Consider the following 57671-nt stretch of genomic DNA (forward strand, 5'->3'; position numbering starts at 1 on the left):
CCCTATAGATTGCACCCATGCCAGGCGCACGAACAATAGCGAACAGGAACAGTCACTGCTCGCTTACCTCATTTATAAGAACACTTTTTACCTGTATTAATATCGTGAGTACGTAAAAAACACTTTATAAAAAGATGTTAACCGTACAGCCTTTATAAAGGACATCTTCCGGCATTAAAAACCGGAAGCAAAGGGTGCGTCCCCTTACTTCCGCTTCATCTTCGCCTCAAGTACTTTTCATTGATCACGAGCACCTTCCCGTTCTCTGAAATAGAATACTTACGATTTATGAATCGATAGTTCTTATAATGAATGTGCCCGATGGTGTAGATAGGTAAAATCATAAACAGAAGAATAAAAATCTGTAAAAGCCAGTTAAACGTATTTCCAAAGATATATACCGTTGTTACTGCATGCACAATATAAGCGGTCATCAAGACAATCGTGACATTACAAATATGAAACGCAACAACCTCTTTCTTTTCCCGAAACATTCGTTCCAATTCATACTTAAAATGAATCGTAACAAAAACTGCTATTACGATGGCAATAAGCGAAAACAAATACGTGAAAACTGTACCCATGTTTCCTGTCCTCCACTTGATTGATCAATAAGCACCTGCCAACTAGATACCGTCCTCAACAAAAACTCACCTTAGTCTGAAACTGTGTAATAGAGAGACGTATTTAAAGTGAGATGTAGATTAAACTGTTCCGCCAATCCCCCTCTTCCTCCTGATTTTTCTATTTACCCAATACTATAAGATTCCTCTATGGCTTTTGCAACTTCGATATAGGCAACTAGCCTATACACCCGACTATTTCCCTTCTGTTTGCGCAATTTTACGCACATTATCACATAAAAAAAGAAGCAAAGGGTGCCCCCCTCGCTTCATCAAGACAGTGGAAAAACAATGCTGACCGTTGTCCCTTGAGATTTTTCGGATTCTACAGATACTTCCCCTCGATGTAATTGTGCGATTCGCATCGCAATATTCATGCCTAGACCTGTTCCTTCAATTCTTTCGTCAGTATTGGTTCCACGATAATATCTTGTGAACAAGTGTTTTTTCGTCACTTCATCCATCCCAATTCCATTGTCTTTAATGAGAATCTTAAACTCATTTTTAGGTTCATCTTTTGACAAGACGACTTCAATATCTGTACCTTGGGGATTGTGTTTGATGGCATTATAAATGAGATTATCGATCATTCTTTCAAACCACTTTTCATCAGCAGAAAGATAGTGAGGTTGATTCAATGGCTGAAAGCGCAGCTGATAGTCGTCTCTTAGCGTTAAGTCTCCTTGGAATTTACTTAGAATGTCTTCCATCAAAGGATTGATGTCCACCTGCTTAAAGCTCGCAGGTGTTTCTTGATTTTTCAACTGAAAACTTAACGAAAAATCCTCAATCAAACTTAACATATACTCACTTTTTTCACCCAAGGTCTTGCCGATTTCCTCTAACTCCTCTTTTGTCCATTCATATTGACCACTTTCTAGAAGTTTTCCATATCCTTGCATGGTGGATAATGGCGTTCGAAGATCATGCGAAATCCCTGTCATCCATTCTTCTCGATTTTTTTCTAACTCCTCACGCTCTTTTTTAGACCGTTCCAGCTTTTCTGCCATCCCGTAGAAGGCCTGAAAAACTTCATCATACAAACGATATCTCATTTTTGTTTTCCCATTTTTACGAAAAACTTGCTTCCGCTCACGCTCGGTAAGTACCTCTTCGTACTGCTCATTTCCCATGCGACTTAACCAATTCGCGAAGATAAACAGCGGATTTCCATAGCGAAACCCATTCCAAACGGAGATGAGAATCGTAATGAGAAGAACAATCATTGCGGTGATCCCAAACGCCATTGCTAAATCACGATAGCTATCGAAGTTCATCTCTTTCTTATTCTCGTTAGATGTAGTGAGGACCCACCTCAAATCAGAATCTGGATCTTGATAGGTCGTTAATTTAGTTGAAAAGACGTCTGGCTGTTCTTTTCTCATAAATAAATGTAAAGGCTTATCTTGTTCTTTTTTTGGCCCTACACCGATTCTTTGCTTCACTTTTTCATTTGAATCCACTAACTCTAGTGAACCATTTATATTCTTTAACTTACTTTCTACCTCTGCTAGGTGTTGGTCTGCGATTAATCCTTTTTGACCATAATCTTGTGCAAGTGTTTCCAAGAAGTTCTTTTCCTGATCAAAATGTCCTAAAACAAATAAATAGGGAGTTTCATAGAATGTTTCTAGATAAAAGGTTAGAGAATAGTCTTGTAGCTCCTCGGTTTCCTGCATCTCTAATAACTCAAATGGGCTATATTGATTGGGAAGATCTTTTGGCACGTTTCCCGCTTCCACTACTTTCCCATCTTCATTGATGATTTGAACCCATAAGTCTTCTTCTAAACTTTCATCCCATCCATCATTCATCTCTAACTGTTTAAAGGAAATTCCTGTATCAACCGTAATGCTTTCAAGCTTAGCTTGATAGTAATTATTTTCCGAAACATCCTTCGCATAAAAAGCAATCACAATAAAAAGAGTCATCAAAATCACAATGACCATTAGCACAGCTATTGAAATAAATTGGAAAGAAAAGTGCAGAAACAATCTCCATCTTAACTTTTTCATGATTGATTTCCCTTACTTAATTTATAACCTAGACCTCGTACCGTAACTAAATATTTAGGCTGACTAGGATCTTCTTCAATTCTTTCTCGTATTCTTCGAATATGAACCGGTACGGTATTTTCATCTACATAATTGTCAAATCCCCATACTGCCTCTAATATAGTTGTTTTTGAAAGTACTTGATTCGGATGTTTACAGAAATAAAGTAACAACAAATATACCTGTGTTGGGCAAGGGACGGGATCTCCTTGGACAAGTAATTCTCCGGCATTTTCATCTACCATAAACCTTCCAAAGTCATACTTTTTGACTGAATGTTGACTTTCAATGCTTTTTGGATTCGCTGTCCGTCTTAAATGAGCTTTAATCCTTGCCGCAATCTCCAAAGGATTAAACGGCTTTGTCACGTAATCATCGCCACCCGTTGCAAATCCAGTTAAAACGTCTAAATCAGATACCCTTGCTGTTAAAAATAGAATATAAGCATTGGAAATCTGGCGAATCTTTGGACATAAATCAAAGCCATTCGCATCAGGAAGCATGACATCAAGGATGATAATATCAATCTCGTTTCTTTCTAAAATCTCAATTGCGTCTCTCCCAGTATGAGCGGTGTATATATGTTGAAACCCTTCTTTTTTTAACATCATTTCAAGCATTTTCACAATAGCTATTTCATCATCTACAATTAAAATGTTTGTATTCCCCATCAATTTCCACCTCGTTGTTCATACTATCATAAGAACTTTACGAACAGATAAACAAAATGGAAAAACCTTTATGCAATGGTAATGTTTCGGTCATTTAATCGAAAGCTTGAAAAGGTACAGTAACATTAAGCAAGAATTAGGGAGGAAAAAAGAATGAAACAACGAGTTAGCACGATTGATGGATTACGAGGGTTTAGTTTACTAGGAATCTTAATGGCCAACATGCTCATTTTTCAGTATGGAATGTTTGGAAAAGACCAGTTAACGGACCTCATGTATGCTGATCATCTCGCCTATATTTGGCTGAAGATTTTTGTAGAAAGCAGTTTTATGCCAATCTTTATGTTTTTATTTGGGTATTCCATGATCATGATGAAGGGAAAGCTTGATAGAAACGGAAGCAAAGTGAAACGACACTTTGTCAGACGCTTTTTATTGTTGATTCTTTTTGGATTGCTTCATTCCTTTTTCATCTGGGAAGGAGATATCCTATTTAGTTATGGATTAATGGGATTAATCCTCCTCGTCTTTTTAAACCGAAAGAAAAAGACCCTTCTCATCTGGTCCATTGGATTACTGATTGTGACATCTTTAATGGCATACGGTGATCCAAATGAAATGATCGAAGATGAAACGCAACTAAATGCTTATGTTGAAAAAGCAAACCATATCTATTCCACGGGAAGTTATTCTAAAATCTATACCTTTCGAAATAGCGACGAAGATCCCTTTGGTTGGCCTGATTATATGTATGTAGTTGTCCTGCTGGTAGCTCCATTTATCACTGCCCCAATGTTTTTATTAGGAATGTACGCTGCGAACAAAGAGTGGTTCGCTACACCAAAACAAGAAAAGAAGAGATATGTTTGGTTTGCTAGTGTGTTTATTGCATTAGGGTTACTGTTGAAAAGCATTCGCTATTTGATTCCTGATTCTTCATGGGGTGAGGTCGCTTATACACTCGGATCATCGCTGCTTGCCCTAGGCTATATTTTCGGCTTTGCACTTCTTTATACAACCGAAAAACTTCGTGTTCAATCTTGGTTTGAAAAAGTAGGACGTCTTTCAATGACCAATTATTTAATGCAAAGCATTGTATGCACAGCATTATTTTACGGATATGGGTTGGGATGGTTTGGCAAGTTGGGCGTTTTAGTAGGAATAGGTGTTGCTTTAGTCCTCTATGTCCTTCAGATCATCACAAGTCATTATTATCTCAAACTCTTTAAAATGGGTCCGTTTGAAAGAGTGATGAGAGTAGGAACGTATTTAAGTTTTAAAGGTAAGCCTAAAAGAAAGAAAAAAGATAACGATAAAGTTGTGATTGAAGAAGATCCTCTCGTTTCTAACGGATAAGAATAAGGGTGACGAATAAGGGTGACGAATAAGGGTGACGAATAAGGGTGACAGGCACCATCCAGTTTCTGGATGGTGCCTGTCACCCTTTTCTCTTTTCTATACCTCTATTGGAGTCACTCTTACTGCACAGGCTTTAAATTCTGGCATCCTTGACTGGGGATCGAGTTTTGGTAAGGTCAATTGGTTAATGCTCTGTTTGCCTTCCCAATGGAAGGGAACAAAAACCGTATCCTCCCGAATGCCAGGTGAAAATTTAACTTTTAGGATCATCTCTCCTCTCCGGGAGCATATGCGTGCTTTCTCTTTATCTACTAAACCAATAAGGCTTGCGGTTGTGGGGTGAATCTCTATAAAAGGTTCGGAAGTTTTGTTTAATTCCGCTGTAATTCTAGTTTGTACCCCCGTTTGATAATGATGGAGAATCCGACCTGTGGTAAGCGTAAGCGGAAACTCTTCATCTGCTTTCTCTTTCGGAAATTGGTTCGCAATTGGGGTCACACGGGCCTTCCCGTTTCTATGGTAGAATTTGCCCCTCTCAAACATTCTGGGTGTTCCGGGATGTGACTCTTCCGGACATGGCCAGTATACACCTTTCTCCTCTTCTATCCGTTCATAGGTAATTCCAGCGTAATCCGCAATGCCCCCCTGTGATGCTTTACGGAGTTCTTCAAAAATCTCTTTGCTGCTTTGATAAGGAAAAAACTTTCCCTTGCCAAGCAACTCAGAAATCTCACATAGAATCTTCCAATCTAAACGAGCTTCTCCAGGAAGCTTCCTCGTGGCCTTGCGTAAGATGACTCGTCCTTCTAGATTCGTCATCGTCCCTTCCTCCTCTAAATAGGTAGAACCTGGAAGGATTAAATCTGCGAGCTCCGCTGTTTCAGACATCAGTGTATCAATCACGACGAGAAAATCTAGTTTTCCCAGGGCAGATTTTACGAGATTCGTATTGGGGTTTGAAACCACAGGATTTGAGCCAAGGACGATCATCCCACGGATTTCTTTTTCTAACATCTTCTCAAACATTTCATAAGCGGACACGCCTTTTCCAGGTATCGAAGACTCTTCAATCCCCCAAACCTTCGCAATATGGGTACGATGCTCCACATTGTCAACGGACCGGTATCCTGCCAATTGATCGGTCTTTTGTCCGTGCTCGCGACCCCCTTGCCCATTTCCTTGCCCGGTAATCGTTCCCTACCCACATCCATGTTTCCCAATTTTCCCTGTCATCAAGACTAAATTGATGAAATTACGGACGGTGTTCACACCCCCTGCATGTTGTTCAGCCCCTCTTGCCGTAAACACCATCCCTGTGGTTGCCCTTCCATATAAACGCGCTGCCTCAATGATTTGATTTTTGGCTACTCCAGTGATCCTTTCCACCTCGTCCAAATCAATGGACCGGGCAAAGGAAAGGAGTTCCCGACCTCCTTCAACCGATTTTTGCAAAAACGAATGATTCACATAATCCTCATCCACAATGATTTTGAGCATGCCATTGACGAGCGCCGCATCCATTCCTGGCTTAACCTTTAAATGGAGGTCAGCTACTTTTGAAGTGAGTGTTTCTCGAGGATCTATCACAATGATTTTTGCACCACTTGCTTTAGCCTTCCGGAAATAAGGCATGATGGTTGGTTGACATTCCGCTATATTCGCACCAGCCAAGATGATACATTCCGCATCCTGGATTTCACGTAAAGGATTGGTCAATCCCCGGTCAACACCAAATGCTTGGTTAGAAGCACCTGCTGCCGAAGACATACAGAATCGACCATTGTAATCAATATACTTCGTCTCTAACGCTACCCTTGAAAACTTCCCTAATAAATAGGCCTTTTCATTGGTCAAAGCCCCACTCCCATAGACACTCATCGCATTCTTTCCATATTTCACTTGGAAAGAAATGATTTTTTGTGAAAGCCAGTGATAGGCTTTTTCCCAAGATACTGGTACAAATGAATCGTCAACTTTTAACAAGGGGGTTCGTAAACGACTTGAACTTAACGCATGTTTATAAGAAAAGAGTCCCTTTGGACATAGCCTGCCTTCTGAAACTGGATCACTCTTTAGCGGTGTTATTTTATACCGAGTTTTTTGTTTTGACCGATCTTCATGTAAATTCATTTTACATTGCATGCTACAAAATGGGCATTGCGTCTCATGGAGATATTCTTTATCTTGTTGATATTCTCGTTCGCGAAACCCTTTTAAAAAATCAGACATTCTTTCCTCTCCTTTATATCGTCATCTAATGAAAGCAATTTTTATGAAAGACTCGATACACCACCTTGTTTCTTAGCCGTGAAAATCGTTCGAATTTTATCACTGTTATAAACCAAGCAAACAAGAGCGAACAAGGACAACAAAACAAAGCCGAGCATATAATCACCAAGATAATCCTTGAATATCCCTAATAGAATCGGAGGAAAAAAACCACCTAATCCACCCGCAGCACCAACGACCCCTGTAACGGCTCCCATGTTCCCTCGAGAAACTTCCGCTACTCGTTTAAAAACAGCTCCGTTCCCTGTTCCCAGCATAATCGCCATCAATAAACATTCCGCCATAAACAGGAGAAGGGGACCTTGCCATAAAGCCAACAAGATGGAAGTGAACAATATCGAAGAAAACACAATATTCAAGACTTTGACTGCCCCAAACTTATCGGAAAGGTACCCCCCTACCGGTCGAATGAACGTGGCCCCAATGACAAATATTCCTGTTAAGCCACCTGCTTGAACGGCATCTAAATGAAAAAGGTCTTGGAACAGAATCGGTAGATAAATCCCAAAGGTGACAAACCCTCCAAATGTTAAAAAATAATAGCCCGATAAAACCCAGGTTTCTTTGTTTTTCATGACCTCCAGGGATTGTTTGAGCGTTTTCCCCTCCTTTGGTTTTGCAAGCTCGATCGTTCCGAACCAAAAAATGACCGACATGATGAGAATAGCGAAAGCAAAAATCCGAAACATCCAAGGTAGTCCCCATAGGTTCATAATCTGTGGGGCTAGGAAACTGGCTACGGCCGTCCCTAAATTCCCGATTCCAGCAATCCCAAGGATTAGTCCTTGCTTTTCAGGAGGATAACATCTTGAAACGTAAGCAATCGAGACGGCAAACGTCGTCCCCGCCATTCCAATGAAAAACGCACAAAATAGAAGACCTTCATAAGAAGAAGTGAAACTGGCTCCTATTAAAGGAAGGGTTAAAAAAAGCATGGTAAAAACATAAACCTTTCTTCCTCCTACTCGATCGGCAAGAATGCCAATGGGGATGCGCATGACGGAACCCAAGAGAACCGGGATTGCAATCAAAATGCTTTTTTGTAAACCAGTTAACCCATACATTTCTTGAATCTTTCCAGCTACCGGTGAAAGAATCGACCATACAGAAAAAGCAATGATCATCGATAACGTAGAAAGAACTAATATCGATGTTTGATCTTTCTTATTCAACATGTAAACCTCCTCTATCGATTGTTCGCTATTATTTGATGCTGTTAATAAGCCAACTCTATACCAATGCCACTTGGGTGTCTTTGATGTTGTCATGTTTTATGACATAAGAATTTTTGTCCTCACGCAGAAAAAGGTGACCCGAAAAAGGTGACAGGCACCATCCAGTTTCTGGATGGTGCCTGTCACCTTTTTTTCGTCACCTTTTTTTCGTCCCTTAGCCCATATATTTCATACAATCTCTACACTGTATTTACAAGGAATTAATGTTCAACTGCTATGATAGCCTTACTAACAATGGAGGAGGCAGATGAAATGAATGTTCGTGCAGTATTTATCGATATGGATGGGACTCTTCTAACAGCCTCAAACGACATTTCCCGTCGCAATAAAGAAGCTATTTCTCGACTCACCCATCAGGGAATCATGGTTTTTCTAGCCACTGGTCGACACTATGAAGTAACTGCTCCCTATCACAAAGAGATTGGATTAGAAACTCCCATGATTTGTTTAAACGGTGCGGCCATTCATGATGCAGAGACTGGTAGAGCCTTGCAAATGAAAACCGTGCGAATAGACGAAGGACGATTCCACCACCACACCGCTGAGGCACCCTATAATGTAATTGTCCATACCGCAAATGGAATCTATTGTAAGGAGTCAAATGAAGAAATCGAGTATTGGTCAGAGGTTGGCCAAATTGAGCCACAATATATCGGAGATTTACGAAAGGCAAATTATCGTGATGTTCTAAAGTATAGTGTCCGAACTGGGTCATCAAGCCCTGAATTGTCTTCTTTGTTTAAAAATGAAGCTGAAGTTATTAATTGGAAGGATGGGTTTGAGTTACTTGCTCCTAATGTTTCGAAATGGTCAGCGATCAAAAGCTTGCTTCGTGCCTTTCGAATGAGTCCAAGTGAAGTGGTAGCCATTGGAGACGGTCCAAACGATGTTGAAATGCTTCGACGTGTTGGTACTGGTGTTGCAATGGGGAATGCAAGCGAAGAGGTAAAAGCCGCTGCCGATTTTATTACTGATCACCACGAAAACGATGGATTAGCTGAGTTTTTGGATCGTTATCTTTATCGTACCTATGGAACAAATGTGATTTAGGTTTGATTAAACCCCTTAGGATGTAAGTCCCAGGGGTTTAAGTGTATTAAACAAATCTTGAGATTTCACGGCTATTTTAGCTAACCTTGTTTTCAGCCTCTTGGTTCTTATCCTTTTTACCTGGTGCAAACCATCCAATTAGAGCAATCGCCACTAACACTCCATAGAAGATTGATGTCCATAGAGGACCGTGTGGAAAGTCATGATGTAAAACACCGATATCTTCATGGGCAAGTGTAATGACAACAAGCTTCACCCCGACCCAAGCGACAATCGCGTAGGCGGTTGTTTCTAAGGCTGGACGTGTATCAAGTAGTTGCACAAACCAAGTGGCAGCAAACTTAATTAAAATTAAACCAGCTATTCCTCCAAGCAGAATGACGGCAAACTGACCGCCATCCATCCCTCCAAAATTACCAAGGGGCGATTCCGGAAGGCCTAAGGCTAGAGCAACCGCAGCTAAAATGGAATCAATGGCAAAAGCCAGGTCAGCTAACGCAATCTTTCCAACTGTCGGCCAAAAACCCATTCCAGCAGCTTCTTCTTTATCATCCTTATGGATATCTTCATTTTTCTGACCAAATTTGGCTTGAATCACATGCTTCAATCCTAGGTAAAGAAGATAAGCGGCTCCTATCGCCTGTATATACCAAACGTTTGCAATAAAGGAAATGGCAAACAAGGCTCCAAATCGAAACACAAACGCCAAAATAATCCCGTAATTAATCGCTTTTTTCTTTTGTTCATTGGGTAAATGTTTTGCAATTACAGCCAATACAAGGGCATTGTCAGCAGATAATAACCCTTCTAGTCCAATTAGAACTAGCAATGCCCAGGCATACTCTAACCATATTGACTCCATCTACCTCTCCCCTTTCCAGGTTACTAATAGAATTTCCTGAAAGGGATAAGCTATGCTAATGAAGAGACTTCAATATTTGGCAACTCCTGCACGAACAAAACCATCTTATGTTGATCATTGTTTGTTTTTTGAATCAGAGAATGATTGGGACAGCTGTTACCCAATTTTATTTACATAAAATCGTTCTTTTATACAGAACATAAATTAATCATTTATAATTTGACCAGATGTTGTACTATATGTATTCCGTCTTTTTTATGCAGCAACCGTTCGACTTATTGTGGATGTTTCAAATCCTCCTTCCCTTTTTTAGAAAGTATAAAAAACCTCCATAAAAAAGGAGGTTAGATATCAGAATTGATTTTTACCAGTGCGAGTCCCTTTTTCTCTAGGAGAAACTCTAAAGCAGATTTAAACGTTGAGAATGCATTAACCTCTTTTACAACGGAAAGTCCAGATTTAACCATTACTTGAGATAATTGAGGCGAAAGCCCGACTAAATGGACTTCAATTCCCATAAGGTTTAAAGCCGTTAATAAATCTTTTAAGTATTTTCCTAAGCTCTGTAAATTGTCAACATTCTTAATGGATATCGCTGTAAAGTCAAGAATAACGGCATCTGTGGTCGTACAGCTAGCGTAATTTAATACTTTGGGAATAATCATTTGAAACCGTTCAGACGATAACACACCCGTGAATGGAATTAAAAGAGTATTTGGTACAATGGATGGTATAATAGGCAAAGCAGTTTGCTCGATGAGGTCTTCTAGTTCATTTACCCTGTTCTGTAGTTGGTTTATTGTCTCCCGCATTGACTTTATATCATTATTTTTCTTCTCCATAAACTCCCTCTATGCTTTCATTATTTAATCATTTAACCTATATTATATATCCCATTTTTCTTAAATTGAAACCTAGAATCACCATTTTATTCGGTGCCTACATTCTCGAAAAATAATGGTTCACGGTGCTTACCTGGTAAAAAAGAGGATGGACCACTAAGCCTTGTTTATTCCACAATGACTTAATGGTCCATCCCAATGATTATCACCTATAGGTATGATGCAGGGGGGTGAATAAATCTTCATCTGAATTTCTTACCATTGAAAAGTGATCAACATTGTAATGGCCATGGAGCGTTTCATTATGATGGTTGATTATTTGTTCAGCACTTAGTACTTTACTGTCTGTTGTCGAATGTCCATCTCCGACTAATGTGACATCAAACCCCTTTACGGTGGCTGTTCTGACTGCAGTATCTATACAATGTTGGGTTACACAACCCATTATCACCACATGTTGGATTGCTTGAGATCGTAAGTGATCAAGAAGCCCTGTACCATGAAAGGAATTCGTTGCTGATTTATCAAAGGACTTCGCATCCTTAGGGACATGAATGTTTTCATGTACTTGAAACCCCTTCCCTCTGCCTTCTGCGACATCTAAATCTCGTACAAAGACAACTGATACATTGCATTTACTTGCTTTTTCAATTACTTTATTGATGGTTGAAATGAGATGTTCTTTCTTGAAAACAGCTTCTTCTACTGGGCTTCCTTCAATTAAATCTTGCTGGGCATCAATGATTAACAAAGTTTGCTTCAATTGTTCTTCCCCTCTCTATTTGCGAATGCTTTTGAGGTGACTTCTAATTAATATAAAGTTGATATAATGTGTTAGAAAATTCAAACATTAAAATAATAACACATAAACGTTGGGTAATCACTTAAAATATTGTATTGGATGATCGATAAGTAGGCTGGAAAAGAGGGATTTAATTCATTTTCAGAGTCATATTTATCTGATCGTTTAAACATTAAAATCTAACATAGGAGCTTATCATATGAATCTAAATATAAGGCAAGAACAACCTGAAGATTACCAGACAACCGAGCAAGTAGTGAAAAGTGCGTTCTCAACTGTAGAATTTAGTGACAAACAAGAGCATGTCCTTGTCGACCGCATTCGGAAATCGGATGCGTTTATTCCAGAGCTTTCCTTGGTTGCATTCAATCAGGAAAACGAAATGGTTGGACATATTCTGTTATCAAAAATTCAAATTACCGATGGTCCAAAATCGGTCGAATCGTTGGCACTTGCCCCCGTTTCGGTTGCCCCTGAATATCATCGAAAAGGCATTGGAAGTCAATTAATCTATGCTGCAATTGAAAAAGCAAAACAGCTTGACCATCATTCAATCATTGTATTAGGCCATCCAACCTATTATCCTAAGTTTGGATTTAAATCAGCCTTTCTTTGGAAGATTCGTGCACCTTTTGATGTGCCCGATGAAGTCTTTATGGGGTTAGAATTAACTGAAAATGCCCTCGAGCATGTACAGGGAGTCGTTCAGTACTCGAAAGCTTTTGAATAGCATGGAAGGAACAATTTTAATGTGCGGTTGTTAGGATCAAAAAAAGGATGAATCACCTATCTTTGTTAATTCAACAAAGATAGGTGATTCATCCCCGATTTTTTTGTTTCTATTGCATGATGGATTGATCTCTCTTCTCGCCAACACGTTTTGCACCGATTTCTGCTCTAATTTGAGGCATGTATTTTTCATGGTTGAATAATGCGACGACAATAACAGTCAAGAGTAAGACAATTAATGGAATGTAGATAAATAGTGCCTTCATGGCAAAGATTGAACTATCTGGTTGCTCTACCGCGTTAGGAATGTAATGACCAAAAGCAAGAACCCAACCTACCATTGCCGAAGACAAGCCTTGGCCAATCTTCATCCCTGCACTTGTAATGCTAAACGCAGAACCTTGAACGGGAATTCCAGACTTCCAATACACGAGGTCGCCGACATCGGCCACGATGGCACTTGCACCTGCAATTAGTGGACCGGTACCAACGGACTTGATGATCAAACCAATCAATAACCATGTAACATTTTCGGAAAACATCCAGCAAATAACGGATCCTACTACTCCAAGAACTAACCCCGCCAATAATGTGTTTCTCAGGCCGAATTTTTTTACAATTTTAGGAGCAAAGATTAAGGCTGCAATCGATGGTAACATGGATGCCATGCTTAACGGCCCCATCAGATTTGGGTTATCGAAGATATAGGTAACATAATAAACTTGTACGCCATTCCCTGTCATAGCCAAATACATTAAAACATATAAAAGAATTGCGAATATGAAAAACTTATTCTTTAATAAGGCTTTAAAAGTAGGAGCAAATGACGTTTTCTGATTCTTATCAATCTTCTCCGCAATGTTCCGTTCTTTTACAAACCAACCTGTTGTCATCAAAGGCAATGCACAAAGGAAGGCAGCGATTAGTGCCGTTAAGGTCCATCCTTTTTGTCCGCCACCTAAGTTACTAACAAGTGCCATGGTAAACGAAGTAATCAAAAGGACCCCGGCAATGGCAAACATAAAGCGGATACTTCCCAAAGCTACACGTTCCTCTGGTTCTTTCGTCATGAACGATGTCAAGGAAGAATAAGCCACATTATTTGCAGTGTAAAATACAGCTGAAATCAATAAATATAGAATTAAAACATAGATAATTTGTGCGGTGCTTCCCCATGAACTTGGGACATTAAAGATCATAAATGTTAATAATGCCAGTGGTGGGGCTGTCCAGAAAACCCATGGCTTGGCTTTCCCCATTTTTGATTTCGTATTATCAATGATGTTTCCCATAAATAAATCGGAAATTCCATCAAATAGACGGGCGACTAAAATAATCGTCCCAATAATTCCGGCTGCCATCCCAACAGTATCGGTTAAGTAAATCGTCATAAAGGATGCAATAAATGTCCAACTAAAATTAGCTCCAAAATCTCCCAACCCAAACGCCAATTTTTCCCTCATTTTCAGTTTATAAGGTTGTTCCGTTTTCCCCTTTTTAACCGTATTGGATGTTGCTAATTCCATCACCATTCACTCCCATCTGAAATAAAAATTAGTAGACAACCGAAATTTGGATACGCTTTCATTTTATCAATCTATTTCTTTACTAAATTGGGGAAAAGAGGACTAAAATCAACGATTTTAGCCTCTTTTTGCTTGTTATTTTGTAACCAATAACGTTACTTTCCCTTGGATTAAATCTTTGTTTGCACTGCTATTGCCAATGTAGACTTCATAGTCGATATCTTCTAGCTCCCATCCATTGGTCTCTGGATTAAACCATTTCACCTTTTCAATCGGGCAGGAGATTTCAACTGTTTTCGTTTCGCCTGGCAACAGGTTGATTCTTTCAAACCCGCGTAATACTTTCACTGGACGATCAATCTTGGATTGACTGAACCCAACATACATCTGAACAACTTCCGCACCTTCCCGCTCACCTGTATTGGTAACATCGCATGTAGCAAAGATATTTTCTCGGGTAACATCAAATGAAGCATTGGAAATATTGAAAGTAGTATAAGATAACCCATATCCGTAAGGCAATGAAGGTTCAATGCCTTCCTTCTCGAGTTTGGTATAACCATGATAATATCCATACGTAATTTCTTCTGCTTCCCAATCAATTTGTGGAAGATGCTTTTCATCTGTAGGAACCACAAATGGCAATTTTCCTCCTGGGTTAACGTCTCCAAACAAAGTTTTGGCAATGGCAGTACCGCCTTCCATTCCTGGATAATAAGCCATTAGAATCGCAGAAACATCCTTTTTCCATTCTTCAATCATGATCATGTTCCCGCCAATTAGGACGGCTACTGAATTTTTATTCACTGGTCCAACTGCCTTAATTAATTCGACTTCATCATCATGGAGTCCAAGTGTTTCTTTTCTATCGCCACCCGCAGCATCAAATTCTCCACCAATGGCTGTCATATCAAGATCATCTGAAGTGTTTTCAATAAACTCCCCTTCATCGTCATGGTTGAAACCGACAACAAAGACGACCGCATCGACCGAACTTGCTAACGCTTTCGCTTTTTCCACATCTTGCCCATCATCAAAAATCACTTCTGCATCTGGAACTAAGTTTTTCACTCCTTCTAAAGGAGTCACAACATATTTCGGATAAACACGGCTGGAACCATGATCGCCGATATTTTCTTGGTCCCCAAGCTTCCCAATAATTGCTACCTTCTTCGTTTCAGATTTAGAGAATGGGAGAGTCTTATTATCATTTTTCATTAAGGTCATTGATTTTTCAGCCGCTTCAAGTGCCAAAGCAATATGGTCTTGACTCCCTAATAGTTCTTCTCCATATTCCTTGTCATCTGCTTCTGTGAAAGCAAGTAAAGTCCTGATGATCCGAACTGCAGCATCATTGATTCTTTCTTCAGGGACTTGACCATTTCGAACAGCATCCACTAGTTTATCCCCAAAGCGATGCGTATCGTTCATCTCAATATCCATGCCGCCATTCGCTGCATCGACAGTATCGCGAATTCCCCAGATAAAGTCACTTATCACAAACCCATCAAAATCCCATTCTTCTTTTAATACTTGATTTAATAAATAATCATTATGCCCACAATGAGGACCTTGGTATTTGTTGTATGCACTCATGACACTCGCAGCACCGGCATCAATGGTATCTTTAAAATGCGCTAAGTATACTTCTCGCTCGGTGCGCTTATCTGCTTTTACATTTACTTTAAATCGCGCATTTTCCATACTGTTAAATGCATAATGCTTCACGCAGGCAATCACGTTTTCACTTTGAACACCATTTGTTAAAGCAGTGCCCATTGCTCCTAAGTGGAACGATTCTTCCCCGTAGGTTTCCTGGCTTCTTCCCCAACCTGGGTTTGGCGGAAGATTGATACACACGCCACCGAAGAGATTTCCTCCGGATGCACGAATCTCTTTCCCGATTGCCTTCCCGATCCGTTCTTCTAGGTCTCTATCAAATGTCGCACCTCTTGACATTGATACTGGGAAACAGGTTGTTTTTCCTGTCCCCGTCACTGCTCCACGTGGCCCGTCTACAAATTTCATTGCTGGTACCCCTAGACGTTCAATTCCGCCAGCTTCGTAAGGAGTTTCATTATAGTGCTTGCCTTTCTTTAATTCTTCTATCATATCTTCAAGAGTGATATTTCCACTCATTAAATAGACCTTTTCATCAAGAGTCAATTGATCAACAATTTCTTTTGCTTTTTCGGTATAGGATAATCGAGTTTGCTTGTCTACTTTCACAGTTACTCCTCCATTCTAGTTTTCACTTATCGTTTTTTTACAGTAAAACCGTTTCTGAAAAAATCTTCCTGGATGAATATCGAAAGATGAAACCAACTCCCTTTCCACTTTCTAGTATAGTAAAATACCTCTGCCACTAAATTGTAACTGCTTTCATAGACTGAATATTGTATAATTTCAATATAAATAGTAAATATATTACAAGTTTGAGAGAGTGATAGTATGCTTTTTTCTTTTAATGACAAAGAACTAGATTTTATCTGCTCGATGATACAGGAAAATACTGCGTTGCCGATCATGATCGGTTCTGAGGGGCGCATTATAAAGGAATTCGCCCCAAACTATCATGAACATCCTCTCATTGAAAAACATGATATTTATGTACAACTACTTGATCACATCCAGGGAAGAATGGACATCCCCATCATCAAGACAGTCAATAAGCTAGAATATTACCTATGTATCCATACAAAAGACAAAGAAGAGAGAGTCGTTAGTTTCCTTATAGGTCCTTGTTTAGTAGAAAAGGTAACCCAACAAGCTTTTTACCATTACATAGAATCTTACAAGATTCCACGTTATGCAAAAGATCCGCTGCATGCCTATTTACAATCACTACCCATCTACACAAAGTTCCATCTATCCAGGATTGGACAGTTATTTTACTATTTGCTTTACAGAACCCCTATTGATCCATCCGAAATCATTGAGGAAGGTAGCTCATCAGGAAAGCTTCGTTATTTTGAGGACGATATGGAATTTATCATGTCTAAGAAACGCGCGGAAGAAAAATTACATCATGATAATTTAGCAGAGAGGAAACTACATAATTGGGTGAAAGAGGGATTAACAGAAGAAATAAAAGAATTCTTTTCATCTACTACCACGCTTGATGGACTGGGTACGGTGACGAAGAACAATCCCGTTCGAAATGATAAAAATCTGGGCATAACCATGGTCGCCCTCGCAAGCAGAGCTGCAATGGATGGTGGCTTGCATTCGGAAATCGCTTATACCGTAAGCGATATGTTTATTCAGCGGATTGAAGATGATCCTAGCTTTAAGCAGCTACTTTCCTTTACGAAAGAAGTGTTTTTGGAATATGCAGACCTTGTTCGGAAGATGAAAACAGATAATTTTTCAAAAACCGTCGTTTCGGTCCAACAATATATTTACAATCATCTTTATACGAAAATTGACCTTGAAACACTTGCAGAACATGTCCACCTTCACCCTAATTACCTCTCCAGATTATTTAAACAACAAGTCGGGGTCACGATTAGTGAATACATCCTACAAGAAAAAGCAAAAGAAGCAAAAAACTGGCTAGCCTACTCCGAATTAACCATCACAGAAATCGCCAATCAATTAAACTTCCATGACCAAAGCCATTTTATCAAAACTTTTAAACGCATCTATGGGATTACGCCTAAGCAGTACCAGCTGAAAAAGCATTAACAGAATCAGTATACGTTGATTTCACACTCCATATTTTTATGTATATTTGCTTTAAGTAAAAAAACAAAACGCATGTTCTCATTTATACTTTATCATGCTATACTAAAGAAGCAATAGAATAGGTTTACTCAAGGGTGGTCGGCACATCCCCAAATAGAAAAGGGGTTGTGCTGAATAACAGTGTTTGAGTCTTTAACGTTTGCTACCTTAATCGTAGCCGTACTGTCATTTAACCCCAAAAATAATGTCGAGGTTTGAATAAAAAGCGAGTTACCTTATCTATAAAAAAACAAGGCCGTATTGGCCCTGCTTCTTAATTGACTATTACCTTTCCAACCATTCCTTCTTGGGCATGGTAACGACAGATCAGCTCATATGTACCAGGCTTATCCGGTTTCACGGTAATGGTTTTTTCTTTTCCCGGCTGGACTTCTGCGTCAATACTAAGCTCTTTGACTGTGAAGGTGTGTTCTTTCCTACCAACGTTTTTCAATTTCAACGTAGTACTTTTTCCATTGGGAATAGTGATATCTTTTGGATTAAAGAAATCATCGTTTAACTCAACTACTATCTCTTTTTCCGGTTCCATAGGCTGTGTTGCAACACGTGAATCGGCAAATACACCGAGTGAGCCAAAAGTTGTCACAACCACAAACATTGCAACTAAGACCAACAATCCTGTTAACCACTTTTTCACAGACATTCTCAATCCCTCCTTTCATTACCCCTATTTTCTACCATTTTATAAAATAATATCTATGTAAATTGGGTTTCAGTGTGCGGAAAATGACCTCTTTCGTTTATTCGCCACTTTAAAAAAATAAAAAACCTCCTTTAGAACAGGGGGGGTTATCTAAGTTTATTTGAGTTCCCATACTATCAGGTATTTCCTGAGTCTGAGCATCGACAGAGCCTCTCGGTTCCCATACTATCAGATATTTCCTGAGTTTGGGCATTGACCGAGCCTCTCGGTTCCCATACTATCAGGTAATTCCTGTGTTTGAGCATTGACAGAGCCTATCGGTTCCCATACTATCAGGTAATTCCTGAGTTTGGGCATTGACTGAGCCTATCGATTCCCATACTATCAGATATTTCCTGAGTTTGGGCATTGATGGAGCCTATCGGTTCCCATACTATCAATTAATTCCTGAGTTTGGGCATTGACTGAGCCTATCGGTTCCCATACTATCAATTAATTCCTGAGTTTGGGCATTGACCCTGCTTCACAATACCCTTACTTCATGTTTAACCAAGGGTATAGGCACTGATGGTTGATTCTATAACCACGCTTAACCAAAACTGAGGTCTTCGCTTGAAATAATGTTTCAACTACCCTGGAATAACCTCAATTTATTTTAAAAAGAATCTTGGAACCTGCAATTCCCCCCTCTACTACTAATAACGAGGTCGTAGGGACAAATTAAACACACATAAAAGTGTGAAATTTGCCACAATATTGAAGATTATATATGATTAACTTATAAACGTTGTGTAGTCAACGACTTTCAGAAAGGTGGGTATTTCAGAAAAGTAGGATAAACGCACCTTTAAAGTACATTTAACAGATATAGACAAAAATCATGTATGTGTCGTTATCCCCGTTCTGCAAGAAATCCATCAAACGGTAATGTCTGAGATTACCGCTGAAAAAGTTCGTTGAGCTACAGAACCCTTTTACAATAATGATGAACAATATCGGAGGTAAAAATCATGAACATCGTTACTCTCGTAGGAAGTTTAAGAAAAGAGTCTTTAAACATGCAACTATTTAAGACAATGGAAGAACGATATCAAGGAAAATTGAACCTGACCTTGGCCGATATCGCTTCTTTGCCTTTTTTTGATCAAGATGAAGAAAACATTCCACCACAGGTTGTAAAGGAATTTAAAGAAGCTATTTCAAAGGCGGATGGCGTCATGATTATTACTCCTGAATACAATTGGTCCGTCCCTGGTGTTTTAAAGAATGCTTTAGATTGGGCTTCTCGTGTGGATAAGGTATTCGTCGGAAAACCTGTGATGGCTCTTGGCGCTACCCCTGGAATGCTCGGCACTGTTCGTGCGCAAATGCATCTACGTGAAATTCTATCCTCACCGGGTATTCAAGCTAAAATCCTTCCGCCTGGAGGAAATGAAGTGCTCGTTGGGATGGCAACTCAGAAATTTGATCAACAATCAGGTCGATTGATAGATGAAGGAACACTTAGTTTCCTAGATAGTAAAGTAGAGGCGTTTGTTGATTTTATTAAAAAAGAGAATTAAAACACTGTGAAAATGAAAGACCGCTTGAGACCTCCAAGCGGTTTTCGTTTTTACATCAGGATTGCACCACTGAAACAACCACTTTCCCTGCTGCATGACCTCCTTCAAAGTAGTTTAGTGCTTCAGGAATTTCACCTAACCCTTGATATTGACGGTCAATCACAGGTTTCACTTTGCCTTCTTCAATGAGTTCCTTCATAAAAACTAAATCTTTTTGGTTTGCTTTTTGCAAGAAGTTGCCCATTTTCTTCTTCTCTTTCAGGTTGATCCACGGACCTTTCAACATCACCTGGTACATTTGAGTTTCTGAGCCTCCGACATGAACAAAGGTCCCTTTCTCTTTTAGAGCCTGTTTATAAGTGGCTATTGGCTGATATCCATTTGCCCCGATAATCACATCATATCGCTCTTTCCTCTGTGAAAAATCTTCTTTCGTATAATCGAAAACAGTATCTGCACCAATGGTTTTCGCAATGTCCACCTTACTTGTGCTACATACAGTCGTCACCTCTGCGCCGAGCGCTTTGGCAATTTGCACCGCAAATGTTCCTACCCCACCAGATCCTCCATAGATTAATACCTGTTGCCCCGCCTTCACCTTTCCTTTGTCTCGAAGTCCTTGCAGAGCCGTCACAGCGGCCATTGGAACTGCAGCCGCCTCTACAAAAGATAGATTCGTAGGCTTGTGTGCGATTGCCAGTTCAGGGACCGCTACATATTCGGCAAACCCTCCCCAGCCACTACTAGATAAGTCTCCATACACCTCATCTCCCGGCTGGAATTGCGAAACGTTCTTGCCCACAGACTCAACCACACCTGCAATATCTCCACCAGGGATTTTGTACTTAGGCTTCACCACCCCAAACGCCAAGCGAGCGAGGTACGGTTTGCCTCTTAACAATACCAAGTTTCCATAATTCACGGAAACAGCATGAACTTTCACTAGTACTTGATGATCTTCTAGTATTGGTTTATTAACATCAAGATAGTCAAGGGTCTCCGGTGACCCATACTGATTTGAGATAATCGCTTTCATCCTATTCCTCCCACCTGTATCTGTAAACTTTATCCACGTTTTATTTAGTTAAGAACTCTTAATTTAAGACAATGGGCTTAGGTCCATCGTTTCGCTGTTTGTAACGAATCAGAACCTACACCTCTTTTAGGCAATACAAAAGACCCTGCTCTTAGAATTCTTGAAGAATCTATATGAGCGATGATACAATAATGGTTATAGAATTTGCCTATAAAACCACATGGCTTGCTCCGGGATGCAAGTCAGTATACATATTGGAGGAAAAAATGAGTTTACAACTAAATTTGGATTTTTACGAAGATAAAATTGAGTTCTTTGAGGCTGAAAGTATTAAGAAGTTAGAAGAAAAAATTCAAACACAAATTGAAAACAACAAAGCCCTACTGCTCGCAGTCCATTCTGTCTCCCACCAAATGTACGTTGGCGAAGATGGTCGCCGCTTTTATAGCGCAGTCGTGCATTTTAAACTTAAGCAAAGCGCCGGGTCTTCTTTTTCCGTTTAAAAAGGAGTGCATTCCCATGGTTGCTTATGAACATAATGGGAGTTTACTCCTTACCATTTAACTCGTTATGATTCGTTAATCTAAATCTTTCCATTATATACCGTTTTTAGAGTATGATAGATAGTAGAGTTTAGTTCTAACTACTCATAAAATGCAGAAAAAAGAGGTTGCAAGTGTATGAGAACGGAAATTAGAAAAAGTAAAAATCAAAAGCTTTTAATTGTGTCAGGAATCCTTTTCCTGGTGTTAAGCATTGTGGCTTTTGCGATTTACAAGATTAATGAGAATGCTGCTGCATATGAATTGGAGCAACGGGAACAACAAGAGGCACTAGAAAAGCGACGTGTTGTTTTAGAGGAACAAAAAGCAGCAGAAGAAGCAAAACGTGCGGAAGAAGAGGCAGCGAAAGAGGTCGCCGAACAAACGGGGTTCATTGGTGGAATTGAGTATGATACAGGTCTATCCAAAACATCGAATGAAGCGGAAGTCATCGCCGTAATGCATAAAATGACCCACCAAAAAGTCAGGGCAGAAGAGAAAATAGGGGCGATCCCAATGGTAGAAGACACCATCAATCAAGTCCATGACATTATCTCCAACAGTACCTTTAAAAATAAAGAAAAAATGCTGGAAATTGCAGAGAAATGGAAGAATGGATGGTTCGATACGATAAACCTTGATCATAATTTCTTTTGGGAACTACAAGGTGGGACAGTTGGGAAAGCCTACGGGGTCCTGAGTTCAGAGGAAGAAAAAGTGTTTATTAAGAACAACTTCCCTGACTACGTACAAGAATAAGCTTTGTCCATTAGGGAGCGGCTCATGGACTTTTTTTGGGTATCATCCCATGATTTTGTCCTTGAGAGAGCGGCTCATGGACTTTTTATTGATATCACTCATGATTTTGTCTTTGAGAGAGCAGCTCATGGACATTTTATTGATATCACTCATGATTTTGTCTTTGAGAGAGCAGCTCATGGACATTTTATTGATATCTAGCTGGGTTTTGTCCTTGAGCGAGCAGCTCATGAACGTTTTTTTGTTATCACTCATGATTTTGTCTATGAGAGACCGTCTCATGAACATTTTATTGATATCACGCTTGATTTTGTCCTTGAGGGAGCAGCTCATGGACATTTTTTTGATATCACTCATGATTTTGTCTTTGAGAGAGCGACTCATGGACATTTTTTTGATATCACGCTTGATTTTGTCTTTGAGAGAGCGGCTCATGGACATTTTACTGATATCACTCATGATTTTGTCCTTGAGAGAGCTTCTCATGGACATTTTTTTGATATCACGCTTGATTTTGTCTTTGAGAGAGCGGCTCATGGACATTTTACTGATATCACTCATGATTTTGTCCTTGAGAGAGCGGCTCATGGACATTTTTTTGAAATCACTCATGATTTCGTACTTGAGCGAGCGCTCATGGACATTTTATTGATATCACGCATAATTTTGTCCTTGAGGGAGCAGATCATGGACATTTTTTTGATATCACTCATGATTTTGTCCTTGAGAGAGCGCCTCATGGACATTTTTGGGATCTCGCCATGATTTTGTCTTTGAGAGAGCGGCTCAAGAACATTATTTTCACATCATGCCAGAGTTTTGTCCATGAGAGCGCAATGGTAAAAGAATGTTGATACCCATTAAAAGAACAAGGGAAACGGCTCATCCGTTTCCCTTGTTTCTTTCCTATCGATTCCACCTAATTCGAAACTTTTACTACCTGGTCTGGATAGCTCGAAGGGGTTGTCAGCTTAATCAATTTATAGGATAGAAATGCAGTTAAAAATCCTAACACGCCCATAAAGACAAACCCTGTTTCTAGCCCTCTCCAGTCAATTAGTAGCCCCATCAAAATGGGTCCAATAAACATTCCCACCCCATAAATCGCTTGATAAAACCCCATCGCCGTAGATCTCCTACTCTGTTCTATATGTTTAATACTCAAAGCCATCAATATTGGCATCACAAACCCTCTTCCGAACCCTGCAAAGGTTTGTGTGATAATCAGAGTCGTGATACTACTCACATAGGGGATGATGACCGTGAAAACGCCAACTAAGAGAAAACCAAAAATGACTACTTTCTTTTCTCCATATTTTGAGGAAAGAAAGCCTCCCCCAATCATACCAGCTACTGCCGTAGGAAAAGTGGAGAAAAAGGTGAGGAGTCCCATTTCGAATTCACCCGCTCCCAGGGATTGGGCAAATACAGGCGTGAATCCGAAAACCGTTGCGAATGTCATAATTTGTGACAAGATGGCCACGAAGGAAACTCTTAATAAAATCGAATCGCTGGCAACCTCAAGGACGCCTTTTAAGGTAATCTTTTCAGCACTGATATCGGTATTTTCGATAAGGAAAAACGACAAGACAACCCGATGGCCCCCGCAATTCCTCCCACAATAAATGCCGACTCAAAACCGAATGCAGCTGCAAACCATCCCCCACTTAAAATTCCTACCATTTGCCCTAATGTACTAAAGAATGAAATGTTCCCAATTGCCTTGGTTGTGTGCTCTTTCGCAAAATAAGAAGAAAATAAAATCGTGAAATCCACCCAAGTAGCAGCTGCAGCCCCCGCTAATGCACGTAGAATGAGAATCCAGCTTACTTCTTGTACAAAAACGATGCCGATACCAGATAAAAGTGAAAACATTAAACCAAATGTGATGAAAATCCTTCTTTTATGATACCGATCTGACACCACACCGACCGGTATTCGTAGAAGCAATTGCGTTAACCCATACATGCCAATAATGAGGCCTATCGTATCGTAGGATGCACCTAAGTATTCTAAATAGGAAGCTAAGATTGGGACACAAGTATACATTGAAAACCAAAACGTCAATGTTACAACATAAAACAATGGTATCCGATAATGATTGTTTTTTAATCCATTCAAGCCAAACCCACCTAAATATTTTAATAGAGGACCGTTCTTTGGACAAAATCAACCATTTAATTTCCCATCCCAAGAATCCCCTCTTACTTCTTCTCGGGTAGCAAAGCTATATCCTTTTTGAATACGAACTTTTTACCTAAATTCATTCTTTTTATTGTCAACACCCTAACCTCTTCTTCTAATATAGCAACTGGGATTTGATGGAGCATTCTCCGGGCTGATTTCTTGTCTTCCGGTTGATCGATTTGGACGTCGCCTTTCCATCATACAGATGATTTTCCAGGTGCAGGGCCGTCGTCTTACGGGATTAAAACTAAAACGAATCGGACAATGGACCTGTCCCTTTGTCCTACCACTCAGTTTATTATTTTAATGCTTCCTGTATATATTGATAGATTTCGCCATCCATTCCATATTGCAAGGCATTACCTGGATTCTCCTGATGGAACCTTTCAGCTTGCTTCTTTATCTCAGCGTCATTCATGGTAAAGGATTGTAGGACCTTACTCCATTCTTCCGCCAGTTTTTTTACTTTGCTATTGGAGGAAGGAGTCCCTTTGTCCCTTTCGGCACGAATGTCTTCTAAGATTTTAATGAATTTATTCTCCGCAACTTTTAGGTCCTCTTGATTTACCTTATGATAGTAATTTCTTATACTTACTATTTGCTGTGCAGAAAAATACTTTTCTTGATAAAGTTTCATAGCAGCAAATAGCTCTGTTATTCCTTTTACGGACACCATATCTTTATCCCGAATGATTTTCGCTGTAACTTCTAATTCATTTAATAGATTTTGTTGGACTTGAATATCCTCTCTTAACCGATTTATTTGTGTTTCGATGATGTTAATCGCACTATTTTCTGCTTTATCCTTCATAATTTCCTTTATATCCTCTAAAGCCAATCCCATTTGTTTTAAAGATAAGATTTGCTGCAAGTTTGATAAGTCAGTTTTTGTATATAGCCGATGTCCTGAGTCTGTATATTCAGAAGGAGAGAACAATTGAATTTGATCGTAATATCTCAGCGTTCGGATCGTTAATCCAGTCAGCTCCGCAAGTTCTCCAACTTTCCAATGTTCTTTCACTTACACCAATCCTTTCTATTATTGTTGTTTCCGCGAAGTCGAGAACATTATGAAAGAAGTGCTTGGAGTTCATGTATAGTAAATCGATAGGTTCTCCCACAGATTTGACAGCCTGTCTCGATGGATTCTTGATTCTTAATGGATTGTCTTATCTCATCTTCTTCAAGACTATATAGCATTCCATAGAACATTTCTTTTGAGCATCCGCAGTAAAATTGAACAGAGCTTGATTCCATATATTTTACATCGGGAAAGAATTCACTTAGCTTTTCTTCCACCTTGCTTTCATTACATTTTCCTAAACTATTAAAAAATGGTTGATTATTCCGATAGATGTTTTTTATTTCACCAATCAAATGAGGCGAAGCACCTGGAAGTAATTGAGCGAAGATACCCTGACTAACCAGTAACTGCTCATCCTTTTCGTTAAATATTAAATCTGTCCCGATAAAGGTTTGAGTTTGTTCGCTTTGTGCGAAAAAATGGGAAAAATCATCATTAATATTTCGGTAAGGCATATCGGTTATTCCAGTAAACTGATTCATGGCGGACCCCTTAATAACCCGAATCGTTCCCTTTTCCCCAATTAGGTTTTCAAGTGATACATTACGCATAAACCCCGAAGATGCATGGCGCAATCCTTCATTTAAATAGCCTCTTACATTCCCATTTGCATCTGCATCAGCAAAGACTTTATAGTTCGGGTTAGTCATAGTAATTTGAACACTTATTCGCTGACTGCCTTTTAAGGTTGCAGACATCAGACTCACTGCAGATATTGTTTTCGCTAATACCACCTTTTGAATTTTATCTGTCCCATTGCTTAGTTGTAGAATTTCATTTACCAATCGGGTATTGTCCATATAAAACAAGCGAACTTGCTTTTCGTAGATAAGTGTCTTAACCATTCCATTTTGCATCATTATGTTTCCTTTCCTCAGGATTTGACGTTAAGACCACTATAAATCATACCCTTACGTAAGGTTCAAGTTGTTATTAAATTTCTTAAAAAGAAAGGACAGGGGGACAGGTCCATTTTCCCAGCGTTTGGAACTCCTGGACTTAGTGCCTGTCCCCCTGACTCTATCATACAACGACTTCCTCTATAATTGAGGTGCCTTCTGTGTTTTCAGCATCATGCCATTGCCATTCTTCGTATAGTCTAATTCTTCCGTCAGCCAAAATTTCTGGAGTAGAAATACATTTACCGCCTCTAATTTCATTTCTATTATTCACGTGATTGTATCTGAATTCTAAAATGCCACCCTCCTTAACGATCCCAATTAACGTCCCTTTTAAAATTTCTCCCCCACTGTATGTAGCTGATATGATTTGCCCTTCTTGCTTATATTCAAAGAACGTCTGTGCAGACACCTCTCCATTCTCTGTATTGGCAATCGAAGTAAATTTTCGTCCATGGTAATTGATCATTTCTCCACTCCCCAACTTTCTAATGATTCACAATTGTACCACTCCTTTCTTTTATAATCTTTCTTTCTGCCTCGGGCATATGATTTGGACATTAACATCTAGGCCACCTACTCCCATAACAAACTAAAAAGGCGTGGTTACGATCCTCCACGCCTTAGTTTCTTGTTATGATAATATGCATAGAAACAAACAAATCGTTAAAAAAAGTTGCGCTAACTAACTGACACTTTCTTTATCTACCCATTGGCAATAAATTATTGGCTAAACATTGTCAAAATCAGCGAAACATCACTAGCCTATGGACTTTTATCCAGAGATTCCGTATTTTTCTCTGGTCCTTAACAAACGTACTTAGCCCCCGGTATGAGTACCTGCATGTCCTTGATCCTCAGAATCCTGTTCTTCTCCTTCAGCTCCTTCCAAGTCATCCGGTTACCTGTTAAAGTAACGCCCCCGTTAATTTAAGTGCATAAATTCACAAACTCTCAAGTAAATAAAAGTAGTTTTACTTTAATTTTTGATTGTTAAGTAATGAATCGCAAAATGGTTTACACAAACCTTGCTCTGACATACGTTCTAAAAGTTCTTTAGTAGAAATTTTATTCGAAGTATTTCTTTGGATAGCTGAATCTAATAATTCATATTCAAAATAGTTTAACTCTGGTTCAACGAAAAAGGTTGGAAATTGTTCATTAAACATTTTAAATACCTCTGTTTTTTTATCTGGACTTTTTTGCAAATATGTTATTGTTGGTATAAAGGTAAGAAGGAAGTCAATTTCATTTTCAGTAAGTTTTCTCATCTTTAGCCACTCTGTAACTAATGGGATTTCCATATTAAACCCTCCTTTTATTTCATCACCTAAATTTTCGTGTTATTTTTATATCAATATAAATAGGAGTTACCGACTATCAACAACTCCCTGTTAAACAAACGCTCCCGTTACTTGAATAACTGCTTATGCTTCACCCATTCCAAATCCAAGTAGGAGAAGATATGCTATTGTGATAAATGCTAATAAGTTAAGTATTATAATTATCCACTTACCAAAACTATTTTTTGCTTTTAACCCCACAATCGTCCCTAATAATGGAAATAGACACATCGAAATTATTGCTATCTTTCCTAATGAACCGAAAGATACACCATTTATCATCATAAAGAATAAGATAACAAATATGCCTAAACATAAACTTGAAATAGCGTTGTATTTATTCATTTTCCCCTCCTATTTTTGGCATTACTTCTCTTACAACATAAAACAGAATTACAATACCATATTCAACTCTTCTGCCCTTTAAAGCAACAGGAGCTACCGCATTCGACAGCCCCTTGTTCAGCTATTGCACCCGTTACTTTAAGTGTATCTTTTCACAAAGTTTGTTTAATAAAATGTTTTATTTCCCCTCACATTTAAAAAATGTAAAACATTATAATAACAAAAAGAGTGCCTATATAGCACCCTAGTTATTACTTTTATTCTTCAGAATATAAAGTTCTCTCTCGAGCTTATTTACCTTATCAGCGATAAAATCTACGTCAATAATTCTTGATTCATTGGTTAATTCAAACTGTCCGCCAACACCATCAAGTTTTGCTTCAATGGTATCAAATCGATTATGCATTTCAGTTTTCAAATCATTTACATCCGTTTTCATACTTTTTATTTCTTTATTCATTTCGGTAAGTAAATCAAGAATTTGCTTATTCACGTGATCACCTCTAATAATAATTATAATAGATGGTTAGTAAACAAGCATTACCTTTTTTATTAAAGAATCAACTATTTTTTCACAATCGCACCCGTTAGCCATTCATGAAGCGCAAAAATCAGCGCTTCACCACAGAGAATGATAAACCGTCAATACTGATTCTACGGCTGGGAGAGGAAGGTCGATCAACTATGGTGCGTGAGAGCCCATCCGTAAGTCTGACTCCAACGACCACGGTGCACCACTGACTGTCGCTCCCATACGGGAAGCACTCATGGTAGATTAATCCCATTCTGGTTGCTGCACCAGCCTCCAATAATAATACGAGCCGTAGAAAGGATGTTTTCAATGGATGTAGTCATTGAAAGAGCATGCGGTATGGATGTTCATAAGGACAATATTACTGCATGTATTATGACACCAGAAGGAAAGGAGATTCAAACGTTTTCAACTAAAACTGTTTTTCTAATACAGTTGGTTGACTGGATTAAACAGCATAACTGTACCCATGTTGCCATGGAGAGCACGAGTGTTTACTGGAAACCTATTGTGAATTTACTAGAGGCTGAAGATATTGAGTTTCTAGTTGTGAATGCCCAACATACGAAGGCAGTCCCAGGACGTAAAACAGATGTTAAAGATGCAGAATGGATTGCCAAACTTCTTCGTCATGGACTCTTAAAAGCTAGTTATATCCCAGATTGAAATCAACGGGAACTACGTGAACTAGTTCGATATCGCAGAAGTATTATTGAAGAACGTGCTAGGCAACATAATCGCATTCAAAAGGTATTAGAGGGTGCAAATATTAAGCTAGGCTCTGTGGTTTCGGACGTTATGGGCGTTTCAGCTCGGGATATGCTTAACGCTATTGCCGAAGGCGAAGAGGATCCTGAAAAACTAGCAAACTTCGCTCGACGTACAATGAAAAAGAAAAAAGATGAACTTATGCTTGCCCTTAAAGGCTATATCAATTCGCATCAACGCCTTTTGTTGAAAACAATTTTGAAGCATGTTAATTTTTTAACAGAGCAAATCGAGATGCTCGACCAAGAGGTCGCCGAAAGAGTTAGCTTCCATCAAGAAGACGTTGACCGTCTAGATTCTATTCCTGGCATAGCTACAAGAATGGCTGAGCAAATTTTATCTGAAATTGGAACAGATGTTAAAAATCAATTTCCAAGTGAGCTCATATATGTTCTTGGGCAGGCGTGGTTCCTGGACAAAACGAAAGCGCTGGGAAAAGGAAATCAGCTAAAACGAAAAAAGGAAACAAGTATTTGAGATCAGCATTAACAGAAGCAGCCCAATCTGTAAGAGGATCTAAGAACTATCTCGGAGCACTGTATAGGCGTACAGCACCACGAAAGGGTAAAAAACGAGCAGGAATAGTAGTAGCCCATGCCATGTTGAGAATTGCTTATTACCTCTAAACTCGAAAAGAGATGTATGTAGACTTAGGCGAAGACTACTTTGACAAACAGAGGCAACAATCCATTGTACGACATTCACTACGAAGACTTGAAAGTTTAGGATACACAGTAACGTTACAAGAACCTGAAGCATCTTAATCCAGTCCATACTCCTACATTAGATCAATGAATCAGGCGCTCTCCTCTTTGAAAAAATGAATGAGCTGCGTCTTATTAAGTATTGCCTTTTTCACTAAATTACAGAAGTTTATTTTCATGGTAGTACAATAAGGAATTCAACAAAAAAGTGCATAATCCTTCGTGGATCAACGCACCCGTCAGTTTAATAACATTTAATTTCCACTTTATTCGTTCATTAGGGCGAACTAATTATAATAGTCCTTTAAATTGCCATTGTCCCACTCTTGTAAAAGATAATGTGAATCAAATTCTAATGCCTTTGACAATGTTGCAACTTCTGTAATAATGTCCTTTGCTTTTTTTTAGCAGATTCAATGCAATTTTCAATAATCTCCTCTAGTTTCATATTTTCACCTCTTAAAGGCTACGTTCATTAACAAATTTCTCCATCCGAATTTAATTAACCTGCTTCGTTTGTTTAAGAAAGGATAATCAATTACAGTCTCCAGTTCATCAAGCATTGCTTCATTACCTGAGAACATCTGATTATTTACTTTTTTGCAATGCCTTAGTCCGTTTATATGGTTAGCTACTAACTTAACTGACAAAATGCAATTCAGCTCTTTTTCCATTCCATTAAAAATTCTTCCTCGAGGGCCTGTTCATCTAGTAATGTCTCTTTTATTTCAAATCCATTTTCCAAATAAAAATGAACAGCATGATCATTTTTTTTGTACACTTTTAATTGTATATCTTCCCTTTGTCTTTTAATAAAACTTAGTAATGCTTTTCCATATCCTTTGCCTTGATGCTTCACATCAATAAATAGTGCAGCCAAATAATTATCTACCATGGATAGGAAACCGACAACCTCTTCGCCATTACTGACAACATAGGTTTCGGACATAGGGATATATTTTTCTTCCATCTCCTTTCGCTTTGATTTCCAATAATCCTTATCAATAAAGTCGTGTGCTAGCAAGGATCCTTCGTACCATATATGTACTAATTTATTAACTTCTGTTTTCCTGTTTTTTCTAATATTCATGTTCCCACCCTTTCAAAATATAGCACTGATTATTCACTATTCAAAGCAAGCACAGTTCAAATCGTTTTATACCAAATTAAACATCATCAATCTTTACCCAATCAGCCACGTTCGCACAATAAGAAAAGCTGCCAGTATTCTTCAACTACTACAATAAGAAAAAGCCATTCTCCTTCTATAAGAATAGCCCCCGTTTAGTTATACATAAAGACTTACACATTAATTGCATATTATATAAAAATGATGTGACAATAAGTCTTATTTCTTCCCTTTTCGTTCTAAAAGTATAGGTGCAATATTTAGGAGGATAGAAACCATTGTCAAAAACCATAATGCCCTTTCCATGCCAGGTACTACATCCATTAAAGCGGCCCAATCTTCCACTTCTACCCACACCGATACAAGACTGTATTCTGAACAAAGTGTTAAGGCTGTAAAGGATAATCCCAGAGCCATGGCAAGCTTATAATCCTTCCCTGCTTTATACAAATAAAGATTTATAAAAGTTGCTACTATTGCAATAACCCCTAATAGTACCCACATAACTATACCTCCACTCCATATATTTTTTATTTAGTCGTGTAATGCATAATGATCTTTATCTTGGCTCTTATTAAACATTCCTGCCCGTTCGTTTAAGAAAGGTTAATCAGATTCGACTTTTACCCATGGTTCAACTCAAAATGCTCTTCCCTCAACTGGATTATCTCAATATCGTCATGGATCTCCATTAGTTTCTTTGTCAAACTTTCCACCCCGTAAATTTCAGTGAAAGTATGACTCCCAACTAACAGATTCATGCCGACAAATTGTGCATATTGAATCGTGTATAATGTTGCTTCACCTGTAATATATGTATCGCAACCGTCTTCCAGCGCTACCTTCATTTGATTTGATGAATGACCTGCACCCTTTAATACCCCGACCCTTTTCACCAGTTTATTATGATTCTGCCAATTTCTAATAGGCTCCCCTAACTCCGTGCTCATTTTTTGAACAAGCACCTTAAAATCGACAGGTTCACTAAACTCACCGATTCCAGGTATTTCACGATGATCATAGATAGAATGTTTCATAATCTGATCGACGCCAATCACCCTCATAAGGGAAGTACTCGTACCAAACTGTATAAAATCTAACGGACCATGAATCCAGAAGTGACTAATATTGTATTCTTTTAATTTTTCTAAGCATGCCTCTTTTAAACCAAAAATGAAGTCCCAAGCATCGTGATGCGTAAGGATAAGATCTACATGGTTGTCCTTCGCTTGTTCAATGACTTCAATCGAAAGGTTTGTAGAGTACCCAATTCTTTTGATGGAATCATTCGTTTTATTCGTAAAACCATAATCATCGTCAAATTCCTTTAATAATTCTTTGGTAAATAGCTTTTTAATAGAAGTCTCAAATTGTTCTAAATTTATTCCCCAACACCTCGCTCGTTTTTATCATATTCCATTTTGAACATTGCTTAGGTTAAATTCTCGTCTCCTTCTTGTATTCTCGAGTTCATGGAATAAACTTTAGAGATAGCTCTGAATTTGCTCTCATTTTTCCTAGTGTTCACGAGAGAGAAACTGTTTTCTATTTATCTATATTTTTATCTGCCTTAAATCTTCTTTTTATGAAAAAGCTCAGTAGCTGTTATTAGATATCTTGTGCGTATATAATCCTTACTTTTTTTACCTATAAATCTTGAGATAAACGTACCATATCCCTGCACTGTATCCCATTTTCAAAAATTTCATCTTGGTAATGCCTTACAAAAAATCCCTATCAACTCCAACTATTCGAAAACCACAATAAAGAGCCAGTTGCCCTAAGCTTGAATTTCCAGTTCCAATTTCAATTGTTTTATAGCCTTTTATCTTAGCTACCTGAATTGCGTCGATTACCAACCGTTTTCCTATCCCTCTACCCTGTTGTTCTTCTACCACTGCAACATTCACAAGTTCCACGGTCTCTGGTCTTGTTGGAAGTAATACATAAACTCCAATCGTTTGCTGTTCCATTTCAGCTACAAAACATTCGCCCCTTTTCACATATTCCTCAACCATCTCTCTTGAGGGATCAGCCAATAGCAACAATTCGATTGGAAGTTTATCAGTTTTGTTAAGTTTCCTAATCTCCATTTTATCTCCTTTAATTCCCTCATTGAGCTACCCTTCTCCGTTAGTACAGTCGCCCCCGTTTAAGTACGACTCTTCACACCTACTATTTTCCTAATAAAACATCAAACTCTTTAACAAAGACTGCGTTACCAGTTATCTCTATGACATAATTCTCTTTATTATTAGTAACTCGTACCTTTACACGGCCATTTTTACCGATTTCCTGTCCCTGCTCTACAACAAGGTTTAACTGAAAAAGCAGTTTCATTAAACCCAACTTTTCGTGCGACTTCCTGCATTTCCTCGTCGGTTAAATCATCTCCATTTAAAACAACCCCTGCTGGATTTCCTTTATTGGGTTTTATACTAAAAGCATCATAATGATAAACCTTGACCAGTTTCACGAACAGATTCCCCTCCAATTTATATGAATAATGGATATTATCTGTATTTTACCATTTAAGGAAATTCAGGGCCCATTCTTTTAATCAAACGAACCTACACTTTTTAATCAATAAGGAAAATAAAAAAGGTGGTTAATCCTTCCCGGATCAAACGCACCTGTTAGCACAATGTTAAAAAGCCTTATATGTTCCATCTTGATACACCTTGTAATAACCTAAGGTCCCAGTTTTGCCTGATACACGCGTAGAGATTGAAACAAGTTGGATCGTATAGTATGAACCGTAATCATCCGATGCAAGTGTCTCATCTACCCCAAATGATACATCGTCATCCTTTCCCTCTGGAAGTAGCTGTTTTAAATGTTGAATCGCTTTTTCGCCACTTGAAACGACAATGTCTTGCTTTCCTTCACTAGTATCGGATTTGGATGTGCTTTCGGCAGACGAACCATTTGATTGAGAAGAATCTGCATTTTGGGTTATGTTTTCTGGTTTTGACTGATTTTTAGTTGATGAATTATCAGGTTTAGTGGAATTCTGTGATAGTTTTCCTTCTTCTTTTTTATCTTCAGAATCACTACTAGACAATTCATTATTATGGGGCTTGTCTGTGCTGTCAGTAGAAAAATCAATTGTACTTTCTGATCCACTATCGGATTCCAAACCTTCTTTGATTACAGCTGTTTCATCAGATGGTTTGCTACAAGCAGTCATTCCGATTAATAAAACAAAAAATATAGTGGCCACGATAAAAATTTTCCTTTTTTTCATTATTGGGACTCCAATCTTTTTTTAATTAAATGTAGTTAACTCTTCTGAAACAGAATGTAAAAATTCTTCTTCAAATTCAATGAAGTATTTCTCATCAATCATTGTATCTGTCATTCCGTCTAGTAAAGATACTGATTGTATTGAGGGAAGTTCGATTTCATCCTCAAACCATTGTTCAATTGGAAAATCCCCTCCTATTTAAGATGTATATTGGTTTAATTGATTTTGTGGTAATTCGTTTATTGTTTGATTGATCACTGCGTTAAGGATGCTTAATTGGTTTTCTTCATCCAATCTTCTTCCCTCTGTAGCAGCCATCATTAATGCCACAACCTCTTCTCCAGTTAAATGATTCGTCCCCTTCTTAAATTCAAATGAGAACCATATCCTTCGCAATCTCTTTGTCTTTCACATAAGAAAAAGCCAAACGTACCAACTCATTCCCATATTCAATCATTATTTTTTCTAATATGTACTCTTTTTCTTCTTTTTCCAACCTACTACCCTCCCATTATGACTACATCAATACGTACTCTTTTCCTTCTCTTTCCAATCCCTCCATTAAACCTACTTCAGATTCTGCAATTAGACGATTTACAAATCATAATAGGTTCAATATTACAAAATATTATTTTCCAAATTTTTATTAACGTTACACTTTAATAGATATGATTTAAATAAATGCAAAATATTCCTTCTTGGATTCTTGTTGTATGTGCGTTATTAGGAGGTTATCTCATTTCAGACAACCGCAAAAGTGATACCTAAGAGTTTCTACCTTCACCTCGTGAAGATGCTTTAAACCAAGTTACTGCCCCAAGTGAATTTCCATCTGAATAGAAAGAAGGGAGCGGTTGTTTCTCTTCATATGTTGACGTTGTTGCCAGTTGGTTTGTATCTTTTCTTCTAACAATTTACCACCATCAACAAATACCAAATTCTCATTTAACTAAACTACCCCGTTACTTTAAGTACAGGCAGTTATATCATCGTTAGGACTTCTTTATTTGATGAATTTGTAGAACAAACTATAATTAATGCAGAAAAACTCGTCAAATCGACGAGTTTCATCTTACATATTGTCCCATTTTTAATGTCCAATATTATGTCTTACTGTGTACAAATTCTTAATAAGCGCCTCACAACTGAACCCTTTATCCTTATAAGAAGACTTTTTCAGGGGGAAAATATGAATTTTTATTATCATTATTTTTCCTAGCTAGAAGACTACTTCAGGCGCGACTAAGAATAAAATCAAACTTGGATGTATAAAACTTGCGATCAATCCCTCGGCGTATCTTTTCGCCAAGGTCATTGCATTCTTCAAGCTTTAACAAGAGTGATTCTTTCACTGCGCCAATCGAATCGGAATTCACCCAAGGATCCCCCTCAATGAACAGCATCGTGGTCACAGGTTTAAAGCCAGGGTGTGAAATTTTAAAATGGATATGAGCTGGACGCCATGCGTGTCGATCAATGGCTTTTAATAACTCCCCGACCGGACCTCCTTTTCCGATTTCATATGGCCCAGGCACAACCGTTCGAAACTCATATCGACCCTTTTCATCGGTCAAAAACCGACCGCGCAAGTTAAACTCAGGCTGTGTAGGATCTTCGTTTTCATAATCGCCTTTTCCATTTGCCTGCCACACATCAATCATGGTGTTGGCCAGTGGCTCTCCATCTGTTGAGAAGACCTGACCAGATACATATAAAATTTCATCTTCTGTCTCATCGACTGCACAGAGGTGAACAGGGTGTGACAAGATTGGTGCCTCCTCTCGGTATAGAGGCCCTTCTACATTGCTTTCGGTTGACTTTCCATCATGTTCCGCTGCATGTGTCACTCTGTCAACCGCTATGGAAACGTGCAAAACATCTGAAAGCAATGGATATTCTCCACTTTTGCCAACTTTCGTTAAGAATTGTAAGGCAACTTTAAGCTCATCTTCAGTGATTTGAAATTCTTCAATGACACTATGCAAGTGCTCAGATAGCTTCGTCGTAATAGCGTGTAATCTTTCATTCATTATATCCAGACTCCTTTTGATGCAGCTCATTTGTATAAACAAGGACTAATTTTGTCATGAGCCCTTTCCTGTCCCAATAACCCCTCTTCTATTTGAATATTCCGATAATAATGAAGTTAAACGTCCTTGACCAAATTTGATTCTTTTTCCATCTGATTGATTTTGATGGTAATGATTTAAAAAATAGACAATCAACTTTCTTCGTTTAAGGATATCCTTCACTCCATTCTCATAAAACCAGGCATCTATTGTATTGTATACACCTCGATTAAGACCGAAACTTTTTTCACACCATTGTACGAAGGACAAATCAGGTAAATGGATGACCATGTCTTTCTTTTCCACCATGCTTTCGCCCCCCCTTTTTTGAAATGTCAAAAGAAGCACAGGGTCCGTTCCTTGTTTATTAAAATAAAACTGAGTCTAGCGCATATTTTCCAGGACCTATACATGCAATTCCAATTGCAACCGCCAGCAAAGTTAAGTTATATTCATAGCCATTTGCTTGGGCCCATAACCCATTTGAACCATGTACCTTTACAATTGAAATGATCATGGTTCCAGCAATCATGATTGCTGCGAGTGGAGTAAGTAGTCCCGCGGCAAACATCACTCCACCCACAAGTTCAACTAGTCCTGCAACCAAAGCCATGGTTACCCCCGGCTTTATTCCAATAGAGTCAAACCAGCCTCCTGTGCCTTGTAATCCATGGCCACCAAACCAGCCAAATAATTTTTGAGCTCCATGCCCGATGAATAAAATCCCAATGACCAACCGAATTATCAGTATCCCGATACTTCCCATCTTTCGATCATTCCTTTCACTTCGTCCAAGTCATCACTTTATTCCTGGTTCAGTGATTTTTTGAATAGATTAGATTTCAGTATTTGTTGGTGTAACTTGTGGGAGCTTTTGTTTATTTATTTTAATTGGTGCTGTTTCATAGTAAAGGAATGCTAAGAAACCACAAAGAATCGTACTAACGATCGCAATCCACATTGGCGCAACTAACCCATACTTGTCTGCGGCCATCCCTGCTAGCGCTGTTATTCCCACGCCGCCGACAAGTTCACCTATCGCCATAATGAAGCCGACAGCTGTGGCTACATATTTAGCCGGAACCGATTCCGATGGCATATTTGACATGGACAGTACCATTGTCCCTACCCCGACATTGCCGATAAATGCGGCGATCATTAACAGAGCCATTTGACTGGTGCCTAGGAAAATAAATCCTAATGGAGCCACTGCGGTAATAAACGAAAAGATAATCATCGTAGGTTTCCGGCCAATTTTATCTGAAATAGCAGGAACACCAAATCCCCAAAGAACGCCACCTAACCCTAATGCAGCCATGATAAAACTCATGTTCGTTGGTGAAATTCCTTTATCGACTAAATAAAGTGGGGTAAACGTGTTGATATTTAGATACCAGGTAACTGTAAAGATGGCAACAAAAACAGATACGACTACATTCTTATTTCTCAAAACCAATGACAACGGAACTTTTTCCTCTGGTTTTTCATCTTTAAGGGTTAATTCCACTGGTTCTTTTACAACCTTCCAAATAAGGAAGAATAGAATTAATCCTGGAATGATCGTAAGGAAAAATGTCGGTCTCCAGCCAAAAGTATTGGCTAGTGCGACGATGATTATTGGCCCTAAGAAGCTGGCCAACAAGGCGGTTGAGGAACTTTGGAACAAGCCCATATTAAATCCGCGCCGGTGCGGAGAGGACGCAACAGATAACAACGATTGAGCAACCGGGAAGACTGGCCCCTCTGTAACCCCCATTAACATCCGAAAGATGATTAACATTAAAAACCCATTTGCTACGCCTGTTAACAGCGAGCAAACCGAAAATAACAGAACAGAGATCATTAAGATATTTTTCTTTTTTCCGATTTTGTCGGAAAGCAACCCACCAAACCACCCCGAGCATGCCCAAGTTAAAGAAAATGCTGAAACAATGATCCCAATATGAGTATTCGTTAGCCCTAATTCCTCCGTCATGAACGGAAATAAGAAGTTAAGTGCCAAGCGGTCAACGAATACGAAACCCCAAACAAAGAAAAGCAGAGTTAATAATTTATTTTCATATGTCCAGAACTTTTTAGTTTCCATGAATCGCACCCCATTAATATTTTTTAAAAAACAAAGTGACTTACCTTTTTTCGTTTATTCTTATCGTTCAACGGTAAAGTTTAATGTTAGTTAGAAAATGGGAGCAATTACCCTGAACATCTACTTACTTCGGGATTCCTTTTAAAAAATCAAGCTCTATATTACAGCGATTTCCCTTGAATCGGTCTTTCTCCTACAAACGCAAACTCTAGTAAACTCCGAATCCCACTTTCATCAATTGGACGTGGATTGTAATACGGATTTCTTGTCGCAATCATGGCTGCTTCATCAAGGTCCTCTCTTTTCATTCCGATTTCTTCTAAGGAAACAGGAACACCAAGGGATTTCGAGAGGTCAAATAATGCCCCAGCGACATCATCTGCATCAGAACCAATCGCCTTAGAACTTGCTTCCATTGCATATGGAGCATGCGTTGAATTGTACCAAATCGCATACGGTAAAATCACGGTATGTGTGTCTGCGTGTTGAAGATTATAGCTTCCACCAAGAACATGACAAAGTTTATGATGCAAGGCCATGCCAACCGAACCGAGGACCGTTCCCCCCAACCATGTACCGTATAAGGCTTTCGACCGTGCTTCTAGATCCTCTGGTTGTTCTAGTATTTTTGGCAGACTCGAACTAAGGGCAGTAATCCCCTCCACTGCCATCATCGAAATGATGGGGTTGGCATTTTCCGCATAAAGTCCTTCCGCACAATGAGCGATTGCATTCATTCCACTCGTGACCGTTAATCTTGGTGGCAATGTGACGGTTAGGGTAGGGTCATAAATCACGGTTTTTGGCTTAACAATTATGTTTTTGCCTGTTTTCTTCTGCCCATTTTCTGTGATTCCCCATATCGGTGTCATTTCTGAGCCCGCATACGTGGTTGGAATCGCGAGAATTGGAAACCTAGTTTCGAGCGCTAACGCTTTCGCAAGACCGATAGAAGAGCCTCCTCCGACTGGGACAAGACTATCAACCTGTAATTCTCGAACGACTGCCATCCCTTTATTGATGGTTTCTCTTGGAACATGTTGCACGGCTTCAGCTAAGACCCCTACACAAAGCTCTCCAAGGTAACCTGCCATTTCCTGGGCAAGATCCTTTTGTTCTAGGGTTGAAACCACTAAAGCTCGCTTTCCACCCAATGACTCTAGCTCTTTCCGAACTTCCTTTCGTACATCCACGCCAAACTTCACACGGGCCGCCTGACTTTCATATAAAAATGCTTCCATTTCTTTTTTCTCCCTTGCTAATGATTTAAAATACAACAAAAAACCCTTCCGTTATGAAAAGATAAAGCAATCTACTTGGCTTTTCTTTTCAGGAAGGGCAAAGGGAATCTTACATGGATCTTACTCTCATCCTATTTTCAGATTCCCTCCAGCTTTTGAAACGAATACTAGGAAACCTTCAACTTTTTAACCTATTAGATTCGCTTGAACGTTTCGAATGATGTCTTTGGCAAAATCAATTTCCTCGTCATTAATGAGATGCCCCATCCCTTTATAAATAACGGTTTTCGTGTTAGCTTCCATCTTTTCAAACAGGTTGGCCGTTTCATGAATCCTATGCTCCGGAACCCATTCATCCACATCACTTGAGCCTAGAAAGACAGGAGTTCCATTTAAAGAACCTCTCATGTTCCAATTTGTCCCAGGTGGTCCGATAATTCCCCCGGTATAAAGGACCACCCCACCATATCGCTCAGGGTTTCTTCGAACATATTCAGCTGTCAAACAAGCTCCTTGTGAAAAACCTAATAGAATAAGTTTGGATTTAGGAACGCCAAGATTGACCAACTCTGATATCCGTTGTGCATAACAGTCTAAACTATCACTTAAATAAGGTTCGTTCTCTGATATCTCCTCCATAAACCCTTTCGGATACCAACAATTCTCAGCTGCTTGTGGGGCAACATAATGAACATCAGGGAGATTGATTCGCTCAACCAAGTCCATGACGTAATCTGTTGTTTGATTTCGACCATGTAACATGAAAACCAAGGCTTTTGCGTCCGCTAATGGAACACCGCGCGTGACCACAGGCTGTTGGAGATGAATATTCATATATTCCCCCTACTTTATTTTACTAATGGTTTTTGAGGGTTTCGAACTGGTTCAAGTTGACTAAGAATCTCTTCACGATCGTTTTGTTTCCATGGTGGAAGATGCAAAGTTTGTCCAAGCTCTTCAAATGGCTCATCAATGGTAAAGCCGATGTCACTAGTCGTAAACTCACAAAGGATTCCGCCTGGTGATCTTACGTATGAAGAGTGGAAGTAATAACGGTCCTTAATTTCGGACATGTCGGTATAACCCAAACCAGTAACCAATTCTCTTACTTCATTTAATTCTTTATCAGTATCAACCGCAAAGGCCACATGGTGAATCGTTCCTGCACCAAGGCCCCAGCTTCCTTGTGGAAGATCTGGCTCATGAATGACATAGAGCGTTTTATTTGCTCCGCCACCATTTAATTCATATTGGTAGTACTGACCTTCACGGCCTGTAAACTCATAGCCTAACACTTCACGAATGAAACGATCTTGTTCTTCTACTTCACGAACAGACATAGTGACACTATGGAAGCCTTTTACTGCTTCATTAATAGAAACCTCGTCGGTTACATATCCTTTACGAGTATCGGCATCATCTTCAACAAATTCAAACTCTAAGCCACATGGATGTTGGAACGTTAAACGATTCAATCCGAAACGCTCTTCGATTTCGCCATGCTCGATGTTGTTTTGGTTAAAATGGTTCACCCAGAATGGGAGAGAACCAGTAGGAACCGTATAAGACGTTGTTTTCACCTGTCCGGATCCTCTTTTTGCTTTGATTCCAGCTTTTCCATATGGGAATGTTGTCATCGCTGATCCGATTTCAGCATCTGCATTCGTATAGTAGAGATGATAGATTGGTAGTGGACCATCCATTAATACCGTTTGTTTTGCCAATCTCTGGCCAACGATGCTAGTAAAAAAGTCGACATCCTCTTGTGCACCTGCTACCCCCGCTGTTACGTGGTGAATCCCATGAATTAAATTTTTTAACATCTCCTATTCCTCCTCAGACAACTTTTTTGTTGTGGTGTTTCCACTACACTTACTATAAAAAATCGCTCTAACCAGTTACTTACAGAATGAAGGGGCTTTCCTTACAAAGAGGAATTATTTTCTAACAAAATCATTAAAATATAAAACTTCATAGTCTTGTTTTTAGAAAGGGTAGGTTGATTTACGCTCTAGGCACTTCGCTTTCCGCGGGCGTTGCGGGGAGCCTCCTCGACGCTACAGCGCCTGTGGGGTCTCCCCAGCCCCGTACTCCCGCAGGAGTCTTCGTGCCTTCCGCTTCAATCAACCGTTTCATAATGTTTTTTAACTTTGACTAATAAAAAATCTCTCTTCTATTAAAAAATCCAAAAAAAATGTCCCCAACATATGCTGGGAACATTTTTATGAATCTTTTATGAGATTGCAATTTCTTTTAAGTTTGGTGAAAGGATCAGTTTGGGTTCGGTTGCTTTTTGTACTTCTTCTGCGGTAAAGCCTGGGGCGATTTCTTTTAATACTAGGCCGTCCCTTGTTACTTCAATGACGGCCATGTCTGTAAAAATCGTGCTTACACAGTTAAGTGCTGTAACTGGGTAATCTAGCTTTTTCACAATCTTTGGCCCACCATCTTTATTGGTATGGGTCATTGCTACGTATACTGACTTTGCCCCAATCGCGATGTCCATTGCGCCGCCAATACCCCCAAGGCCCACATCTTTCACTTTCCAATTGGCTAAATCTCCGTTTTCGGAAACCTGCATGCCACCAAGGATCGCCACATCAATATGTTTGCCCCTTACCATTGCAAAAGAATCTGCCGAGTGCGAAAAACTTCCCCCTGGAACGAGGGTAACCGGTTCTTTCGATGCGTTCACCAAATCAGGATCCGCTTCGTGCGGCTCCGCCAATGACCCCATCCCCAAAACGCCTTGTTCACTATGATAAATATATTCACTTTCAGGAGAAACAAAGTTACTAACAAGCACCGGAATCCCAATTCCTAAATTGATGACATCGCCTTCGCGCAGCTCCTTGGCAATCCGCTTGGCAATTTGTTCTCTAGTTAACCTACGCTTATCCATTTTAAATCAACTCCTTTTCACAACACGTTGTACGAAAACGCCTGGTGTCACGATGGATTCTGGATCCAATTCGCCTACCTCAACAATTTCATCAACTTCAGCAATCGTAATTTTTCCTGCCATTGCCATAACTGGATTAAAGTTGCGACCTGATTTGTTATATACAAGATTTCCCCAACGATCGGCTTTTTTGGCTTTAATAAACGCAAAGTCGCCTTTTATTGCCTTTTCGAGAATACAAGGAATCCCATCAAATTCTTGTTCATCCTTGCCTTCAGCGATTTCGGTTCCAACCCCTGTGGGCGTGTAAAAAGCTTCAATTCCAGCGCCACCTGCACGGATTCGTTCGGCCAGTGTTCCTTGAGGAATCAGTTCCAAATCAACTTTTCCTTGATTAAATTTCTCTCTAAACACATAGCTGTCTTTTTGGACTGGAAAGGAGCAAAGCAATTTTGAAATCCGGTCATGCGCAATCAATTTTGCGATTCCTTCCTCATGATATCCTGGGTTGTTGCTAACAGCCGTAATTTCTTTCGCTCCCTGACGATACAAGGCATAAATGATTTCATAGGGCAACCCTGCCCCCCCAAAGCCCCCAAATAGGATCGTACTTCCATCCCATACGTCAGCAATTGCTTCTTCAGCAGAATTGAACACCTTATTGATCATTGTGTTTAAGCCCTCCATTCACAAAATACGAACCTACCGTCCTATGAAACGTTGAATCTAGCCTTTATAGTCAGTATGATTCTCGACATATTCAAATACTTGCTGTGCAACGGACTCTGTGCGGCCAGTTTCAATTTCTTCGGCGATATGACCGACTAACCCAACCGCTCTTGCCGCAACCGCAAATGACTTTACCAGTCGATAATCAATTTCCATATCCGATAAAATTGCCCCAATTGCGCCGGTAACATTTAGCGTAATTTCTTTCCCTTTTTGCTCGCAAAATTGTTTATGCATTTCTATCAAAAGCTGAGAATGTTTGTTTAGGAAGCCAAGTTCCTCAGCGATGGCAAAAAGTTTAGGAGTACGCGGATCGACGGGCTTGTGAATGTGATGACCAAACCCAGGCAGCTGCAAGCCTTGTTCTTTTCTTTCTTGGATGACAAGCCCCGCTAATTCTTCCGTAGAATACTCATTCCCATGCTTTTGATACGTTTTTTGGAGCATTTCAGCTACATACTCCATCGCGCCAAAATAAACCGACCCTGCCCCAAGAAGCCCTGCAGCAACTGCCGCTTGAATCGCTTCTGGTGCCCCTAAGTAGGTTAAGCGCGAAGAGAGTGAACTCGGTGTAAACCCATGCTCACAAATTGCAATTAACGTTGCATTTAGCATTTTTGATTCAGCTTCGGTCGGTTTTCTGTGTTTCACTCCTAAAAAAAGCATGTCCGCGAGCGTGATATTTCCAATTAAATCATCAGCTAAATTATAGCCATGGACATGAAGTTGTTCTCTTGTCGACCTGCCAATTTTCGTTTCAAATTGCATGAATCATTCCTCCTATATTAAGAAAACTACCTATCTATTCATTGAACAAACTATAAGATATCTTTCTAACTAATTTCTTACTAAAAAGCAGATATATCTTACAAAGTCTTGATTTTATGGGGTAAACTACTAGCTTTGCTGCTATTCCTAACTTGCTTGTTCATACTTTTGAGTGTAATCAAACTTTTAAAGAATATAGTTCACCCATGAATACCATTCGTGCCCTATCTCGGATATAAGTGGGAGTGTTTGAGCACCAATGAGGATGATGGACGCCCTATCTCAGTTTCAAGCGAGAGAGTTTGGGCACCAATGAAGGTGATTGACACCCTATCTTGGTTTCAAGCGAAAGAGTTTGGGCGCCAATGAAGTCGATTGACGTCCTATCTCGCTTTCAAGCGAAAGAGATTGGGCACCAATGAAGGTGTTTGATGCCCTATCTCGGTTTCAAGCGAGAGAGTTTGGGCACCAATGAAGAAGATTGACGCCCTTTCTCGGTTTCAAGCAGGGGCGTTTGGGCACCAATGCGTCAAAGCCCTATCTCCGTTGTAGTCCGTAGTGATCAATCACTATAATTAGATATAAACAAGGAGAATAAAAAGGATGGCAGCAACACGAGGCTAAAAAAACAGGAGAGGCTCTATGTTCAGCTCATCCCCCGAATGATAATTGTATCTACTAAACTTTCACATTTGGTTTTAACGACTTCTGCATTTGAACTAATTCTTGTGCTAAATTCCCGATTCGGTTGAGGATCTCATCATCTTCAATCAACCTATTTCCATTAAAATGCTCTCTTGTTAAATAAACCGAACTCGGTGCAACATAGGCCCGAAAATAACCGGCAATGGGCTTTAATTGATTTTCAATGACAAGATAATGTTGATAAGTCCCACCTGTCGCAATGAATCCCATCACTTTGTTTCGAAGCGTCGACACAGGCGTCAAGTCAATCAGATTCTTTAACGGTCCTGACAAGGAAGCATTAAAAATAGGAGTGGCAAATAAAAACACATCTCCTGAATTCATGATTTGAATCACTTTTTTCGTATCGCCAATATAGGTTTCCGGGTCACGCCCATCACAAAACTCGAGCTGATAATCTTTTAAATCAAGCAATTCTACCTCAACACCAGGATCTACCTTCTGTATCTCATTCAAAACTCGCATCACTACAGCACTCATTTTTTCACCAATAATCGTGCCAGAAATTCCAATGACTTTCATATTCATTCCTCCTTAAATCCGGAACCTTTTCTGTTCCCAAAGTCTTTAATAGCTGAATGAGTCCCTCTACAAATGAAAGGGACTCATTGGCTTTTCACACTATAAAGTAGCTTACATCACCCTAAACTTAAGTGACTTCTAACTTCGGTTATTTCGTCACAGGCGCCGCTTGAAGAAATCCCAACGTGGTAGCAAGTACAGCTTCAAGCTCCTCAGCCTGTGGATAGTGACCCGACTTTTCCATAATCGTTACCTTTGAGCCTGGAAGTTTTTTATGGAACTCATAAGCATAATCGACTGGAATGAGGGCATCTTTTTCTCCCCAAATAATGCAGGTGTTTGCAGTCACGCGGTGAATTCTTCGGCTTAAGCCTTTGTCAGGAATTCCCCACATAAACTTGGCTGCTTCCGCTGCAGCCGTATTTTGAGCTACAATAAAATCAACCTGCGCTTCATGCTCTTCTGGCATCGCATTAGCAAACGCTTGAGCGGCTGGGGAATTCAGATCCGCAAACAAGTGTTGGAATAGAACATCTGGAGTATTTAGCATCGTAAATACATCTTTTACTGGTGTTTCATCAAGCCAAAGGCCTGCAGCACAAACCAACACTAAATTTCTCACTCGGTTTGGATTGGTAGAAGCTAGTTCTGCTGCGACCATGCCACCAAAGGAATGCCCGATGACATCTACGGTTTCTAAACCTAAGGCATCAAACAGTTCATAATAATAAAGCACTAAGTCCCACCAATCACGAACCTCATCTTTTCCGACCGAGCCACCAGTACCAATATGGTATGGAGCATATACTTTATAATGTTGTGAGAGACGATCTAAATAGTCATCCCACTGGAGACCACCGGCACCATGAAGGTAAACAAGTGGCTTCCCTTCTCCCGCAACCAAAACCTTTGCTTCAATACAATCTCTTACTTTAACGGTTTTTAATTTTGGTGTAGACATCTTCCATTCCTCCTTTTTTATGCCTTTTGGACCGCTGGCGTTTGCTCGATTTTTGGCCAGTTTTGTACTTCATATTCATCTCCCCAAATATCACGAACATGTGGAATAACCTCTTCGCCCATTAAGCGGATATTTTTAAGCGCTAGTTCATGTGGCATCGAACCATGGTTTAATAGTGCAATGAAATGACCGACGTGAAGCTTTTTAATCGCTTTTCGAATTTGTTTGACAACGCTTTCAGGAGAGCCCGCAATGACATAGCCTTTTTCAACCATTTGTTCCCAAGACAAGCCTGCTCGTAATTTGGCTCCCGCACTTTCTGTTCCATACTGACTTTGCAAGCCAGCGCGAACGCTCTTTTCCGTACGGTACCCTGGAGCTTCAGTAAACTCAGGGGAAACATGGAAGCTCTTGTTAAAGAAATAGTTTACATGCTCTTCGTATTCTTCTTTTGCCTTTTCATCTGTTTCTGAAATACAAATCATTTGAACGAATCCTACTTTATATGGATTCATGTCCAAGCCAAGTTCTTTACGACGCTTCCAGAACTTATCAAATTTATCTTTCGCAAATTCATGTCCATAGAAGCTGAGATAGCTATATTGATAGTCATTTTCAGCAACCCAATCAAACGTCTCTTGGCTAGCTGCTCCGCCTGGAATCCAAACTGGTGGATGTGGATCTTGATATGGGCGAGTCCAAACGTTTACATATCGGTGTTGATTAAATTTGCCGTTAAAATGGAAGACTTCTCTTTCCTTCCATGCCTTCATAACTAAATCATGTGCCTCATAATAACGAGGTCTTAGTTCTGCTGGGTTCACACCATAGGCATAGTTCGTATCCATTGAGGTTCCAACTGGGAAACCTGCAATTAAACGTCCCCCGGTGATATTATCGAGCATCGCTAATTCTTCAGCGACACGGATAGGTGGATTATAGAGAGCTAAACTGTTTCCTAGAACGATAAGGGCAGTTTTCTCGGATTCTCTTACCTTTCTAGCCAAAGCCGCAGCAATGATGTTCGGAGAAGGCATCATTCCATAAGCATTCGCGTGATGTTCATTTACCCCAACACCATCAAAGCCTAGGTCAATTGCAAGCTCATATTGATCGATAAAATCATTGTACATTTCATGACCCTTCTCTGGATCGTAAAGACTATTTGGGATGGAAATGTATACACTCTTGTGCTTCTCGGTAAAATCTTCAGGCAAATCACGATACGACATTAAGTTCATGAATACAAATTTCATACTTTTCCCTCCAATTTTATGATTGTTTTTATTAGACACTTACAAGCAAATGCTTCCTCCCATTTCCAAGGTTAATGGAAATGAACGTAACTAAAGGACATCTCCCCTTTCATCCAACATTTGTTTCCGTGTTACGATCACTATAAAAGAACTACCTAACTACATCCTTACACAACGTTTTAGATAATCTTACAATTTACTCTTCTTTCATTTGATGATTATTATCCTATTGGTCTATCACCTATCCACTAGGATGACAAAATCTTACAATATCCTAACTAGTCTCTTGACAATTAAATAAATTGTACCTACTATTAATGGAGAATAAATTATTAAATATTCGCAATATTACTATTATTTATGTATCCGCTTACATTTTAAGGAGGGACAATATGCTATTTTTCGAGTCAAAGTTAAGCGTTCCGCATTATTCGCCTTATCTGATTCGTGATCGGTTATTTACCTATCTAAACGAACACCTAGATTGCTCTCTCATTTGTTTAATCAGTGAAGGCGGCTACGGGAAAACAACACTAGTCTCTAGCTTCATAAAGGAAAACAACTTACCAAGTGTATGGTACAAACTATCGCAAATGGATGGCAACCCTGCTGTTTTTCTGTCTTACTTTAAAACGTTAATAATGCGGAAAATATCAGGAAAAAAGGTCATTTGCGAAATTTCCGATGACGAGCTAGAAACAGAACTTGACAATTTAATTAGTATTTTAGCTTCATGGCCGGAACGGTTAATCATCGTCCTCGACGATTATCAAACCATCGACCAAAGTGAAGAAGTTGAACAAATGCTGACAAGCATCATTTCCCATGTCTCTCCATATGTAACCTTTATCATCACGAGTCGAATTCGTCCCAATCTAAAGTTAATCAATTTGAAATTAAAAAATAAATTAGCTTATCTGAGTACAAAAGAATTGAAATTTACACCAAATGAAATTCTGCAATACTTTTCTTCTTTGCACAAAATCAGCTTGCAACCGAAAGAAATTTATTTAATCCATTCTAAAACCGACGGATGGGCAGCTTGTTTACAGTTATTACAGGATTTAATGAAAGATATTGACACTTCGGATCGTTTGTCGTTTTGGATCAATTTCAAAGGCACAGAAGATATTTACAATTATTTAGGAGAAGAAATCCTAGCAAAACAAAGTGAAGAAATTAAATCTTTTCTTTATCAAACATGTATTATGTATGAACTCAGCTCAGATGTGATTGATACATACTTAGAACGCAACCATACGGAACAAGTGCTTGATCACCTTTTAAAGAACCATCTATTTATCTATCAGAATGAAAATGGGGATATTCGCTACTACAGCCTGTTTCGTGTCTTTCTCACCAATCAGTTAACCAAACGATTCAATCATGCTCAAATAAGAGAGTTTCATGAACAGCTTTCCAAAATATATGAAGACAAAAAAGACTTTTTTCATGCTTTTGCCCATGCCATGTCTAGTAATAATTTTCTTGTTGCAACGCAAATCATGGCAAAAATGAAAGAGTTTTATCCACCAGCAAAGTTTATTGACCTCATAGATTGGTTTTTCGAAGAAGTTTCCCCTCGATTACATACAGCAAGTATTAGTTTATTCCTTGTCAAATGCATCCCTTTGAATGTATTGGAAAAAATCATACCCGCAATGGAAAAGAACCTAACCAAATATGATGAACATGTAAACCCATTATCGATTGTTCATTATAAACATCAGCTTGCAGCCGCTTATTTTTACAACGGTGAAATAAGAAAAGCAGATCAGTTTTGTTCAGATTCCTTGAAAACGTCCTATAAAAATAAAGATCACGAAATGATTGCCATAAACCTATCGTTGCAATCTGTTATCTATTTTTATATGGGAAAATACGATCAAGCCTTACAGGCAGCACAAGAATCGTTGTCCTATCCAAAGCTAAGCAGTTTCTTTCATCCAAATCATATTTCTTCTTGGGTATTAGCTGAAGTCCATTTAATGCAGAACAAATTAGATAAAGCAAAAATTTTATTAGAAGAAACGCTTAAAATATCGAAACAACGGCATAACGCCTCCATTGTTTACCCTTACTGCTCAATGGGAAAATATTATCGTTTAATCGGGGATTATGAAAAGGCACTTGAATGGATTCATAAAGCGATGAAGATTGCAGAAGAATTTCAATTAGAATACGCGATGGCTTGGGTTTATAAAGAGTTAGCGATCACTTATATGGAAATGGAAGATTGGAAGAGCGCGGAACACTATTTATCGAAGGCCTATTCGTACGTCGTTCCCTCAACGTATTTGAAGTGTGAAGTTGCTAAGTTACAAGTTACTCTGTATACAAAATTAAGAAACCAAGACTTAGTCACAATGAAATTGCAGGAATTTCAAGAAACCAAAATAGAGAAACATTACGACTGGCTTTCTCCGCCTTCTCAGGATGTTGGTTCGGAGCAACAACCTGAAGAAGTTCAGGAGAGTGTAATAGTGGAACACCCTGTCTTGGTTAATGACAGCAATGATACGCACAACGAAACTATTAGAATCTTAACTTTAGGAAACTTTGAAATTATAGTGAATCAGAAACCTATTCATATTAAGCGCAAAGCAAGTTTACAACTATTACAATACTTAATTACCCATCAAGGAAGTAAAATAAACAAGGAAAATATCTTAGATGAGATTTTTCCCGGTGGGTTAATCGATTCAGCTAATAACCAATTCTACGTCGCACTCTCTTATTTAAGAAAGGCATTAGAGCCTAATTTACAAAAAGGGCCTTCCTCCTTGTATATTCAACGCGATGGCGAGCATTATTTCTTAAATGCGCAACATCTGTATCTTGATATCAATGAGTTTTCACATCTAGTTGATCCCAAAAATGCTTTTACTCCGATTGAACGGGTGAACAACCTAAAGAAAGCAGAAGTTTTATATAAGGGAGACTATTTCGAAGGCTATCCGTATAATATCTTTTTAGAATTAGAGCGAGAACGTTACCGAGTGCTTTATATTAATCTATTACAAGAACTGGCTGAGTACTACTGGGAAATGAACGATTTTCAAAATGGTCAAATGTATTATGACAAACTCCTAACAAAAGAACCCTATCAAGAGCCAATTTATGTGGATTATATCGAGAAACTCTTAAAAGCAAAAATGTTCCTCCATGCCAAAAGAGTCTCAAAGCATTACCAACAAATGATTGAAAAAGAACTTGGCATTCCAGTTGTAGAAAAAATTGAGGCGTTGTTTAATTCAAAATCATAAAAATGGGTGCCAGGCACTAACCAATTTTCTGGAAAGTGCCTGTCACCCGTTTTCTCTGTAATTATTTATTATTTTGATAATGCAATTTTTATATGGGCTAAGTGATGCTCTTCGTGCCAAGATAATTTTGCTACTTTTGTTGCAACTTTTATTTCACCGTTTTCCTGGTGCATAAAGGTTCGATCTACTTGTTCCTCTGTTAAACTTTTTCCTAAAGATACGATGCGCTCATTTATCCCTTCTAACATTTTAATAGAACTTTCTACAGGAAGCTTTGTATCCGGTTGAACAGCCCATTTTTCTTCATTAAAAGCTGGTACTGTTGGATTCTCATCTGTTAATGCTAGCTTCAAACGTTGATACATGTTCAACTGTGAATCAGCAATATGATGAACAAGTTGACGAACTGTCCAGCTACCATCACGATATGTTTTTCTTAATTCCTCCTCACTCAATAAGTCAACCGATTCTCTTAACCGAATCGTATAGCTCTCGATTTCCTTTAGCCATTCTTGGATATTTTCTAATGTTACTTTTTCAGGAACTTGTAGTTCCCCAATTGGGTATCTTACATCCATTTTCAATCCCCTTTTCCCCTATTTTTTAAGTCATTATATTTTAGCATGAACGTTTAATGATATTTAATTATATCACTTCACCTACATCGTCATTCAAAGCTTATTCATTTATGGCCCGATTCCAATCAAAAGTTAACCACCGCTCTTCAACTCTGCACCCTTAGCAAAAGGAGCGATTGCCTTATTGAAAAAAAGCTCCCCTTACTTCAAGTATGAAACTTCACAAACTATCACTTAATCATAAAAAAAAGAAGGACATTGTCATATCAAAATCCGTTATTCAAAAATTTATTGTTCGATAATATTTCTAACAAACAATTGCTTATTTGTATGAGCAAGTGTACTTACTATGGCTAGTAATAGCCCTGAAAGAACGAATACGACTCTAATCCCCAACATATCTGCTAGTAGTCCCATAACAAGAGAACCAACGCCAAACATTCCAGTTCCAATAGCACTTAATGAAGTGTAAACCGTTGACAATTGCTCTTTTGAAACGCTAGTTTGTATAACTGTTTGTTGTGGGATGTTTTTAATTTGTCCAAAAAGCCCTACACAGAGCGATAAAAGCAAAGCGATGATTGGAATGCTGTTTATGCTAAATAGGAATGTACCTAAGAAACTTAGGAATGAACCAACAAAAATAAAGGTTCCTAATTTTTTTTCAATAAATGAAGAAAATTTAATACAGTAAACACTTCCTAAAATTAACCCTAAAAAGAAGGCACCATTAATATTTCCCCACCATTTTTCATCAACGTTTAGTCCATCGTTGACAAACACATATAATATTGCAGCTATCCAAACCGTTCCTGCAATTGTTTCGAAAAAATCTATCCAAGCAATCCTTCTTAATACTGGAGTGTTAAATAAAGTTATCCAACCCTCTTTAATCTGTTCTAGTTTCCCTTTTGGCTCAGTTCTTTTTTGATTTACACTTTCTAAAAAACAGAGCAAAATGCTGGCAATTACGAACAAACCTCCCACTAACCAAACCAGTTGTTGTGGGCTCATAATAATTAGAAATAAACTTCCTATGAACCACATAGCTGCTTGTATAACCTGTGTAACAGTTTCTGCAATTCCATTTGCTTGAACTAAATGTTGAGGTTTGACGTAGTGTGGAATCAATGTCTGTCTTATTGGATTTGCACATCCATCAAGAAAAGCAATCCACCCAATTATTAAAAAGATTAAATAATAATTTGATGCGGTTATTCCAATTAACATAATGCCTAGAATAAAAAGGAAAATTGTTTTTCCAATTTGCGAACCAGCCATTAACCATTTAAGATTAACTCTCCCAGTTAAAAGAGGTGTGACCAGACTAGATAAAAACATTGAAGAAGTAATCGTAAATGGCACAAATGATGATGCGGTTGCAGAACCTGTTAATGCAAAAATCGTACTAATAACACTAACCATATATAATACATCGCCAATATTAGCGAGCGATTGACCCAATAGTAATAAAGAAAAGTTTTTATTCAATTTCATTTTATATCCCCCAATATTTGAATTGAATGTTGAATGTTGTCTGGATAGGGGAATTTTAAATTGGACTGTTCATTAAATTTTTACTCCTTTCATAGATCGGATAAATCTGGGGGATAGATTTATCACAAATTTTTAACATCATGTTTATTTGAATTTTAGCATAATTCATACGTATAATAACAATATATTTAAAATTCCTTAAACAACCCACTCTTGTTAATGTAAGATGCTCCTTTTGTTCAATAAAGAATTCAACAAAAAAGGTGGTTAATCCTTTTGGATCAACGCACCCGTTACTCTAAGTACATTTCTTCATAAACTCATATCTTAAACAAAAGCGGGTGACAGGCACCAACCAAAATCTGGAAAGTGCCTGTCACCCGTTTTCTTAGTGACGTGCAGTTAGCATTTTACGTCTTGTGTAGAATTCGACTCCGTCTGTACCGTTTGCATGAAGGTCTCCATAGAATGAGTTCTTCCATCCGGAGAATGGGAAGAAGGCCATCGGTGCTGGAACTCCGATGTTTACGCCAAGCATGCCCACTTCAATATTTTCTCTGAAATAGCGAACCGCTTTTGCGCTGTCTGTAAATAAGCAAGCGCCATTTCCAAAGTCCGACTGATTGGTTAATTCGATCGCTTCTTCTAAGCTGTCTACGCGAACAATCGAAAGAACTGGTGCAAAGATTTCTTCTTTCCAAATTCTCATTGAAGGATTCACATTGTCAAAGATAGTTGGTCCAATGAAGTAGCCCTCCTCATGGTACGCTTCATCTTTTCGGCCATCGCGAATGAGGGTCGCTCCTTCTTGTTCGCCAATTTCAATATAGTTTGCTGTTCTTTCCTTGTTTTCCTGGCGAATGACTGGGCCTAAGAAAACATCTTCATCCAAACCGTTTCCGATTGTGATTTCATTTGCTTTTTCGTTTAGCTTGGCGATTAACTGATCAGCTACATCCCCAACAGCAACTACGACAGAACATGCCATACATCTTTCTCCGGCAGAACCATAGCTAGCAGCAATGATTTCTTTTACAGATGCATCAAGGTCGGCATCTGGCATAACGATGGAATGGTTCTTTGCTCCTGCTAACGCTTGAACGCGCTTGCCATTTGCAGCTGCACTTTTATAAATATATTCAGCAACAGGTTGTGAGCCTACGAAAGAAATCGCCGGAACATCCTTGTGATCCAATAAACCGTTCACGATATCATGCGCGCCATGAACAATATTGAAGACTCCGTCTGGTAATCCTGCTTCTGTAAACAATTCTGCTAGACGATTGGCAAGGATTGGCGTACGTTCAGATGGCTTTAGTACAAATGTGTTACCACAAGCGATTGCAAGCGGGAACATCCAACAAGGCACCATCATTGGGAAGTTAAATGGCGTAATGCCACCAATGACCCCTACTGGATAACGGTACATGCCTGATTCGATATCTGTCGCAATATCAGGAAGTTGTTTTCCCATCATCAAGGATGGTGCACCTGCTGCGAATTCTACGCATTCAATTCCACGTTGAACTTCACCGTATGCCTCTTTGAAGCTTTTTCCATTTTCCTTGGTGATCAAGGTTGCCAGCTCATCCCAATTGTCGACTAATAATTGTTGATATTTAAATAGAATACGAGCGCGCTTTGGTACAGGTGTTTTGCTCCATGTTTTAAACGCTTCCTTTGCGACTTGTACCGCCTCATCTAAATCTTCACGCGTGGAGATTGGTACTCGTGCAAGCTCTTCTCCTGTTGCCGGATTTGGCACGATGTCATATTTTTCTGTTTGGGATTCAACCCATTTTCCATTTACAAAGTTCTTTAGTGTTTGAGTAGATGTTGTTGTCATTTTCATTTCCCCTCTCATTTGTTCAATTTCATAAAGTTATTAAAATATTAAAATATGGAATAGAGTAATACGGCCAGAGCCAATACAATTGTCGGCATAACCACGCTTAGAATGAAAATTGGACCATAAGAGCGTTTATGCGATTCTCCACAAATAGCGCGAATGGTTGTGACAACATAGCCATTATGTGGAAGTGAATCCAATCCACCCGATGCAAGTGCCGAAATTCGGTGCATGGCACCTGGATCTAACCCTTGTGCTAAATACAATGGTGACAAAATTGGCAAGGCAATTCCAAGGCCACCTGAAGCGGAACCAGTAATCCCGCATATAAGCGTAACTGCAATGGCCAAGCCCATTAATGGGGGTCCAGGAAGATTCACAAGACCATCGACCACTGTATTAAATGCACCTACTTGGGCCGCTACACTTCCAAAGCCTACAACTGCACAAGTATTTGCTGCAGCTATTAATGCATCTTGTGACCCTTTTGCCAAAGCGGACCAAAAATCCTGCAAAAATTTAAACATTAATACACAAGCCAAGAAAATTCCACTTGCTAATGAAATGAGTGCCGCACCTGTTGAAGAGGTGAAGTTTGAAATGGTATTCAACAGAACAATAACAGAAACGAGCGGTAGTATCGCAAAAAGGATATGCGGAAGCTCCTTTCCTTCTCCCTTCGGCCCCGGCTTTTGCGCTTCTAGTTCTTCCGCAAGCGCGGCTGCAGATTCATTTGAAGCAGGCTGATTTGGAAGCGAGAATGTTTCGCCATTTTGAACAGCCTTTTTAACCATTTTCCCTAACAAAATTCCGCCAACCACCATAATGATTAGAGCCATCAATACCCCAATGATTCCTCCAGCGGTAGGCTTCGTTCCAAAATATTCAGTTGGAATCAGGTTCTGGATTTCAGGAGAACCTGGCGCCGTCATCGTAAATGAGATGGACCCAAACACTAATGCGGCCGGAATAAAACGGTGCGGAAGATTTGCGACTCTGAATAAGGAAACCGCAATTGGATAAACAGCAAAGCCGACAACGAACAAGCTTACTCCGCCATAAGTCATCACGGCAGCTGCTGCTACAACGGCGAATACAGCTCGAGAAGGTCCGAGTGTATTTTTTACCCAGTTTGCAATGCTGTCCGCGGCTTTCGTTTCTTGCATAATTTTCCCGAAAATCGCACCTAATAGGAAAATTAAGAACCATGACTTGAAATACCCCGTAAATCCTGTCATATAGTGATCCGTCATAGCTGTTTCAAGATTTAAACCACCTGTCAATGCCACAAGAATCGCACTTATGATTGCCGCGACAATGATATTAATCCCCTTCATCGTTAAATACATTAATAGAATTAGTGAAGCGATCAGACCAAACATCCCTAACACATTGATTCCCCCGTTCCCTTAGCCAAGCCTTATATCACTTTTTCTTCTGTGCTGAATTGGTACGCATAACACTTGTGATAAAGTTCAACTAATTCAGTAAACGTTGGCACCTTTGGATTATTGCCTGGGCTTCCACTATCAATGGCGTCGAAGGCCATTTTCTCCACCACATTTTCAAACGCCTGTTGGTCAATTCCCCATCCCTTCAGATTTGGGATATTTAATTGAAGACAAAGGTTCTTAACTGATTGAACCGCCACTTCTGCCGCATCTTCATTGGAAAGGCTTTCATTCTTATGGTCGAAAATCCTTCCAATATCAGCTAAGCGATCGATACATGCCTCTTTACTAAATTCAAGCACTGCTGGTAGAAGCATGGCATTAGAGATACCATGCGGAACATGGAATAGTGCACCAATTGGTCTACTCATCCCATGAACTAGACAAACAGATGCATTGGTAAACGCCATTCCTGCTTGGTAAGAGCCTAGAGACATTGATTCACGGGCATCGACATTCTCTCCATCATTGTAAGCGGTTAACAAATTAGAGATAATGAGTTTCATCGCCGATAAAGCAAGTGTATCCGTCATAGGGTGCGCCTTTTTCGAAAGATATGCTTCAATCGCATGGCTCAGTGCATCTACCCCTGTGGCTGCTGTCACATTCTTTGGAGAAGAAAGCGTTAATAACGGATCCACAATGGCCACATCTGGCATAAAGGCAGGCTGTTTGATCATCATTTTTACATCATTCGATGTATTGGTAATGACCGTTACATCGGTTGCCTCCGAACCTGTTCCGGCAGTGGTTGGAATCGCTATGTGTGGGACCGGACTGTTTTCAGCAATCTTTTTCCCACCCATATAGTCGCCTATGTATCCATCGTTTGTCGCCAGGACTGCAATTGCCTTCGCGGTATCAAGGCAGCTTCCCCCACCAAGAGAAATGACTAGCTCACATTGCTCTCTTTTTAGGATATTTAATGCTTCCGCCACATACTGATCTGTTGGTTCAGAGTTCACTCCAAGATATACCTGACTCTGTACGCCTTCTTTTTGCAGTTGCTGCTGGCAATCCTTGACATAGCCAAGGCTTTCCATAATTTTGTCACTGATTATCAGCGCTTTTTTTCCCTTAAGTGCTGCTTCCATTCCTACATTTTGAAAGGCGTTTCGCCCATAGTAGGTTGTTTTTGGTGTTCGTAAAATTGCAAAATTCTCCACTGTGTATTCACCCCTTGTTTATTTGTCACTTTTCTTAGTTGCAAGAAGCGTGCCAA

At 39.2% G+C, this 57671-nt stretch carries 51 protein-coding genes and 5 pseudogenes; 9 read left to right on the forward strand and 47 right to left on the reverse strand.

Features of this window, described 5'->3' with window-relative positions; genetic code table 11:
* Window positions 1-215: 215 nt before the first annotated feature.
* The 3 genes from H0185_RS02320 to H0185_RS02330 form a co-directional block, all read right to left on the reverse strand.
* Window positions 216-584 carry a hypothetical protein gene (locus H0185_RS02320; RefSeq protein WP_221870834.1) on the reverse strand — a complete coding sequence of 123 codons (369 nt, stop codon included), beginning with the start codon at window positions 582-584 and terminating at the stop codon, window positions 216-218.
* Between the two features lie 311 nt (window positions 585-895).
* Window positions 896-2638, reverse strand: a complete 1743-nt coding sequence (locus tag H0185_RS02325; protein WP_221870836.1) for a sensor histidine kinase — start codon at window positions 2636-2638, stop codon at window positions 896-898.
* Complete coding sequence (locus H0185_RS02330) at window positions 2635-3348, reverse strand: response regulator transcription factor (RefSeq protein ID WP_221870837.1); 714 nt, start codon at window positions 3346-3348, stop codon at window positions 2635-2637. The genes H0185_RS02325 and H0185_RS02330 overlap by 4 nt, the downstream gene beginning before the upstream one ends.
* A gap of 153 nt (window positions 3349-3501) precedes the next feature.
* Here H0185_RS02330 and H0185_RS02335 point away from each other — a divergent pair, with 153 nt between their 5' ends.
* Window positions 3502-4704: a DUF418 domain-containing protein gene (locus H0185_RS02335; protein ID WP_221870840.1), complete on the forward strand. Its 1203-nt coding sequence runs from the start codon at window positions 3502-3504 to the stop codon at window positions 4702-4704.
* A 99-nt stretch (window positions 4705-4803) separates the two neighbouring features.
* On the opposite strand, the pseudogene nasC reads toward H0185_RS02335, so the two are convergent.
* Window positions 4804-6936: pseudogene (gene nasC, locus H0185_RS02340) on the reverse strand (assimilatory nitrate reductase catalytic subunit NasC).
* A 41-nt stretch (window positions 6937-6977) separates the two neighbouring features.
* On the reverse strand, window positions 6978-8168 hold the full coding sequence (locus H0185_RS02345) for an MFS transporter (protein ID WP_425515805.1): 1191 nt from the start codon (window positions 8166-8168) through the stop codon (window positions 6978-6980).
* Window positions 8169-8483: 315 nt separating this feature from the next.
* Between H0185_RS02345 and H0185_RS02350 the strand changes: the two genes are divergently transcribed.
* The gene (locus H0185_RS02350; RefSeq protein ID WP_221870844.1) at window positions 8484-9281 is read left to right on the forward strand and encodes an HAD family hydrolase; all 798 of its coding nucleotides are present in this window, start codon (window positions 8484-8486) and stop codon (window positions 9279-9281) included.
* A 76-nt stretch (window positions 9282-9357) separates the two neighbouring features.
* Here H0185_RS02350 and H0185_RS02355 read toward each other — a convergent pair whose 3' ends face one another.
* From H0185_RS02355 to H0185_RS02365, 3 genes are all read right to left on the reverse strand, one after another.
* Entirely contained in the window at window positions 9358-10143 is a 786-nt protein-coding gene (locus H0185_RS02355) for a TerC family protein (protein WP_221870846.1), read from the reverse strand.
* A 344-nt stretch (window positions 10144-10487) separates the two neighbouring features.
* The gene (locus H0185_RS02360; protein WP_221870848.1) at window positions 10488-10985 is read right to left on the reverse strand and encodes an STAS domain-containing protein; all 498 of its coding nucleotides are present in this window, start codon (window positions 10983-10985) and stop codon (window positions 10488-10490) included.
* A gap of 205 nt (window positions 10986-11190) precedes the next feature.
* The gene (locus tag H0185_RS02365) at window positions 11191-11748 is read right to left on the reverse strand and encodes an isochorismatase family protein (protein ID WP_221870850.1); all 558 of its coding nucleotides are present in this window, start codon (window positions 11746-11748) and stop codon (window positions 11191-11193) included.
* 238 nt (window positions 11749-11986) lie between these two features.
* On the opposite strand from H0185_RS02365, the gene H0185_RS02370 reads away from it, so the two are divergent.
* On the forward strand, window positions 11987-12517 hold the full coding sequence (locus H0185_RS02370; RefSeq protein ID WP_221870852.1) for a GNAT family N-acetyltransferase: 531 nt from the start codon (window positions 11987-11989) through the stop codon (window positions 12515-12517).
* A 109-nt stretch (window positions 12518-12626) separates the two neighbouring features.
* Here the strand turns inward: H0185_RS02370 and H0185_RS02375 are convergent, their stop codons facing one another.
* Window positions 12627-14042 (reverse strand): MFS transporter, encoded by a 1416-nt coding sequence (locus H0185_RS02375; RefSeq protein ID WP_221870854.1) that lies wholly within the window; start codon window positions 14040-14042, stop codon window positions 12627-12629.
* Between the two features lie 135 nt (window positions 14043-14177).
* A complete protein-coding gene (locus H0185_RS02380; protein ID WP_221870856.1) occupies window positions 14178-16271 on the reverse strand; it encodes a beta-glucosidase family protein in 2094 nt (697 codons plus the stop codon).
* 222 nt (window positions 16272-16493) lie between these two features.
* Here H0185_RS02380 and H0185_RS02385 point away from each other — a divergent pair, with 222 nt between their 5' ends.
* Window positions 16494-17729, forward strand: coding sequence for an AraC family transcriptional regulator (locus tag H0185_RS02385; protein ID WP_221870858.1), 1236 nt, complete (start codon window positions 16494-16496; stop codon window positions 17727-17729).
* A 313-nt stretch (window positions 17730-18042) separates the two neighbouring features.
* On the opposite strand, the gene H0185_RS02390 is transcribed toward H0185_RS02385, so the two are convergent.
* Window positions 18043-18432, reverse strand: coding sequence for a cupredoxin domain-containing protein (locus H0185_RS02390; RefSeq protein ID WP_221870860.1), 390 nt, complete (start codon window positions 18430-18432; stop codon window positions 18043-18045).
* Window positions 18433-19442: 1010 nt separating this feature from the next.
* Here H0185_RS02390 and H0185_RS02395 point away from each other — a divergent pair.
* Window positions 19443-19994: an NADPH-dependent FMN reductase gene (locus H0185_RS02395; RefSeq protein WP_221870862.1), complete on the forward strand. Its 552-nt coding sequence runs from the start codon at window positions 19443-19445 to the stop codon at window positions 19992-19994.
* Window positions 19995-20049: 55 nt separating this feature from the next.
* On the opposite strand, the gene H0185_RS02400 is transcribed toward H0185_RS02395, so the two are convergent.
* Window positions 20050-21030: an NAD(P)-dependent alcohol dehydrogenase gene (locus H0185_RS02400; protein ID WP_221870864.1), complete on the reverse strand. Its 981-nt coding sequence runs from the start codon at window positions 21028-21030 to the stop codon at window positions 20050-20052.
* A gap of 266 nt (window positions 21031-21296) precedes the next feature.
* On the opposite strand from H0185_RS02400, the gene H0185_RS02405 reads away from it, so the two are divergent.
* Together H0185_RS02405 and H0185_RS02410 are read left to right on the forward strand one after the other, a co-directional pair.
* Complete coding sequence (locus tag H0185_RS02405; protein WP_221870866.1) at window positions 21297-21533, forward strand: DUF2536 family protein; 237 nt, start codon at window positions 21297-21299, stop codon at window positions 21531-21533.
* A gap of 177 nt (window positions 21534-21710) precedes the next feature.
* Entirely contained in the window at window positions 21711-22331 is a 621-nt protein-coding gene (locus H0185_RS02410; protein ID WP_221870868.1) for a DUF6241 domain-containing protein, read from the forward strand.
* A 42-nt stretch (window positions 22332-22373) separates the two neighbouring features.
* On the opposite strand, the gene H0185_RS02415 is transcribed toward H0185_RS02410, so the two are convergent.
* From H0185_RS02415 to H0185_RS02455, 9 genes are all read right to left on the reverse strand, one after another.
* Window positions 22374-22892, reverse strand: a complete 519-nt coding sequence (locus H0185_RS02415; RefSeq protein WP_221870870.1) for a hypothetical protein — start codon at window positions 22890-22892, stop codon at window positions 22374-22376.
* A 358-nt stretch (window positions 22893-23250) separates the two neighbouring features.
* Window positions 23251-23919, reverse strand: coding sequence for an MFS transporter (locus H0185_RS02420; protein ID WP_221870872.1), 669 nt, complete (start codon window positions 23917-23919; stop codon window positions 23251-23253).
* On the reverse strand, window positions 23865-24452 hold the full coding sequence (locus H0185_RS02425) for an MFS transporter (RefSeq protein WP_221870874.1): 588 nt from the start codon (window positions 24450-24452) through the stop codon (window positions 23865-23867). The genes H0185_RS02420 and H0185_RS02425 overlap by 55 nt, the downstream gene beginning before the upstream one ends.
* A gap of 364 nt (window positions 24453-24816) precedes the next feature.
* Complete coding sequence (locus tag H0185_RS24410; protein ID WP_221870876.1) at window positions 24817-25539, reverse strand: MerR family transcriptional regulator; 723 nt, start codon at window positions 25537-25539, stop codon at window positions 24817-24819.
* A 47-nt stretch (window positions 25540-25586) separates the two neighbouring features.
* Window positions 25587-26462 (reverse strand): Hsp33 family molecular chaperone HslO, encoded by an 876-nt coding sequence (locus H0185_RS02435; RefSeq protein WP_221870878.1) that lies wholly within the window; start codon window positions 26460-26462, stop codon window positions 25587-25589.
* 163 nt (window positions 26463-26625) lie between these two features.
* Window positions 26626-26970 (reverse strand): avidin-fold protein, encoded by a 345-nt coding sequence (locus tag H0185_RS02440; protein ID WP_221870880.1) that lies wholly within the window; start codon window positions 26968-26970, stop codon window positions 26626-26628.
* A 505-nt stretch (window positions 26971-27475) separates the two neighbouring features.
* Entirely contained in the window at window positions 27476-27805 is a 330-nt protein-coding gene (locus H0185_RS02445; RefSeq protein WP_221870882.1) for a hypothetical protein, read from the reverse strand.
* Window positions 27806-27928: 123 nt separating this feature from the next.
* Window positions 27929-28189 (reverse strand): hypothetical protein, encoded by a 261-nt coding sequence (locus H0185_RS02450; RefSeq protein ID WP_221870884.1) that lies wholly within the window; start codon window positions 28187-28189, stop codon window positions 27929-27931.
* Between the two features lie 244 nt (window positions 28190-28433).
* Window positions 28434-28682 carry a hypothetical protein gene (locus tag H0185_RS02455; protein ID WP_221870886.1) on the reverse strand — a complete coding sequence of 83 codons (249 nt, stop codon included), beginning with the start codon at window positions 28680-28682 and terminating at the stop codon, window positions 28434-28436.
* Window positions 28683-29030: 348 nt separating this feature from the next.
* Between H0185_RS02455 and H0185_RS02460 the strand changes: the two are divergent.
* Window positions 29031-30253 (forward strand): annotated as a pseudogene (locus H0185_RS02460) (IS110 family RNA-guided transposase).
* A gap of 598 nt (window positions 30254-30851) precedes the next feature.
* Here H0185_RS02460 and H0185_RS02465 read toward each other — a convergent pair.
* From H0185_RS02465 to H0185_RS02565, 21 genes and pseudogenes are all read right to left on the reverse strand, one after another.
* Window positions 30852-31283: a GNAT family N-acetyltransferase gene (locus tag H0185_RS02465; protein ID WP_221870888.1), complete on the reverse strand. Its 432-nt coding sequence runs from the start codon at window positions 31281-31283 to the stop codon at window positions 30852-30854.
* Between the two features lie 258 nt (window positions 31284-31541).
* Window positions 31542-31826 carry a hypothetical protein gene (locus tag H0185_RS02470; RefSeq protein ID WP_221870890.1) on the reverse strand — a complete coding sequence of 95 codons (285 nt, stop codon included), beginning with the start codon at window positions 31824-31826 and terminating at the stop codon, window positions 31542-31544.
* A gap of 119 nt (window positions 31827-31945) precedes the next feature.
* Window positions 31946-32707: a Nif3-like dinuclear metal center hexameric protein gene (locus H0185_RS02475; RefSeq protein ID WP_221871145.1), complete on the reverse strand. Its 762-nt coding sequence runs from the start codon at window positions 32705-32707 to the stop codon at window positions 31946-31948.
* A 262-nt stretch (window positions 32708-32969) separates the two neighbouring features.
* Window positions 32970-33415 (reverse strand): annotated as a pseudogene (locus tag H0185_RS02480) (GNAT family N-acetyltransferase).
* Window positions 33416-33642: 227 nt separating this feature from the next.
* Window positions 33643-33798, reverse strand: a pseudogene (locus H0185_RS02490) (PhzF family phenazine biosynthesis protein); the annotation flags it as partial.
* A 171-nt stretch (window positions 33799-33969) separates the two neighbouring features.
* Complete coding sequence (locus H0185_RS02495) at window positions 33970-34569, reverse strand: hypothetical protein (protein ID WP_221870894.1); 600 nt, start codon at window positions 34567-34569, stop codon at window positions 33970-33972.
* A 198-nt stretch (window positions 34570-34767) separates the two neighbouring features.
* On the reverse strand, window positions 34768-34899 hold the full coding sequence (locus tag H0185_RS24200; RefSeq protein WP_281427523.1) for a hypothetical protein: 132 nt from the start codon (window positions 34897-34899) through the stop codon (window positions 34768-34770).
* A 49-nt stretch (window positions 34900-34948) separates the two neighbouring features.
* Window positions 34949-35065 (reverse strand): annotated as a pseudogene (locus H0185_RS02500) (sigma-70 family RNA polymerase sigma factor); the annotation flags it as partial.
* A 736-nt stretch (window positions 35066-35801) separates the two neighbouring features.
* Window positions 35802-36599, reverse strand: a complete 798-nt coding sequence (locus tag H0185_RS02505) for a dioxygenase family protein (RefSeq protein WP_221870896.1) — start codon at window positions 36597-36599, stop codon at window positions 35802-35804.
* Between the two features lie 54 nt (window positions 36600-36653).
* Window positions 36654-36947 carry a hypothetical protein gene (locus H0185_RS02510; RefSeq protein ID WP_221870898.1) on the reverse strand — a complete coding sequence of 98 codons (294 nt, stop codon included), beginning with the start codon at window positions 36945-36947 and terminating at the stop codon, window positions 36654-36656.
* 58 nt (window positions 36948-37005) lie between these two features.
* Window positions 37006-37404: a DoxX family protein gene (locus tag H0185_RS02515; RefSeq protein WP_221870900.1), complete on the reverse strand. Its 399-nt coding sequence runs from the start codon at window positions 37402-37404 to the stop codon at window positions 37006-37008.
* Window positions 37405-37473: 69 nt separating this feature from the next.
* Window positions 37474-38724, reverse strand: coding sequence for an MFS transporter (locus tag H0185_RS02520; protein WP_221870902.1), 1251 nt, complete (start codon window positions 38722-38724; stop codon window positions 37474-37476).
* 161 nt (window positions 38725-38885) lie between these two features.
* Window positions 38886-39965 (reverse strand): maleylacetate reductase, encoded by a 1080-nt coding sequence (locus H0185_RS02525; protein WP_221870904.1) that lies wholly within the window; start codon window positions 39963-39965, stop codon window positions 38886-38888.
* Between the two features lie 186 nt (window positions 39966-40151).
* A complete protein-coding gene (locus tag H0185_RS02530) occupies window positions 40152-40799 on the reverse strand; it encodes an alpha/beta hydrolase (protein WP_221870906.1) in 648 nt (215 codons plus the stop codon).
* 14 nt (window positions 40800-40813) lie between these two features.
* Window positions 40814-41788 carry a ring-cleaving dioxygenase gene (locus tag H0185_RS02535; protein ID WP_221870908.1) on the reverse strand — a complete coding sequence of 325 codons (975 nt, stop codon included), beginning with the start codon at window positions 41786-41788 and terminating at the stop codon, window positions 40814-40816.
* Window positions 41789-42198: 410 nt separating this feature from the next.
* Window positions 42199-42867, reverse strand: coding sequence for a 3-oxoacid CoA-transferase subunit B (locus tag H0185_RS02540; RefSeq protein WP_221870910.1), 669 nt, complete (start codon window positions 42865-42867; stop codon window positions 42199-42201).
* A 6-nt stretch (window positions 42868-42873) separates the two neighbouring features.
* Window positions 42874-43536 carry a 3-oxoacid CoA-transferase subunit A gene (locus H0185_RS02545; RefSeq protein ID WP_221870912.1) on the reverse strand — a complete coding sequence of 221 codons (663 nt, stop codon included), beginning with the start codon at window positions 43534-43536 and terminating at the stop codon, window positions 42874-42876.
* 57 nt (window positions 43537-43593) lie between these two features.
* Window positions 43594-44364, reverse strand: a complete 771-nt coding sequence (locus H0185_RS02550) for a citryl-CoA lyase (RefSeq protein WP_221870914.1) — start codon at window positions 44362-44364, stop codon at window positions 43594-43596.
* 678 nt (window positions 44365-45042) lie between these two features.
* Complete coding sequence (locus H0185_RS02555; protein ID WP_221870916.1) at window positions 45043-45591, reverse strand: NADPH-dependent FMN reductase; 549 nt, start codon at window positions 45589-45591, stop codon at window positions 45043-45045.
* A gap of 148 nt (window positions 45592-45739) precedes the next feature.
* The gene (locus tag H0185_RS02560) at window positions 45740-46552 is read right to left on the reverse strand and encodes an alpha/beta fold hydrolase (RefSeq protein ID WP_221870918.1); all 813 of its coding nucleotides are present in this window, start codon (window positions 46550-46552) and stop codon (window positions 45740-45742) included.
* 17 nt (window positions 46553-46569) lie between these two features.
* A complete protein-coding gene (locus H0185_RS02565; protein WP_221870919.1) occupies window positions 46570-47808 on the reverse strand; it encodes an LLM class flavin-dependent oxidoreductase in 1239 nt (412 codons plus the stop codon).
* Window positions 47809-48200: 392 nt separating this feature from the next.
* Between H0185_RS02565 and H0185_RS02570 the strand changes: the two genes are divergently transcribed.
* The gene (locus H0185_RS02570) at window positions 48201-51074 is read left to right on the forward strand and encodes a tetratricopeptide repeat protein (protein WP_221870920.1); all 2874 of its coding nucleotides are present in this window, start codon (window positions 48201-48203) and stop codon (window positions 51072-51074) included.
* 68 nt (window positions 51075-51142) lie between these two features.
* Here H0185_RS02570 and H0185_RS02575 read toward each other — a convergent pair whose 3' ends face one another.
* From H0185_RS02575 to H0185_RS02595, 5 genes are all read right to left on the reverse strand, one after another.
* Complete coding sequence (locus tag H0185_RS02575) at window positions 51143-51652, reverse strand: YfiT family bacillithiol transferase (RefSeq protein WP_221870922.1); 510 nt, start codon at window positions 51650-51652, stop codon at window positions 51143-51145.
* 288 nt (window positions 51653-51940) lie between these two features.
* Window positions 51941-53149: an MFS transporter gene (locus tag H0185_RS02580; RefSeq protein WP_221870924.1), complete on the reverse strand. Its 1209-nt coding sequence runs from the start codon at window positions 53147-53149 to the stop codon at window positions 51941-51943.
* 388 nt (window positions 53150-53537) lie between these two features.
* Window positions 53538-54995: a CoA-acylating methylmalonate-semialdehyde dehydrogenase gene (locus H0185_RS02585; protein ID WP_221870926.1), complete on the reverse strand. Its 1458-nt coding sequence runs from the start codon at window positions 54993-54995 to the stop codon at window positions 53538-53540.
* A gap of 47 nt (window positions 54996-55042) precedes the next feature.
* Entirely contained in the window at window positions 55043-56389 is a 1347-nt protein-coding gene (locus tag H0185_RS02590) for a GntP family permease (protein ID WP_221870928.1), read from the reverse strand.
* Between the two features lie 29 nt (window positions 56390-56418).
* Window positions 56419-57615, reverse strand: coding sequence for an iron-containing alcohol dehydrogenase (locus tag H0185_RS02595; protein WP_221870930.1), 1197 nt, complete (start codon window positions 57613-57615; stop codon window positions 56419-56421).
* Window positions 57616-57671 lie beyond the last annotated feature (56 nt).

Source organism: Mesobacillus maritimus (assembly GCF_019749255.1).
GTDB classification, from domain to species: domain Bacteria; phylum Bacillota; class Bacilli; order Bacillales; family Cytobacillaceae; genus Mesobacillus_B; species Mesobacillus_B maritimus_A.

Coding starts and splice junctions, on each gene's coding strand:
- H0185_RS02375 (WP_221870854.1), bottom strand. CDS start 14,042: ATGGAATTAGCAACATCCAATACGGTTAAAAAGGGGAAAACGGAACAA.
- H0185_RS02325 (WP_221870836.1), bottom strand. CDS start 2,638: ATGAAAAAGTTAAGATGGAGATTGTTTCTGCACTTTTCTTTCCAATTT.
- H0185_RS02525 (WP_221870904.1), bottom strand. CDS start 39,965: ATGGAAGCATTTTTATATGAAAGTCAGGCGGCCCGTGTGAAGTTTGGC.
- H0185_RS02565 (WP_221870919.1), bottom strand. CDS start 47,808: ATGAAATTTGTATTCATGAACTTAATGTCGTATCGTGATTTGCCTGAA.
- H0185_RS02435 (WP_221870878.1), bottom strand. CDS start 26,462: ATGATGCAAAATGGAATGGTTAAGACACTTATCTACGAAAAGCAAGTT.
- H0185_RS02360 (WP_221870848.1), bottom strand. CDS start 10,985: ATGGAGAAGAAAAATAATGATATAAAGTCAATGCGGGAGACAATAAAC.
- H0185_RS02505 (WP_221870896.1), bottom strand. CDS start 36,599: ATGAATGAAAGATTACACGCTATTACGACGAAGCTATCTGAGCACTTG.
- H0185_RS02400 (WP_221870864.1), bottom strand. CDS start 21,030: ATGAAAGCGATTATCTCAAATCAGTATGGGTCACCGGAGACCCTTGAC.
- H0185_RS02385 (WP_221870858.1), top strand. CDS start 16,494: ATGCTTTTTTCTTTTAATGACAAAGAACTAGATTTTATCTGCTCGATG.
- H0185_RS02335 (WP_221870840.1), top strand. CDS start 3,502: ATGAAACAACGAGTTAGCACGATTGATGGATTACGAGGGTTTAGTTTA.
- H0185_RS02510 (WP_221870898.1), bottom strand. CDS start 36,947: ATGGTGGAAAAGAAAGACATGGTCATCCATTTACCTGATTTGTCCTTC.
- H0185_RS02410 (WP_221870868.1), top strand. CDS start 21,711: ATGAGAACGGAAATTAGAAAAAGTAAAAATCAAAAGCTTTTAATTGTG.
- H0185_RS02545 (WP_221870912.1), bottom strand. CDS start 43,536: ATGATCAATAAGGTGTTCAATTCTGCTGAAGAAGCAATTGCTGACGTA.
- H0185_RS02570 (WP_221870920.1), top strand. CDS start 48,201: ATGCTATTTTTCGAGTCAAAGTTAAGCGTTCCGCATTATTCGCCTTAT.
- H0185_RS02320 (WP_221870834.1), bottom strand. CDS start 584: ATGGGTACAGTTTTCACGTATTTGTTTTCGCTTATTGCCATCGTAATA.
- H0185_RS02415 (WP_221870870.1), bottom strand. CDS start 22,892: ATGAGTGATATCAGTAAAATGTCCATGAGCCGCTCTCTCAAAGACAAA.
- H0185_RS02390 (WP_221870860.1), bottom strand. CDS start 18,432: ATGTCTGTGAAAAAGTGGTTAACAGGATTGTTGGTCTTAGTTGCAATG.
- H0185_RS02445 (WP_221870882.1), bottom strand. CDS start 27,805: ATGGAAATCCCATTAGTTACAGAGTGGCTAAAGATGAGAAAACTTACT.
- H0185_RS02575 (WP_221870922.1), bottom strand. CDS start 51,652: ATGGATGTAAGATACCCAATTGGGGAACTACAAGTTCCTGAAAAAGTA.
- H0185_RS02495 (WP_221870894.1), bottom strand. CDS start 34,569: ATGAAAAAAAGGAAAATTTTTATCGTGGCCACTATATTTTTTGTTTTA.
- H0185_RS02535 (WP_221870908.1), bottom strand. CDS start 41,788: ATGTTAAAAAATTTAATTCATGGGATTCACCACGTAACAGCGGGGGTA.
- H0185_RS02550 (WP_221870914.1), bottom strand. CDS start 44,364: ATGCAATTTGAAACGAAAATTGGCAGGTCGACAAGAGAACAACTTCAT.
- H0185_RS02395 (WP_221870862.1), top strand. CDS start 19,443: ATGAACATCGTTACTCTCGTAGGAAGTTTAAGAAAAGAGTCTTTAAAC.
- H0185_RS02580 (WP_221870924.1), bottom strand. CDS start 53,149: ATGAAATTGAATAAAAACTTTTCTTTATTACTATTGGGTCAATCGCTC.
- H0185_RS02520 (WP_221870902.1), bottom strand. CDS start 38,724: ATGGAAACTAAAAAGTTCTGGACATATGAAAATAAATTATTAACTCTG.
- H0185_RS02405 (WP_221870866.1), top strand. CDS start 21,297: ATGAGTTTACAACTAAATTTGGATTTTTACGAAGATAAAATTGAGTTC.
- H0185_RS02355 (WP_221870846.1), bottom strand. CDS start 10,143: ATGGAGTCAATATGGTTAGAGTATGCCTGGGCATTGCTAGTTCTAATT.
- H0185_RS02465 (WP_221870888.1), bottom strand. CDS start 31,283: ATGAATATTAGAAAAAACAGGAAAACAGAAGTTAATAAATTAGTACAT.
- H0185_RS02470 (WP_221870890.1), bottom strand. CDS start 31,826: ATGTGGGTACTATTAGGGGTTATTGCAATAGTAGCAACTTTTATAAAT.
- H0185_RS02330 (WP_221870837.1), bottom strand. CDS start 3,348: ATGGGGAATACAAACATTTTAATTGTAGATGATGAAATAGCTATTGTG.
- H0185_RS02530 (WP_221870906.1), bottom strand. CDS start 40,799: ATGAATATTCATCTCCAACAGCCTGTGGTCACGCGCGGTGTTCCATTA.
- H0185_RS02450 (WP_221870884.1), bottom strand. CDS start 28,189: ATGAATAAATACAACGCTATTTCAAGTTTATGTTTAGGCATATTTGTT.
- H0185_RS02370 (WP_221870852.1), top strand. CDS start 11,987: ATGAATCTAAATATAAGGCAAGAACAACCTGAAGATTACCAGACAACC.
- H0185_RS02560 (WP_221870918.1), bottom strand. CDS start 46,552: ATGTCTACACCAAAATTAAAAACCGTTAAAGTAAGAGATTGTATTGAA.
- H0185_RS02515 (WP_221870900.1), bottom strand. CDS start 37,404: ATGGGAAGTATCGGGATACTGATAATTCGGTTGGTCATTGGGATTTTA.
- H0185_RS02440 (WP_221870880.1), bottom strand. CDS start 26,970: ATGATCAATTACCATGGACGAAAATTTACTTCGATTGCCAATACAGAG.
- H0185_RS02585 (WP_221870926.1), bottom strand. CDS start 54,995: ATGACAACAACATCTACTCAAACACTAAAGAACTTTGTAAATGGAAAA.
- H0185_RS02555 (WP_221870916.1), bottom strand. CDS start 45,591: ATGAAAGTCATTGGAATTTCTGGCACGATTATTGGTGAAAAAATGAGT.
- H0185_RS02350 (WP_221870844.1), top strand. CDS start 8,484: ATGAATGTTCGTGCAGTATTTATCGATATGGATGGGACTCTTCTAACA.
- H0185_RS02540 (WP_221870910.1), bottom strand. CDS start 42,867: ATGGATAAGCGTAGGTTAACTAGAGAACAAATTGCCAAGCGGATTGCC.